General features: G+C 55.9%; 51 protein-coding genes and 1 pseudogene (1 of these 52 running past the window's edge). 20 read left to right on the top strand and 32 right to left on the bottom strand.

Annotation, left to right across the window (positions count from 1 at the left end):
- A partial coding sequence (locus tag OGX81_RS21330) for a hypothetical protein (RefSeq protein WP_286487640.1) occupies nt 1–361 on the top strand: 361 nt, incomplete at its 5' end.
- Here OGX81_RS21330 and OGX81_RS21335 read toward each other — a convergent pair.
- From OGX81_RS21335 to OGX81_RS21375, 9 genes are all read right to left on the bottom strand, one after another.
- Nucleotides 336–3,053 carry a cation-transporting P-type ATPase gene (locus OGX81_RS21335; protein WP_373561845.1) on the bottom strand — a complete coding sequence of 906 codons (2,718 nt, stop codon included), beginning with the start codon at nt 3,051–3,053 and terminating at the stop codon, nt 336–338. The two genes, OGX81_RS21330 and OGX81_RS21335, sit on opposite strands and share 26 nt — an antisense overlap.
- Nucleotides 3,054–3,508: 455 nt before the next feature.
- The gene (gene fecE / locus OGX81_RS21340; RefSeq protein ID WP_104867897.1) at nt 3,509–4,276 is read right to left on the bottom strand and encodes a Fe(3+) dicitrate ABC transporter ATP-binding protein FecE; all 768 of its coding nucleotides are present in this window, start codon (nt 4,274–4,276) and stop codon (nt 3,509–3,511) included.
- Nucleotides 4,277–5,233, bottom strand: coding sequence for a Fe(3+) dicitrate ABC transporter permease subunit FecD (fecD, locus tag OGX81_RS21345; RefSeq protein WP_104867896.1), 957 nt, complete (start codon nt 5,231–5,233; stop codon nt 4,277–4,279).
- On the bottom strand, nt 5,230–6,216 hold the full coding sequence (gene fecC, locus OGX81_RS21350) for an iron-dicitrate ABC transporter permease FecC (protein WP_104867895.1): 987 nt from the start codon (nt 6,214–6,216) through the stop codon (nt 5,230–5,232). The genes fecD and fecC overlap by 4 nt, the downstream gene beginning before the upstream one ends.
- Complete coding sequence (locus OGX81_RS21355) at nt 6,213–7,115, bottom strand: Fe(3+) dicitrate ABC transporter substrate-binding protein FecB (protein ID WP_104867894.1); 903 nt, start codon at nt 7,113–7,115, stop codon at nt 6,213–6,215. Before OGX81_RS21355 ends, fecC begins: the two co-directional genes overlap by 4 nt.
- A 100-nt stretch (nt 7,116–7,215) precedes the next feature.
- A complete protein-coding gene (gene fecA / locus OGX81_RS21360) occupies nt 7,216–9,531 on the bottom strand; it encodes a TonB-dependent Fe(3+) dicitrate receptor FecA (RefSeq protein ID WP_104867893.1) in 2,316 nt (771 codons plus the stop codon).
- A 97-nt stretch (nt 9,532–9,628) separates the two neighbouring features.
- Nucleotides 9,629–10,585, bottom strand: coding sequence for a ferric citrate uptake sigma factor regulator FecR (fecR, locus tag OGX81_RS21365; protein ID WP_104867892.1), 957 nt, complete (start codon nt 10,583–10,585; stop codon nt 9,629–9,631).
- Nucleotides 10,582–11,100: a ferric citrate uptake sigma factor FecI gene (fecI, locus tag OGX81_RS21370; protein WP_012134602.1), complete on the bottom strand. Its 519-nt coding sequence runs from the start codon at nt 11,098–11,100 to the stop codon at nt 10,582–10,584. Before fecI ends, fecR begins: the two co-directional genes overlap by 4 nt.
- A gap of 156 nt (nt 11,101–11,256) precedes the next feature.
- Nucleotides 11,257–11,538 (bottom strand): YjcB family protein, encoded by a 282-nt coding sequence (locus tag OGX81_RS21375; RefSeq protein ID WP_012134601.1) that lies wholly within the window; start codon nt 11,536–11,538, stop codon nt 11,257–11,259.
- Between the two features lie 575 nt (nt 11,539–12,113).
- Here OGX81_RS21375 and pdeC point away from each other — a divergent pair.
- Nucleotides 12,114–13,700 carry a cyclic di-3',5'-guanosine monophosphate phosphodiesterase PdeC gene (pdeC, locus tag OGX81_RS21380; protein WP_012134600.1) on the top strand — a complete coding sequence of 529 codons (1,587 nt, stop codon included), beginning with the start codon at nt 12,114–12,116 and terminating at the stop codon, nt 13,698–13,700.
- Between the two features lie 2 nt (nt 13,701–13,702).
- Here pdeC and soxS read toward each other — a convergent pair whose 3' ends face one another.
- On the bottom strand, nt 13,703–14,026 hold the full coding sequence (gene soxS, locus OGX81_RS21385) for a superoxide response transcriptional regulator SoxS (RefSeq protein WP_012134599.1): 324 nt from the start codon (nt 14,024–14,026) through the stop codon (nt 13,703–13,705).
- Nucleotides 14,027–14,112: 86 nt separating this feature from the next.
- Here soxS and soxR point away from each other — a divergent pair, with 86 nt between their 5' ends.
- The 5 genes from soxR to OGX81_RS21410 all read left to right on the top strand — a co-directional run bounded on the left by soxR (nt 14,113) and on the right by OGX81_RS21410 (nt 19,681).
- Nucleotides 14,113–14,571: a redox-sensitive transcriptional activator SoxR gene (gene soxR, locus OGX81_RS21390; RefSeq protein ID WP_049011570.1), complete on the top strand. Its 459-nt coding sequence runs from the start codon at nt 14,113–14,115 to the stop codon at nt 14,569–14,571.
- A 318-nt stretch (nt 14,572–14,889) separates the two neighbouring features.
- Complete coding sequence (locus OGX81_RS21395) at nt 14,890–15,558, top strand: glutathione S-transferase family protein (RefSeq protein WP_012134597.1); 669 nt, start codon at nt 14,890–14,892, stop codon at nt 15,556–15,558.
- 324 nt (nt 15,559–15,882) lie between these two features.
- Nucleotides 15,883–17,232, top strand: a complete 1,350-nt coding sequence (gene ghxP, locus OGX81_RS21400) for a guanine/hypoxanthine transporter GhxP (protein WP_024130830.1) — start codon at nt 15,883–15,885, stop codon at nt 17,230–17,232.
- Between the two features lie 152 nt (nt 17,233–17,384).
- Entirely contained in the window at nt 17,385–19,031 is a 1,647-nt protein-coding gene (locus tag OGX81_RS21405) for a Na+/H+ antiporter (RefSeq protein ID WP_012134595.1), read from the top strand.
- Nucleotides 19,032–19,186: 155 nt separating this feature from the next.
- Nucleotides 19,187–19,681, top strand: a complete 495-nt coding sequence (locus OGX81_RS21410; protein ID WP_049011572.1) for an REP-associated tyrosine transposase — start codon at nt 19,187–19,189, stop codon at nt 19,679–19,681.
- A 91-nt stretch (nt 19,682–19,772) separates the two neighbouring features.
- On the opposite strand, the gene OGX81_RS21415 is transcribed toward OGX81_RS21410, so the two are convergent.
- Nucleotides 19,773–20,660, bottom strand: coding sequence for a LysR family transcriptional regulator (locus tag OGX81_RS21415; protein WP_104867891.1), 888 nt, complete (start codon nt 20,658–20,660; stop codon nt 19,773–19,775).
- Nucleotides 20,661–20,763: 103 nt separating this feature from the next.
- On the opposite strand from OGX81_RS21415, the gene OGX81_RS21420 reads away from it, so the two are divergent.
- A complete protein-coding gene (locus OGX81_RS21420) occupies nt 20,764–21,174 on the top strand; it encodes a CidA/LrgA family protein (RefSeq protein ID WP_058668419.1) in 411 nt (136 codons plus the stop codon).
- The gene (locus tag OGX81_RS21425; RefSeq protein ID WP_012134590.1) at nt 21,167–21,856 is read left to right on the top strand and encodes an LrgB family protein; all 690 of its coding nucleotides are present in this window, start codon (nt 21,167–21,169) and stop codon (nt 21,854–21,856) included. The genes OGX81_RS21420 and OGX81_RS21425 overlap by 8 nt, the downstream gene beginning before the upstream one ends.
- A 39-nt stretch (nt 21,857–21,895) precedes the next feature.
- On the opposite strand, the gene actP is transcribed toward OGX81_RS21425, so the two are convergent.
- The 3 genes from actP to acs form a co-directional block, all read right to left on the bottom strand.
- Nucleotides 21,896–23,545, bottom strand: a complete 1,650-nt coding sequence (actP, locus tag OGX81_RS21430; protein ID WP_012134589.1) for a cation/acetate symporter ActP — start codon at nt 23,543–23,545, stop codon at nt 21,896–21,898.
- Entirely contained in the window at nt 23,542–23,856 is a 315-nt protein-coding gene (locus tag OGX81_RS21435; RefSeq protein ID WP_024130828.1) for a DUF485 domain-containing protein, read from the bottom strand. Before OGX81_RS21435 ends, actP begins: the two co-directional genes overlap by 4 nt.
- A gap of 136 nt (nt 23,857–23,992) precedes the next feature.
- Entirely contained in the window at nt 23,993–25,951 is a 1,959-nt protein-coding gene (gene acs / locus OGX81_RS21440; protein WP_012134587.1) for an acetate--CoA ligase, read from the bottom strand.
- Between the two features lie 435 nt (nt 25,952–26,386).
- On the opposite strand from acs, the gene nrfA reads away from it, so the two are divergent.
- From nrfA to gltP, 7 genes and pseudogenes are all read left to right on the top strand, one after another.
- On the top strand, nt 26,387–27,823 hold the full coding sequence (nrfA, locus tag OGX81_RS21445) for an ammonia-forming nitrite reductase cytochrome c552 subunit (protein ID WP_012134584.1): 1,437 nt from the start codon (nt 26,387–26,389) through the stop codon (nt 27,821–27,823).
- 46 nt (nt 27,824–27,869) lie between these two features.
- Entirely contained in the window at nt 27,870–28,436 is a 567-nt protein-coding gene (nrfB, locus tag OGX81_RS21450; RefSeq protein ID WP_024130827.1) for a cytochrome c nitrite reductase pentaheme subunit, read from the top strand.
- Nucleotides 28,433–29,104, top strand: coding sequence for a cytochrome c nitrite reductase Fe-S protein (nrfC, locus tag OGX81_RS21455; RefSeq protein WP_012134582.1), 672 nt, complete (start codon nt 28,433–28,435; stop codon nt 29,102–29,104). The genes nrfB and nrfC overlap by 4 nt, the downstream gene beginning before the upstream one ends.
- Nucleotides 29,101–30,057 carry a cytochrome c nitrite reductase subunit NrfD gene (gene nrfD, locus OGX81_RS21460; protein WP_060815986.1) on the top strand — a complete coding sequence of 319 codons (957 nt, stop codon included), beginning with the start codon at nt 29,101–29,103 and terminating at the stop codon, nt 30,055–30,057. The genes nrfC and nrfD overlap by 4 nt, the downstream gene beginning before the upstream one ends.
- Before the next feature lie 18 nt (nt 30,058–30,075).
- Nucleotides 30,076–32,287: pseudogene (gene nrfF, locus OGX81_RS21465) on the top strand (heme lyase NrfEFG subunit NrfF).
- Nucleotides 32,288–32,989, top strand: a complete 702-nt coding sequence (nrfG, locus tag OGX81_RS21470) for a heme lyase NrfEFG subunit NrfG (protein WP_373561846.1) — start codon at nt 32,288–32,290, stop codon at nt 32,987–32,989.
- Nucleotides 32,990–33,335: 346 nt separating this feature from the next.
- On the top strand, nt 33,336–34,649 hold the full coding sequence (gene gltP, locus OGX81_RS21475) for a glutamate/aspartate:proton symporter GltP (protein WP_024130825.1): 1,314 nt from the start codon (nt 33,336–33,338) through the stop codon (nt 34,647–34,649).
- Nucleotides 34,650–34,752: 103 nt separating this feature from the next.
- On the opposite strand, the gene yjcO is transcribed toward gltP, so the two are convergent.
- Together yjcO and fdhF are read right to left on the bottom strand one after the other, a co-directional pair.
- Entirely contained in the window at nt 34,753–35,442 is a 690-nt protein-coding gene (gene yjcO, locus OGX81_RS21480) for a Sel1 family TPR-like repeat protein YjcO (protein WP_012134575.1), read from the bottom strand.
- A gap of 182 nt (nt 35,443–35,624) precedes the next feature.
- The gene (gene fdhF / locus OGX81_RS21485) at nt 35,625–37,772 is read right to left on the bottom strand and encodes a formate dehydrogenase subunit alpha (protein WP_077956844.1); all 2,148 of its coding nucleotides are present in this window, start codon (nt 37,770–37,772) and stop codon (nt 35,625–35,627) included.
- Between the two features lie 289 nt (nt 37,773–38,061).
- Between fdhF and OGX81_RS21490 the strand changes: the two genes are divergently transcribed.
- Nucleotides 38,062–38,793, top strand: a complete 732-nt coding sequence (locus tag OGX81_RS21490) for a response regulator transcription factor (protein WP_012134571.1) — start codon at nt 38,062–38,064, stop codon at nt 38,791–38,793.
- Between the two features lie 68 nt (nt 38,794–38,861).
- Here the strand turns inward: OGX81_RS21490 and OGX81_RS21495 are convergent, their stop codons facing one another.
- From OGX81_RS21495 to OGX81_RS21520, 6 genes are all read right to left on the bottom strand, one after another.
- Nucleotides 38,862–39,857, bottom strand: a complete 996-nt coding sequence (locus tag OGX81_RS21495; protein ID WP_110123656.1) for a carbohydrate kinase family protein — start codon at nt 39,855–39,857, stop codon at nt 38,862–38,864.
- Nucleotides 39,854–40,714 (bottom strand): ketose 1,6-bisphosphate aldolase, encoded by an 861-nt coding sequence (locus tag OGX81_RS21500; protein WP_071257242.1) that lies wholly within the window; start codon nt 40,712–40,714, stop codon nt 39,854–39,856. Before OGX81_RS21500 ends, OGX81_RS21495 begins: the two co-directional genes overlap by 4 nt.
- Before the next feature lie 14 nt (nt 40,715–40,728).
- Nucleotides 40,729–41,409, bottom strand: coding sequence for a D-lyxose/D-mannose isomerase (locus tag OGX81_RS21505; protein ID WP_024130824.1), 681 nt, complete (start codon nt 41,407–41,409; stop codon nt 40,729–40,731).
- A gap of 125 nt (nt 41,410–41,534) precedes the next feature.
- A complete protein-coding gene (locus OGX81_RS21510) occupies nt 41,535–42,476 on the bottom strand; it encodes an ABC transporter substrate-binding protein (RefSeq protein ID WP_012134567.1) in 942 nt (313 codons plus the stop codon).
- A gap of 100 nt (nt 42,477–42,576) precedes the next feature.
- Nucleotides 42,577–43,572 carry an ABC transporter permease subunit gene (locus OGX81_RS21515; RefSeq protein WP_047459617.1) on the bottom strand — a complete coding sequence of 332 codons (996 nt, stop codon included), beginning with the start codon at nt 43,570–43,572 and terminating at the stop codon, nt 42,577–42,579.
- Nucleotides 43,569–45,089, bottom strand: coding sequence for a sugar ABC transporter ATP-binding protein (locus OGX81_RS21520; RefSeq protein ID WP_012134564.1), 1,521 nt, complete (start codon nt 45,087–45,089; stop codon nt 43,569–43,571). Before OGX81_RS21520 ends, OGX81_RS21515 begins: the two co-directional genes overlap by 4 nt.
- A gap of 114 nt (nt 45,090–45,203) precedes the next feature.
- On the opposite strand from OGX81_RS21520, the gene OGX81_RS21525 reads away from it, so the two are divergent.
- Nucleotides 45,204–47,474 (top strand): hybrid sensor histidine kinase/response regulator, encoded by a 2,271-nt coding sequence (locus tag OGX81_RS21525; RefSeq protein WP_047459614.1) that lies wholly within the window; start codon nt 45,204–45,206, stop codon nt 47,472–47,474.
- A 14-nt stretch (nt 47,475–47,488) separates the two neighbouring features.
- Here the strand turns inward: OGX81_RS21525 and alsK are convergent, their stop codons facing one another.
- The 6 genes from alsK to OGX81_RS21555 all read right to left on the bottom strand — a co-directional run bounded on the left by alsK (nt 47,489) and on the right by OGX81_RS21555 (nt 53,690).
- On the bottom strand, nt 47,489–48,403 hold the full coding sequence (gene alsK, locus OGX81_RS21530) for an allose kinase (RefSeq protein ID WP_049011255.1): 915 nt from the start codon (nt 48,401–48,403) through the stop codon (nt 47,489–47,491).
- Nucleotides 48,387–49,082, bottom strand: coding sequence for a D-allulose-6-phosphate 3-epimerase (gene alsE / locus OGX81_RS21535; protein WP_047459608.1), 696 nt, complete (start codon nt 49,080–49,082; stop codon nt 48,387–48,389). Before alsE ends, alsK begins: the two co-directional genes overlap by 17 nt.
- A 10-nt stretch (nt 49,083–49,092) precedes the next feature.
- On the bottom strand, nt 49,093–50,073 hold the full coding sequence (gene alsC / locus OGX81_RS21540; protein WP_012134559.1) for a D-allose ABC transporter permease: 981 nt from the start codon (nt 50,071–50,073) through the stop codon (nt 49,093–49,095).
- Nucleotides 50,052–51,584, bottom strand: coding sequence for a D-allose ABC transporter ATP-binding protein AlsA (alsA, locus tag OGX81_RS21545; RefSeq protein ID WP_104867889.1), 1,533 nt, complete (start codon nt 51,582–51,584; stop codon nt 50,052–50,054). Before alsA ends, alsC begins: the two co-directional genes overlap by 22 nt.
- Nucleotides 51,585–51,810: 226 nt before the next feature.
- On the bottom strand, nt 51,811–52,746 hold the full coding sequence (alsB, locus tag OGX81_RS21550) for a D-allose transporter substrate-binding protein (RefSeq protein ID WP_104867888.1): 936 nt from the start codon (nt 52,744–52,746) through the stop codon (nt 51,811–51,813).
- A 53-nt stretch (nt 52,747–52,799) separates the two neighbouring features.
- Complete coding sequence (locus OGX81_RS21555) at nt 52,800–53,690, bottom strand: MurR/RpiR family transcriptional regulator (protein ID WP_012134556.1); 891 nt, start codon at nt 53,688–53,690, stop codon at nt 52,800–52,802.
- 359 nt (nt 53,691–54,049) lie between these two features.
- On the opposite strand from OGX81_RS21555, the gene rpiB reads away from it, so the two are divergent.
- Both rpiB and yjdP read left to right on the top strand, forming a co-directional pair.
- Nucleotides 54,050–54,499, top strand: coding sequence for a bifunctional allose-6-phosphate isomerase/ribose-5-phosphate isomerase RpiB (gene rpiB / locus OGX81_RS21560; protein WP_104869091.1), 450 nt, complete (start codon nt 54,050–54,052; stop codon nt 54,497–54,499).
- A 69-nt stretch (nt 54,500–54,568) separates the two neighbouring features.
- Complete coding sequence (yjdP, locus tag OGX81_RS21565; protein WP_012134552.1) at nt 54,569–54,901, top strand: DDRRRQL repeat protein YjdP; 333 nt, start codon at nt 54,569–54,571, stop codon at nt 54,899–54,901.
- 55 nt (nt 54,902–54,956) lie between these two features.
- Here yjdP and phnP read toward each other — a convergent pair whose 3' ends face one another.
- The 4 genes in view from phnP to phnM are tightly spaced (at most 8 nt apart) and all read right to left on the bottom strand, a layout consistent with a single transcriptional unit that may run on beyond the window.
- Nucleotides 54,957–55,715, bottom strand: a complete 759-nt coding sequence (gene phnP, locus OGX81_RS21570; RefSeq protein ID WP_049011829.1) for a phosphonate metabolism protein PhnP — start codon at nt 55,713–55,715, stop codon at nt 54,957–54,959.
- 8 nt (nt 55,716–55,723) lie between these two features.
- Nucleotides 55,724–56,158, bottom strand: coding sequence for an aminoalkylphosphonate N-acetyltransferase (gene phnO, locus OGX81_RS21575; RefSeq protein WP_012134549.1), 435 nt, complete (start codon nt 56,156–56,158; stop codon nt 55,724–55,726).
- Complete coding sequence (gene phnN, locus OGX81_RS21580) at nt 56,145–56,699, bottom strand: ribose 1,5-bisphosphokinase (protein WP_012134548.1); 555 nt, start codon at nt 56,697–56,699, stop codon at nt 56,145–56,147. Before phnN ends, phnO begins: the two co-directional genes overlap by 14 nt.
- A gap of 2 nt (nt 56,700–56,701) precedes the next feature.
- On the bottom strand, nt 56,702–57,671 hold the 3' portion of the coding sequence (gene phnM / locus OGX81_RS21585) for an alpha-D-ribose 1-methylphosphonate 5-triphosphate diphosphatase (protein WP_286487641.1). 167 nt of this gene lie beyond the right edge of the window; 970 of the gene's 1,137 nt are visible here — the last part of the coding sequence; the start codon falls outside the window, past its right edge; its stop codon occupies nt 56,702–56,704.

The raw sequence follows: 57,671 nt of genomic DNA on the forward strand, positions 1-57,671 counted from the left end.
TACCGGGCCGACAAAACCTCTCTCCCGTAGGCCGGATAAGGCGCTTGCGCCGCCATCCGGCGCTATGCCCGGTGGCGCTTCACTTACCGGGCCGACAAAACCTCTCTCCCGTAGGCCGGATAAGGCGCTTGCGCCGCCATCCGGCGTTATGCCCGGTGGCGCTTCGCTTACCGGGCCGACAAAATCCCTCTCCCGTAGGCCGGATAAGGCGCTTGCGCCGCCATCCGGCGTCATGCCCGGTGGCGCTTTGCTTACCGGGCCTACAAAATGCCTCCCCCATCGGCAAAAAAAAGCCTCCGCTACGGGAGGCTTTTTGCTTCGCGGTGAACCGCTGGCTATTTCCGGCGGAATTTACGGGTGAGCGGTTTCTCTATCTCCACAATGCAGAACAGCACTGCGCCGATAGCGAAGGTTATGCCCCAGTAACGCAGCGGCAGCGCTTCTGTGCCAAACAGCATCTGCATGAAAGGCATATAGATAATCGCCAGCTGTAACAGCAACAGAATGCCGCTGACCATCCAGATGCCTTTATTCATCAGCAGCCCGCGTCCCAGCGAGAAACCATCCGAAACCCGACAGTTGAGCATATATACCCACTGTGCGGTGACCAGCGTCTGCAACAGCACGGTACGGATAAACTCCGGGCTGTGGCCGCGAGGCTGCAACCAGACTTCCAGCGCAAAGGCGCAGGCCGCAATTAACGTTCCGACAAAACCGACGCGCCAGATAGCAAAGGCATCCATGACGTTCTCATTACTCTGGCGTGGCGGGCGTCGCATGATGTTGCGCTCACCGGCTTCAAATGCCAGCCCGAACGACAGCGTGGCGGAGGTCGCCATGTTCATCCACAGAATCAGTACCGGCGTGAGCGGGATCAGGTTCCCAGCCAACAGGGCAATGATGATCAGCAGACCCTGTGCCAGGTTGGTGGGCATGATGAACAGAATCGTTTTCTTCAGGTTGTCGTAAACGCGACGCCCCTCCTGCACGGCGCTGGCGATGGTGGCGAAGTTGTCGTCCGTCAGTACCATGTCAGCGGCTTCTTTTGTCACTTCCGTGCCTTTGATGCCCATCGCGATGCCGACGTCCGCCTGCTTCAGCGCGGGGGCGTCGTTGACTCCGTCGCCGGTCATACCGACAATCTCGCCTTTGTTTTGCAGCGCCTTCACCAGACGCAGTTTATGTTCAGGGCTGGTGCGGGCAAAGATGTCGTAGGTGACAGCGGCTTCGGCTAATGCCGCATCGTCCATCTGCTCCAGTTCGTAGCCCGTTACCGCGTGGGTGCTGTTATGAATCCCCAGCATGCCGCCGATACTCATGGCCGTTTGCGGGTGATCGCCGGTGATCATCTTCACGCGAATCCCCGCCTGCTGGCAGGCCTGGATTGCGTCAATGGCCTCTGGGCGCGGCGGATCCATCATACCTGCGATGCCCAGGAAGATCAGACCGTCATTCAGGCACTCATGGGTGAGAGAGGCGGCTTCTGCACGCCCTGGCTTCCAGGCTGCCGCAACCATGCGCAGACCTTCTTTCGCATAGCGCGCGATCTCCGCTTCCCAGTGATTTTGCGTAAAAGCTTCAGTACCGGTAGCAGTCTGCTGTAGCTGGCACAGTTTAAACAACACATCTGGCGCGCCGGTCACCAGTACGCGCTCTTCATTTCCAATGCGATGGTGCGTCGCCATGTATTTGTACTGCGAATCGAACGGGATTTTGCTGCGCAGTTCAGTTTCAATGGCGGGAAGGCGCGCTTTTGCCGCCAGCACTTTTAAGGCCCCTTCCGTTGGCCCGCCGGTGATGCCCCAGTGACCGTTTTCGTCCTGAATCAATTGGCTGTCATTACACAGGTCGATAGTGCGAAGGTAGTTCTCCAGCAGGCTGCCGGGCAGGATCTCTACCGCAGCGTCGCTCTCCTCAGTATGGATCTCGCCCATTGGCTCATAGCTGTTGCCCTGAACGCGGTAATTTTTGTCCGCCGTAATAATGGCTTTTACCGTCATCTCATTCATGGTCAGGGTGCCCGTTTTATCGGAACAGATCACGGACATCGCACCCAGCGTCTCGACCGTCGGCAGCTTGCGGATAATGGCGCGTTTGCGGGCCATCGTCTGTACGCCGAGCGACAGAATAATCGAGATGATCGCGGGTAGCCCTTCCGGTACGGCCGCAACGGCAAGGCTAATCAGAGAAAGCAGCAGTTCGCCCATCGGCATATCGCGCAGCAGCAGACTGAACACAAATAGTCCTGCCATCATGGCGACGATAATGGCGAAAATGGCTTTGCCGAGTTTATCCATCTGAACCAGCAGCGGGGTACGGTGCTTCTCAATGCCCGTCATCATCTGGTTGATGTGGCCGAGTTCAGTCTCTTCACCGGTGGCGATAACCACGCCCAGCCCGGCGCCTGCGCTGATGGTGGTGCCGGAGAACAGCAGATTTTTACGATCGCCTAACGGCAGTTCGCCGGTAAGGGTGTCGGCTGTTTTATCGACAACGGTAGACTCGCCCGTCAGGATGGCCTCTTCAACCCGCAGGTTATGGGCTTCCATAACGCGAAGATCTGCCGGGATGCGATCGCCTGCGCGCAGCACGACGATATCGCCCACCACCAGTTCGGTTGTGGGGACGGTTTCATGTTGACCGTTGCGGATCGCGACCGCTGAGTTCGACAGCATATTGCGGATGCTTTTCAGCGACTTTTCCGCGTTATTTTCCTGAATGTGGCCAATCAGCGCGTTGATAACGGCAACACCCAAAATGACGGCCGTATCCACCCAATGACCCATGACCGCAGTCAGCACCGCCGCAGCGATCAGGACATAAATCAGAACATCGTGGAAATGCGCCAGGAAGCGTAACCATGCAGGTTTGCCTGCTTTTTCTGGCAGCGCGTTAGGCCCATGCTGCGCGAGGCGCGCGCTGGCTTCATTTTGCGTCAGCCCGGAAGGCTGACTCTGCTTTTTTTCAAGTACCTCGTTAACAGATTGCTGGTACGGTTTTTTTTCAACGCATGGCGCAGAATGGAGACGATTTTTATTCGGCATTCTGGTCAATTTAAAATTCCTCGAAGTATAAAATGCATAATGTTTTGAATCGCGCTTATACTATTAAAATAAAGAGTCTGAATTATTGACATTAATCAATAGCGTTTCGTTAAAGATTATTTTATCTTTATGGTTAGATAACGCTTGTAGCGTATATTTTCAGTGTTTTGATGGAAATGTAAATTTAGTAAAGGAGGTAATTATGTTAGGAATATATAGCGGTAGGCGATTGATGTTACTGGTTATTTTTGCAATCATCATCGCGGTAATTAGCGGGATTTCAACCTACGCCTTCGTTAAATATCTGGGTTGAAAAACACTAAATATAGTGTTCCTTACATAACTTTTAAATATTTAAAGTTAATGACAGAGAATAAAAATAAAGGGCATAAGAATATATTTTTGATGAGCAGTCTGACAGGATGAACAGACTGCTCTGGACAGGTAAAAATATGACTAGCAGACTAACGAATAATACACATTGGTTTTCCTGTCAGCGGTTCAGGGTGAATTTCTGCATCAACCTGAAATACCTTGCGTAATAATTCTGGTTGCATCACATCAACAGGTTGCCCTTGCGCAATCACATTCCCCTGCGCCAGCACGACAAGATGATCGCAATAGCGACTTGCCTGATTCAGGTCGTGCAGTACCGTCACGACCGTTTTTCCCGCCTGTTTTAGCATCTGCATGAGCGCCATCAACTCCACCTGATGATTAATGTCGAGCCAGGTGGTGGGTTCATCCAGTAATACAATGGGCGTATCCTGCGCTAACACCATCGCCAGAAACACGCGCTGCCGCTGACCGCCGGACAGCTCCGTCAGCCGCCTGTCTGCCAGCGCGTCAGTATGCGTCTGCGCCATTGCCCGGTTGACATGCTGATGGTCGTCGCGAGAAAGCCGCCCCCACAGCGGCAGCCACGGGCTGCGGCCATAGCTGACCAGCTCCCGCACGGTGATCCCTTCCGGCGTCATGTGCTGTTGCGGCAGTAGCGCCAGGTGACGCGAAAGCGCGCGGGGTGAGAATGCCGACAGCGGCTTACCCGCAATGTGCAAGGTGCCGGATTGCGGTATGAGCAGGCGGGCAAGGCATTTCAGCAGCGTCGATTTGCCGCAGCCATTAGGCCCCAGTAATGCGGTGATCTGCCCGGCGGGTAGCGTAACCGACAGGCCGTCAAGAATGCATTTATCACCGTATCCGGCAGTCAGGTTTTCACATCTGATATCCATTTAGCGCATCCTCACAAGCAACCAGATAAACCACGGCGCGCCGATAATGGCGGTGAGCATGCCTGCCGGAAGCTCCGTGGGAGGGTTAATGATCCTTGCCAGCAAATCGGCCAGCGTTAAGACAAACGCGCCGATTAGCGCAGCGCCGGGCAGCAGCCAGTGATGGCGCCCTCCCAGCAGGCGTCGGGTCAGGTGGGGCACGACCAGGCTGACGAAAGCTATCGGCCCGCAAACTGCCACGCTGGTGGCTGCCAGCGCGACGGCGAGGAGCAATCCCTGGCGCTGCGCCCGCCTGACCGGGACGCCGAGCGTGCTGGCGCGATCATCGCCCAGCGCCAGCAGATCCAGATCGCGGCAAAACCAGGCACTGAGTGGAATAAGCGCCAGCATTACCGGCAGCGCCACATACACAAACGACCAGCCGCGTCCCCATAAACTGCCGGTCAGCCACAGCAGCGCGTTGTTAACGTCCTGCGGGCGGGAGAGCATCAGGTAATCCGTCAGGCTGGCCCAGGTTGCCGACAACGCCACGCCGATTAACGCCAGACGCAGGGGGGAGGAGCGACCCGCAATCGCACGCAGCAAGATCAGCGCACAAAGCCCGCCCACAAATGCCAGCAGCGGCAGCCAGACGACCGACAGCGATGGCAGCAGCATGAGTGCGCTTACCGTCGCCAGACTGGCGGCATGGTTCACCCCTAAAATATCCGGCGAGGCCAGCGGATTACGCACGATGCCCTGCACCAGTACGCCGGAAATTGCCAGGGCGGCGCCGACGAATATCGCCAGCAGCAGTCGCGGCAGGCGATACTGGGTCAGAACATAGTGGTGCTCGTGACCGGTATGCCAGCCATCGATCAGCGCGGACCAGGGCAGGGGAACCACGCCCAGACGCAATGACAGCAGCGCGGTGATACTCAGCAGGAGCAGCGTGATGAGCAGAATAAAGGCTTTCATCCACGCCTCCTTGCCAGCCAGACAAAACACGGCGCGCCAATCAGCGCCAGCACTGCGCCTGCCGGAAGCTCGCCCGGCCAGGCCAGCGCTCGCGCCAGAATATCCGCCAGCAGCATAAACGTTGCGCCCATCAGCAGGCTCATCGGCAGCAACTTACGCTGGTCGTGACCCGACCACGCCCTGGCCAGATGCGGCATTAACAGGCCGATAAACGCCACCGGCCCCGCCACGCTGACGCAGGCACCGACCAGCACCAGCACGCCGATATTGACGGTAAGCCGCAGCCGAAACAGGTTTACGCCGAACGTGTGTGCGGCGACATCGCTGACGTTGAGCAGATTAAGGGCGTTCGCCAGCAGCAGCATGGCGGGAATAATCACCAGAACAAAAGGAAAGAGCTGCCAGAACTCAGCCCAGCGCACATGGGCAATACCGCCCGCCAGCCATGAAAAAATGCTGTAAGCGTGGTCTTCCGCCAATAACAGCGTGATGCGGGTCAGCGCCATACACAGCGCGGAGAGCGCGATTCCGGCGAGAATCAGTTTGTTGCGGTCGGGCTCCTGTCGCCAGCCGCCGCCAGCCAGCATCACCAGAAGCCAGGCGAGGCCTCCGCCTGCGGCGGCGATAAACGCGATGGAATACCCGCTGAGCAGCATGGGGCTGAATGCGCTGGTTAACGCTATCGCCAGTGCCGCACCGCTGTTAATGCCGGTCAGAGAAGGGGAGGCCAGCGGGTTATGGGTCAGGGTTTGCAGCAATGTTCCCGCCAGGGCAAGGCTGGCGCCAATCAGCAATGCCACCAGGCTGCGCGGCAGACGTAAATTACGCACCAACGCCTCCGAAAGCGGAGGCGTTGAAGAAGGAAACAGGGCATGCAGAGCACTGACGGGTGAAATCGGGATCGCCGAGTAGCAGAACAGGCTCAGCCAGAACGCCGCCAGGAGCGCCAGTACGGGCGCTCCCCAAATGATCAATGTCCTCATTGCGTGGTATCAGGCGTCTGGTGATGAAAGATTTTCACCGTATCGCCGGCAATGCGTTCCGCAGCGAAAATCCCGCGCATCCGCGCCCAGCTATTGCTATCGACAGCGGCAACCTGGCGGTGTTGCGACGCCTGGAGCATGGACCACAACGTATCCTGCTGCCAGCGTTTAACGATGCTCTCCTGGCGGTAGTGCGCGACAATCAGCCACTGCGGATCGAGCGCCAGTAGCCGCTCCAGATTAATCGTGGTCATTGGCGCAGAGTTGATTGCCTCCGGCACGCGCAGACCCAGCGCAGCGAGCACGCCGCCCGTATACGATTCGCGGCTGTGCAGATTAAACTGCTGTTCGCGTGAGGTGCCGAATACCACGCTGGCCCCTTTCGGCAAGTGGGCGGCAAATGCGCGCATACGTTCCCGATGCAACGTCAGTCGTTTTTGCATTTCCGCATCTTTACCTGATACTTTCCCGATGATCGCGGCGGATTGCAGATTTTCGGCGTACGTTTCATTACGGGATTTGAGCAACAACACGGGGGCGATCTCTTGCAGCGCGGCGTAAATCCCTGCGTGGCGGCTGCTGTCAGCGATAATCAGGTCAGGCTTTAGCGCGCCGACCGCCTCAAGGCTCGGCTGAGCGCGCGTGCCGACGGACTGCCATTGCCCGATAATCTGGCGCACTTCCGGCAGCAGACGCGTGGGATCGTTGTCATCGGCGATCCCCACCGGACTGACGTTCACCGCCGCCAGCGCATCGGCAAACGACAGTTCCAGTACGACAATCCGTTGCGGCGTTTTATTCAGGGTAAAGGCGCCGTGTTCATCCTGCACCGTCACGGCAAAAACCGGCGCTGCCAGGACGATCAGGCTGAAAAAATAAACGCGAATAAAAGCAAACATAGTCAACTCCGGTTACCGGATGGCGCTGCGCTTACCTGGCCCACGTCACTCTGTAGGCCAGGTAAGGCATTTACGCTGCCACCCGGCAACAAATGAACAATCAGAACTTCAGTGACCCTTGCAGATACAGCGTTCGCGGCTGTCCGGCATAGATGCCTTTGTTGTTGTCATCATACGAGCGGGTGTAATACTCATGGTCGAAGATATTCTTCACGCCAAACGCGAGGTTCAGGTTGGCCATCTCGGGGCCGAAGTCATACGCCACGCGCGCGCCCCACAGCATGTAACCCGGAATACGCCCGGTGCTGCCGTCCGCGCTCTCTTTCCTGGTATTGGCGTTGTCGGCAAACTGGCTGGACTGGAAATCGCTGTTCAGGTTGAACGTCCAGTTGCCGGGTTTGTAATCCACGCCCAGCGTCCCTTTATGCTTCGGTGAGAACGGCACCTGATTGCCGTAAGTGTCGCCTTTTTCGCGAATTTCGGCGTTAACGTACGCGTAGTTAGCGTAAACGGCGACATTTTCCAGCGTGGGCGTCATATCGCCGAGATCGTAACGTACCTGCGTTTCCAGCCCGGTATGACGGGTTTTGCCACGGGCGGTGACCGTATCGTTAGTCTGGTTGGAGTCGTACTGATTATTAAAGTTAATCAGGAACAGCCCCATTTCCGCCGTCAGCGCGCCGTTGTCGAATCGGGTTCCGACTTCCCAGGTTCGCGCTTTTTCCGGTTCCACATTGCCGCTTTGCACAGCCTTGCCAATTTGACTGTACTGTACGGTGCCGAACGAGCCTTCAGTGTTGGCATAAAGATTCCAGCTGTCAGTGAGGTGGTAGAGGACGTTAAGCGCCGGAAGCGGGGCGTTGTAGCTCACCTCTTCGTGCGTACCTTTAACGTTGTTGTCCTGGTAGGATTCAATGTGCTCAAAACGCATACCTGGCGTAACGGTCCAGTTGCCGATATCAATTTTGTCATCGAGATACCAGGCGTGAGCTTCGGTTCCTGAACGCGTATCACGGTCATAAGGGCTGGATGTTGACGGCAACTGACCGCTGGTGGTTGCGGTGTAGTAACGCATTTCATGCGTGGATTCATTGACATAGCGATAGCCTACGCCGACTTCATGCGCAGACGGGCCAATCATAAAACTCTGGCTGTAGCGCGGTTCAATGCCGCGAACCCAGTAGTAGCGCGGTGAGAGCGTAATGCGTTTTCCTTGCTCTAAATAACCGCTGCGCAGGGTGCGGGTGTAGAAACCCTGAACATTGAATTTGTGCTGGCTGTCGGGCTGGTATTGATACCCCAGACTGGCAAGCTGGCGGCGGCCCCAGAAGCTGTCATACGGGCGCGTGGACTGCCAGCGATCGGCGTCGTAGTCGGCGCGGGACAGGCCGCCGGGCATATCGGCGTGACCGTCATAGTATTGCAGCAGGCTATTGAAGGTGTGTACCTCGTCAGGCGCATATTTGCTTTTCAGCATCACGTCGTCGATACGGGTGTTGCTGTGTTCGCGCCAGTCGCTGCCGCGCGTGCCGGAGTAGAGCAGGGCCGTGCCGAAACCGTTATCCGCCGTTCCGCCTACCATCAGGTTGTGCGTCTCTTTTGGATTGTTTTGCGACGAGGTGGGGCTGAGTTGCCCTTCAACGCCGGCTTCAATACCGAAATCCTGCGGAATCGCGCGGGTCACGAAGTTCACCACGCCGCCCACGCTTTGCGGCCCATAGCGCACCGCGCCGCCGCCGCGCACCACGTCAACGGCATCCATATTGCCCAGAGAGACCGGCGCGAGCGACAGCTGCGGCTGACCGTATGGCGCAAAAGGTACGGGGATGCCGTCCATCAATACCGTCGAGCGGCTGGCCAGGCGTGGATTAAGACCGCGAATACCGAAGTTCATTGCCAGGTCATGGCTGCCGGTGCCGTTGTTTTCCGGGGCGTTGACGCCGGGGATACGGTTCAGCGCTTCGCGCATGGTCGTCGCGCCGGTTTTGGTGAAATCATCCCGACGGATAACGTCACGCGCGCCGGCATGTTCGAACACGTCGTTTTCCCGGGCTTCACCCAGCCAGTCGCCGACTACGGTCAACGAGTCCTCGCTGGCAACCGGGGCGGCTTCCAGCGTCCAGGTGTTATCGCCTAACGATTTTTCCTGTAGGCCGCTCCCCTTTAGCAGCGTGCGCAGGCCATCTTCAAGCGCGTAGTCGCCGTGCAGTCCGTCACTGTGTTTGCCCCGCGTGAGCGAAGCATCCACTGACATAATAATGCCGCTGCGGGCAGCGTATTGATTAAGTGCTTTGTCTAAGTCTCCGGCGGCAATATCGAACTGCGTGGCAAATGCAGGCAGTGAAGCCAGTCCGGCAAGCGGAAGCAGGCTTAAACGAATCGCCATCACCAGAGGTGCTGTGTTATGAAAGGCCATCACGTCTCCATCATCATTTCTTTATTTGTATTCAGTTATGAAGTCGAACGAGCGGGGCAAAAGGGACAATAAAAATGATAATTTTTTTCGTTATCGTTTAAATGGCAGGGGACAGCGTGACCCAGTAGCGCGTAACAAACTGAATTTTCACAGGAAGTGTTTTCGCGATCGCATTCAGTACGGCATCGGTGTTGCCGAGCGGGAACGTCCCTGTCAGGCGTAATCCGGCAACGGCCGGGTCACAACGCAGTATGCCGTGCCGGTAGCGCGAGAGAGTGGCGATGACGTCGCCCAGAGGTTTGTCGCTGAAACTTAACACGCCCTGCGTCCAGCTTGCAGACTCGTCATTCAATGATGCGACGTCGCCAAACTGCGAGGCGCTGAAGCGCACCGTTTCACCTTGCTGAATAACCCGTTTTTGTTGCGGATCTCCGGCGAGAATCGCTTCGACGGCATGTTGTCGGACGCTAAGGACGGTTTCATCGCCGTCCTGGCGCACGGTAAATTCCGTACCCAATGCGGTGAGCTGGCCCTGGCGCGTCTGTACACGAAACGGGCGTTGCAGCGCGTCTTTTCCGGTGGTAATGGCGATCTCGCCGTACCAGAGCTGGATCTGGCGCTGGCTACTGTCAAATCGCACGTTAACCGCGCTGTCGGTATTCAGCGAAAGCAACGTGCCATCCTCCAGCGTCTGCTGGCGAGTCTGCCCCCGGGCGGTACGATAATCAGCACGCAGGCCTTCACCCAACTCCGATCGCCAGAGCTGCCAGCTGCCGCCCGCGCAGACCAGCAACAGCAACCCTTTCAGTACGTGGCGGCGCGTCAGGCGGCTGTCTTTCAGCGTGTGGCTGGCGAGTTTGCCGGGGACGCTGCTCATCTGGCAGCGCAGGTTTTCGACCTGCTGCCAGGCCCATTGATTATCCTGATCTTGTTCATACCACTGCTGCCAGCTCGCTTCCTGCTGGGGGCTTACGCGCTCCCCGCTTAAAACGGCATACCAGTGTGAGGCTGAACGTAGCGCCTGGCGGCGGGCATCGGTGAGGGAGGTTTTCACAGGTCATGCTCCAGGCGGAACAGCAGGCAGTGTTCCGTGGCTTTCGCGACGTACTTTTTCACCGAACTGACGGAAACATTCAGACGTTGCGCGATGTCGCTGTAGGTCAGCCCGTCAAGCTGAGAAAGCAGGAAGGCTGTTCTCGCTTTGGCGCTCAACCCGTCCAGCATCCTGTCGACAAGTTGCAGCGTTTCGAGATGCGACTGCTTTTCTTCAGCGGAAGGCGCCAGCGTTTCGGGTAACTGCGCAAGCATCTCCAGATACGCTTTTTCCAGCGCATTGCGGCGGAAAAGGTCGATCATCACCCGTTTGGCGACGGTGCAGAGAAACGACTTTGGGTCGCGAATCGCCGTCAGAGATTCACCGTTAATAATACGCAGGAAGGTGTCCTGGGCTACGTCGTCGGCGTCGAACGCCGACTGTAACTTTCGCGCCAGCCAGTGCGTCAGCCAGCCGTGATGCGCACGATACAGCGATTCAAACGTTAAAGGAGCGCACTGAACTGGAGTCGGCATAGCGGAAAAGTATCAAAAGTTAATCATCACGGCGGGGATGTTAATATGAGAATAGTTCTCATTACAATAAATGATACGGCGATTTTAGCGGGAGAAAGGTTAACTGGCTGTTTTTGAGAGAATAAAAAAGCCTCCGGGCGGAGGCTTATATCAGCATCAGGTCAACACCATCGGCCACTCTGGCGGGGTATGGCTCATGGCTTCCACCATCACGGCTTCGATATTGTTCCAGATTGCGGAGACATCCATCAGAGTGATGCCGAGTAACCCGGTTGCAAACCAGCAGGCCGACACGACGCCAAGGCCGCTACTGATCACCGCGAGTCCGATATAGTCGGATTTACGAAAGCGAATATTGAGCGTGCTGGCTAAAAACATGAGCACAGCGCTCAGCAGTTGCCAGCGGAGAAGAACCACGCCAGTGGTTATGGTAGCCATGAAACATTTCCTCTGAGAATAGCAGGTGCCCTGGACAGCGCGGCGTTGCTCACGGAAGGCGTGGTACACTCTGGCTATCGACGGGCATGACATCGACACTGAATGAAACAACGTTTCTGTTTCATCATTTTTGTGAACTATATCACAATAAATTGTTTGTTAGCCAGTGCAGGGCACCCTTTTTTGTGCGTTTTATAACCATAAATTAAGTATGGGTATCTGGAGGGGCTATACCGGAAGATTATGGAGCTGGTTATTGAAGATGTATTTTTATTACCATTTTATTAGCGCCGGAAAATTAACCAGCCTGGAAATTTAACTTAATTTTTCTGCATTAATCGGAAAAAACCCTGGAAAATTCTTACTCCTTTTGGATTAGAATATTCCCTAATAAAAATAAGCATAACTTTAAGTTTGCCTTACGGGAAAATATTATCGTCATCCGTCAATATCAGACTTTTACCAGGAAAAGTCTGTTGCTAATGTCGCTTAATTCATGCAACGTAATCACCTGTTTGTTATAGCATCCGCCTTGATGATGACAGGCACAGACAATTCAGGGATACAGGGCCGAAATGAATCATAGCGCGCAACGAAAGTTGCTGAGATTCCTTGGAACAATCATGGTGGTATTACTCCCCGTGATGCTGGCGCTATGGTTTGCCCACATGCGGGCGGTGTCTGAAACCCGTAATCAACTGCACTCTTTTGCCGAGCTGGCATTAGAAAAAACGGAACTGGTTGTCCAGCAGGTGGAGCTGGCCCGCGACGCGATACAGCAGTATCAGGGAAAAGCCTGTACTCCTGCGCATCAAAAACGAATGCAGGATATTATTCGTGGTCGTCTGTATATCAGCGAGTTAATTTATGCGCAAGACGATCATTTTTTATGCTCTACGGTAATGGCGCCTGCCAGTCCTTATATTATCCCTGCCGCAGATTATAAACGAGAACCAGACGTTTCTATTTATTACTATCGTGATACGCCGTTCTTTGCTGGCTACAAAATGACGTATATGCAAAGAGGACACTATGTCGCGGTAATAAATCCGTTGTCTTACAGCGAGGTGATGTCAGACGATCCCACTCTGGCCTGGGGCGTATATGATACGGTGACGAACTCCTTTTTCTCCGTGAGCGAGCAGGCAAACGTCGAACAATTATTACCGTTGCTGCACCGTGATGAATCTACCTTTCAGCAAAATAATCGCTTCTATACTATTGCCCATTCAGAAAAACGTCCGATCGCGATAATTGTTTCCACTGATAACGCGCGTTTCTATCAGAACCTGTACCATCAGGCGACGTTAACGCTGCCGTTAGGCATTATCTGTAGCATCATTGTGTTATTGATGTGGTCGCGTACGCGCGAGGAATATCATTCACCGCGCCGTTTGTTGCAGCGAGCGATCGATAAACGTCAACTGCGTCTTTATTATCAGCCCATTATTGATATTCAAAATGAAAAATGCGTGGGGGCGGAGGCGCTATTGCGCTGGCCTGGTTTTGAAGGGCAGGTGATGAGCCCGGCAGAGTTTATCCCGCTGGCTGAAAAAGAGGGGATGATTGCGCAGATTACCGATTACGTGGTGGAAGAAGTATTCAACGATCTGGGACATTTTCTCGCCTCGCAACCTCATCTTTATATCTCTATTAATCTCTCTGCTTCTGATTTCCACTCCTCCCGGCTTATCGCGTTAATTGCGGAGAAAGCCCGCCAGCATTCCGTTCTTGCGCAACAAATTAAGGTGGAAGTGACAGAGCGCGGCTTTATTGACGTGCCGAAAACCACGCCGGTTATTCAGGCATTTCGTCAGGCGGGTTTTGAAGTGGCGATTGATGATTTTGGAACAGGGTATTCAAACCTGCACAACCTGTATTCATTGAATGTCGATATTCTGAAGATTGATAAATCCTTTATCGACACGCTGACCACCAATAGCACCAGCCATCTGATCGCGGAACACATCATCGAAATGGCGCAAAGCTTACACCTGAAGGCCATTGCCGAGGGCGTGGAAACGGCAGATCAGGTGAACTGGCTGTTCAAGCGCGGCGTTCAGTATTGTCAGGGATGGTATTTTGCGAAGGCGATGCCGCCGCAGGCGTTTATTCAGTGGCTGCAACAGTCGCCCGCACTCCTGATGCAGCGCGGGCAGTAAAGTTACAGACGATGACGGTAGTCGCTGGGCGTGCGGTCAAACTCGCGGCGGAAGACGCGCGAAAATGTCTGTTGCGACACATATCCCAGATCCATCGCGATATCAAAAATGGGGCGCTCGGTCGTTCGTAGCTCTACGGCGGCCAGCAGGAGTCGGCGCTGACGAATATAGTCGCCCAGCGTCTGATGCATCACCGTGCGGAACATCCGCTGTAAATACCACTTCGAGTAACCTGATTTTTTTGCGACCACATCAATGTTCAGCGGTTGGTCGATATGTTCATCAATCCATTCAATAAGGGTCTGAATTATCTGCTGATGGGACATATTGCTGCCTCTTTCTCAGTGTTCGATTCGTCGTTTTGTCTGCGGGCGAGTATAATTCCTCAAGTTAACTTGAGGTAAAGCGATTTATGGAAAAGAAATTACCGCGTATAAAGTCCCTGCTTACGCCGGGTGAGGTGGCGAAACGTAGCGGTGTGGCGGTATCGGCGCTGCACTTTTATGAGAGCAAAGGGCTTATCAGCAGTGTCCGTAACGGCGGCAATCAGCGGCGATATAAGCGCGATGTGCTGCGCTATGTGGCGATCATCAAGATTGCTCAACGTATTGGCATTCCGCTGGCGACCATTGGCGAAGCGTTTGGCGTATTGCCTGAGGGGCATACGCTGAGCGCAAAGGAGTGGAAGCAGCTTTCTTCGCAATGGCGTGAGGAGCTGGACAGACGTATTCATACTCTGGTGGCGTTGCGTGATGAGCTGGACGGCTGCATCGGCTGCGGCTGTTTGTCGCGTAGCGATTGCCCGCTGCGCAACCCCGGCGATCAGCTCGGTACGCAGGGAACAGGGGCGCGATTGCTGGAAGATGATTAAATGTCGTTTCGCCGGGACGCGCGTAGGCCGGATAAGCGAGCGCCATATCGCCGCGCATAAAACTAAAGCGCCGCAAGGGCGCTTTAGTTTGTTTCCGGTCTTTGTCTTTCGCTCTATCCCGTTGGTTCACGGGAGGGTTTCCCCCGACATCAACACCCCTCAGTCGAGCACGTGGTGGAGGTTCCGGTTTGTGTTGATACTGTAATTGTATGCCATGCCCGCCCGTTTGCCAGTGTATTGTCTGTTTTTTAGCCGAAATTTTTACGCCATCTCTCGCTCTTTTCTATAGTTAATTTGAATGAAAAACAGGAGACAGCCATGCTGACGGTGCATCATTTGAATCAATCTCGTTCCCAGCGCGTGCTCTGGGCGCTGGAGGAGCTGTCGCTGCCCTACCAGATTGTTCGCTACCAGCGTGAAAAAACCATGCTTGCGCCACCGGCGCTGAAAAAAATCCACCCGCTTGGAAAATCGCCCGTTATTGAAGATAACGGTGAGATCCTCGCCGAATCCGGCGCCATCCTGGAGTATTTGCAGGAAACCTATGACCACGCAGGGCAGTTTAAACCTGCCGATGCCCGGCAAAAACGGCAGTATCGGTTCTGGCTGCATTATGCGGAAGGCTCGTTAATGCCAATGCTGTTAATGAAACTGGTGTTTGTCAGCCTGGGTAAACCGCCGGTGCCATTTGGGTTACGCACGCTGGGCGGCATTCTGGGGCAGGGCGTGCAAAAAGCGTATCTCAACCCGCAACTGGAGACGCATGCGCGCTACATTGATGCGCATCTTGCCGCGCAGCCCTGGTTTGCCGGGGAACATATCAGCATGGCGGATATCCAGATGAGTTTTCCTCTGTTTGCGTTACTGAGCCGAGGCGGAATTAACGACCTGACGCACATTAGCGCCTGGAAGAAGCGCGTAGAGATGCGCCCGGCGTGGCAAAGGGCTATCCAGCAAGGCGGTCCTTTTGAGATCCCTGGCGGATAGACGGATGTGTCAGTCGTCCGCCCGAGAAAAAATGTTATCAGATTGCGCATTGACGATAACGTTTGCGCATCGACTGGCGATTTATTGAGCGTGATGAAAAGAAATAAGCAAAAAGCCGCAAAGTTTAGTTGAAAAGCCCCGTATTATCGCTGGATAATCGTTTGCTTTTTTTACTACCCGTTTTGTATGCGCGGAGTTAAACGTTTGCTTTTTTGCGACACCCCTTATTGTTGCAAACGTAGCACAAGGAGATGACGTTTCGCTGGCAGTGGATTGTCCACCACGCATACTCGACGAAAAATAAACTCTCAGGGGATGTTTTCTATGTCTACGCCTTCAGCGCGTACCGGCGGTTCACTCGACGCCTGGTTTAAAATTTCACACCGTGGAAGCACCGTCCGTCAGGAAGTGGTTGCCGGATTAACGACTTTCCTGGCGATGGTCTACTCCGTTATCGTGGTTCCGGGGATGCTGGGTAAAGCCGGATTCCCGCCTGCCGCCGTATTTGTGGCGACCTGCCTGGTGGCTGGCGTCGGTTCTATTGTTATGGGTCTGTGGGCGAACCTGCCGTTGGCTATCGGTTGCGCCATCTCGTTGACCGCCTTCACCGCGTTTAGCCTGGTGCTGGGTCAGCACATTAGCGTTCCGGTTGCGCTGGGTGCGGTATTCCTGATGGGCGTGCTGTTTACCATCATCTCGGCGACCGGTATCCGTAGCTGGATCCTGCGCAATCTGCCGCATGGCGTGGCGCACGGCACCGGCATCGGTATCGGCCTGTTCCTGTTGCTGATCGCCGCGAATGGCGTGGGTCTGGTGATTAAGAACCCGCTGGACGGTCTGCCGGTCGCGCTGGGTAACTTTGATTCTTTCCCGGTTATCATGTCGCTGATTGGTCTGGCGGTCATTATCGGCCTGGAAAAACTGAAGGTGCCGGGCGGCATTCTGCTGACCATTATTGGTATTTCGGTTGTGGGTTTGATCTTCGATCCATCCGTCCATTTCTCCGGCTTTTTTGCTATGCCGTCTTTAAGTGATGAACACGGCAACTCGCTGATTGGCAGCCTGGATATTATGGGCGCGCTGAACCCGATCGTCCTGCCGAGCGTGCTGGCGCTGGTGATGACCGCTGTTTTCGACGCCACCGGCACGATTCGCGCGGTCGCTGGCCAGGCGAACCTGCTGGATAAAGACGGGCAGATTATCGATGGCGGCAAAGCGCTGACCACCGACTCCCTGAGCAGCGTGTTCTCTGGTCTGGTTGGCGCAGCGCCTGCGGCGGTATACATTGAATCGGCGGCGGGTACGGCGGCAGGCGGTAAAACGGGTCTGACGGCGATCACCGTCGGCGTCCTGTTCCTGCTGATCCTGTTCCTCTCTCCGCTCTCTTATCTGGTTCCGGTCTACGCGACCGCGCCCGCGCTGATGTACGTCGGCCTGCTGATGCTGAGCAACGTGGCGAAAATCGACTTCGCTGACTTTGTGGATGCGATGGCGGGTCTGATCACGGCGGTGTTTATCGTCCTGACCTGCAACATCGTAACCGGCATTATGATTGGTTTTGCTACGCTGGTGATCGGCCGCATTGTGTCGGGCGAATGGCGTAAGCTGAACGTCGGCACCGTGGTGATTGCCGTAGCGCTGGTCGCCTTCTATGCGGGCGGCTGGGCTATCTGATTCCTGGCGTCCTCTAAAAACGGGTGGCTTTTGCCGCCCGTTTTTATTTTCAGGACACATCCCGTTGTCTTTTGCGTTACTCTGAGGAAGATAGAATTGAGGCACGACGCCTCACGTTTTAAAACATAAGAAATATCGCAAACAGGGAACGCATGGAAATCTTCTTCACAATACTCATCATGACCCTTGTGGTCTCGCTGTCGGGGGTATTTACTCGTGTATTGCCCTTCCAGCTTCCTTTACCCCTCATGCAAATCGCCATTGGCGCGCTGCTGGCATGGCCGACGTTTGGTTTGCATGTGGAATTTGACCCTGAACTGTTCCTGGTGCTGTTTATTCCGCCGCTGTTGTTCGCAGATGGCTGGAAAACGCCGACCCGGGAGTTTCTCGAACATGGGCGAGAGATTTTCGGCCTGGCGCTGGCGCTGGTGCTGGTCACGGTGGTCGGAATTGGCTTTATGATTTACTGGCTGGTGCCGGGCATTCCGCTGATACCGGCCTTCGCGCTGGCTGCCGTGCTGTCGCCGACCGATGCGGTTGCGCTTTCCGGCATTGTCGGCGAGGGGCGCATTCCGAAGAAAATTATGGGCATCCTGCAAGGCGAGGCGTTGATGAACGACGCGTCCGGCCTGGTGTCGTTGAAATTTGCCGTCGCTGTGGCGATGGGGACGATGGTGTTTACCGTCGGCGGGGCGACGGTGGAGTTCTTCAAAGTCGCAGTGGGCGGTATTCTGGCGGGTTTTGTCGTCAGTTGGTTATACGGTCGCTCCCTGCGTTTCCTGAGCCGTTGGGGCGGGGATGAGCCAGCGACGCAAATCGTCCTGCTGTTCCTGCTGCCGTTCGCCTCCTACCTGATTGCGGAACATATCGGTGTATCCGGCATTCTTGCCGCTGTGGCGGCCGGGATGACCATCACCCGTTCTGGTGTTATGCGTCGCGCGCCGCTGGCGATGCGTCTGCGTGCCAACAGCACCTGGGCGATGCTGGAGTTTGTCTTTAACGGCATGGTCTTTCTGCTGTTGGGTCTGCAACTGCCAGGGATTCTGGAGTCGTCGCTGGTGGCGGCGGAAGCCGATCCCAACGTTGAAACCTGGATGCTGTTCACCGATATCGTGCTGATTTATGCCGCGCTGATGCTGGTGCGCTTTGGCTGGCTGTGGACGATGAAGAACTTCAGTAATCGCTTCCTGAAGAAAAAGCCGATGGAGTTTGGCGCCTGGACGATGCGTGAAGTCCTCATCGCCTCCTTTGCGGGGGTACGCGGGGCGATTACGCTGGCCGGTGTGCTCTCTATCCCGCTATTGTTGCCGGATGGTAACGGCTTCCCGGCGCGCTATGAGCTGGTATTCCTTGCGGCGGGCGTGATTTTGTTCTCGCTGTTTGTGGGGGTCGTGATGCTGCCGATTCTGCTGCAACATCTGGAAGTGGGCGATCACTCACAGCAGCAGAAAGAGGAGCGAATCGCCCGCGCCGCCACGGCGGAAGTGGCGATTGTCGCGATTCAGAAGATGGAAGAGCGTCTGGCGGCGGATACCGAAGAGAACATCGATAACCAGTTGCTCACCGAGGTCAGCTCCCGTGTGATTGGTAACCTGCGTCGCCGCGCCGATGGGCGTAACGATGTGGAAAGCTCAATGCAGGAAGAGAACCTTGAACGGCGCTTCCGCCTGGCGGCGCTACGCTCGGAACGTGCAGAGTTGTACCACCTGCGCGCGACGCGTGAGATCAGTAACGAAACCCTGCAAAAACTGCTGCATGACCTGGATTTGCTGGAAGCATTGTTGATCGAGAATCAGTAAGCACCCGTATCGCCCGGTGGCGCTTCGCTTGCCGGGCCTACAGGGGGCGATATTGCCTGGCGGCGCAACAATTTTGCGAGCCGTTTTCCTGAATTTACCTCTGCTCATTGTTGGCTTTCTCCTTTTCCCTCTACGCTCGGAGAAAAGGAGCCAACATGTCCAACTATCGTCGTTATTACATTAATGGTGGAACGTGGTTTTTCACCGTTAATCTTCAGGATCGTAAAAGCGGTCTTCTTACGTCCCATATCCATGCGCTTCGTCATGCCATCGCCAGCGTTAAACAGCGTAAACCTTTTCATATCAACGCTTGGGTTGTATTACCCGAACATATGCATTGTGTATGGACCCTCCCTGAAAACGAGCACGATTTCTCCTCTCGCTGGCGCGAAATTAAAAAACATTTCTCTAAATCGCTGGGTTTGCGTCAGGTCTGGCAACCTCGATTCTGGGAACACACGATTCGGGATGAATACGATTATCGCCAGCATGTTGATTATAGTTATATCAATCCGGTTAAACATGCCTGGGTTAAACAGGTAAAGGATTGGCCCTTTTCAACATTTCATCGCGATGTTCGCCACGGGATATACCCTGCGGATTGGGCGGGAGAGATTACCGGGCTTAATGTTGGTGAACGCGGTGATTAAATTGCCCGGTGGCGCTTTGCTTACCGGGCCTACAAAATGCACTCCCGTAGGCCGGATAAGGCGCTTGCGCCGCCATCCGGCGAGCGAGGCGTTATTCCTGCGTTAACCAGAACCCTTCGCAACACGTCAACCACGCTCTGGCGCTGTGGGACAAATAAACGCCTTCGCGCCAGATCATGCCCAACTGCCAGCGTAAATCACTCTCCAGCGGGAGCCAACGCAGGGTTTGTTTATCCAGCCGTTGGCAAATCGGCTCCGGCAAAATCGCAATTCCGACGCCGGCCTGTACCATAGCGGCCAGGAAATCCCACTGACCGCTGCGTACCGCAATACGCGGCTTCACATCATGCTGCTTAAAAAGCCGCATCAACTGGCGATTCAACGCAAAATCTTCGTTGTAGATAAGCAGGGGATGCTCCGCCAGCTCTTCGGGGGAAATCGACTCGCACGCCATCCACTTACCGGAACGCGGCACCAGCACGCATAGCGGGTGGCTGAACAGCGGCAAGGTCGTCAGTCCGCTCTCTTCCTCCACCGGCAGCGCGGTCATCGCCACATCCAGCTCGCCGTTCATTACCGCCTGCTGTACCGTCAAACCGCCAAATTCTGCAATCTTCAGTTCCACACCCGGATAACGCTGGCGAAACAGGCTAATCGGCCCGGCCATCAGCATGCCGACCATCGGCGGGATGCCAAGCCGCAGCAGCCCTTTATTGAGATGGTTAATATCGCCCAGCTCTGCTTCCAGCTGGCGAAATTCAGCGAGGATCGCCAGGCCGCGCTCGAACACCACGCGCCCGGTATCCGTCAGCAGCAGACGTCGCCCATCGCGGATCAGCAGCGTGCAATTAAGCTCATCTTCCAGATTCTTCAGCATCTTGCTGATGGTGGGCTGAGTGACAAATAACTTCTCCGCTGCGCGGGTGAAACTCTGCTGGCGCACCACCTCGACAAAATAACGCAGCGTTCTGATATCCATGATTATTCCTTAAGACTATGCCTGCAATGAGTTTAATTCATTTCAGTAGCGGACGGGCGCTCTCTATACTGGCGTTCCGTTTTATTTTTCAGGACATTCCCTCATGGCTGTGGCGATAAGCCGCGTTACGCCTGCTGTTATGCAACGACTCCAGATACCGGTTCAGGTACTGCTGTATGCAGGTTTATTTATTTTTGCTCAATATCTTGTTTCATGGCTGCATCTGCCGCTTCCCGCCAATCTGGTTGGGATGGCGTTGATGCTGGCGCTGATTGTCTGTCGGGTGATCCCGCTTAACTGGGTTCGTGCGGGCGCACGCTGGCTGCTGGCGGAAATGCTGCTGTTCTTTGTCCCCGCCGTGGTGGCGGTCGTTAATTATGCGCAACTGCTGTTGATGGACGGCTGGCGCATCTTCGCCGTGATTGCGATCAGCACGCTGATGGTGCTTGGCGCAACCGCATGGGTGGTGGATAACGTATACCGCTATGAGATGAGCAGGGTAAACCGTGAGTAATTTTCAGCTAAGCGTACTGTGCCTGGTCATCACGCTGGGGATCTATTTCGTCAATAAGCGGCTGTATCGTCGCTTTCGTAAGCTGCCGTTGATGCCGCTGGTGCTCACGCCCGCGCTGTTGGTATTGATACTGGTGTTTGGCCATATCTCCTGGCAGAACTACATTGGCGAATCGCACTGGCTGCTGTGGTTGTTAGGCCCGGCGACCATCGCGTTTGCCGTTCCGGTTTACGATAATCTCGCCATCATTAAACGCCACTGGATGTCGCTGACGGCGGGCGTGGTAACGGCAACCGTGGTGGCGGTTACCAGTTCCGTCTGGCTGGCGCGCCTGTTTACGCTGCCGGATGAGATTCAGCGCAGCCTGGCCGTGCGTTCCGTCACCACGCCATTTGCGCTGGCGGCGGCAGAGCCGCTGGGCGGTCAGCCGGATTTAGTGGCGCTCTTTGTGGTGGTGACCGGCGTGTTCGGGATGGCGGTTGGCGATGCGCTGTTTTTGCGCCTGTCTATTCGTGAAGGAATGGCGAAAGGGGCCGGGTTTGGCGCGGCATCACATGGGGCAGGTACGGCGCGTTCGTATGAACTGGGTCAGCAGGAGGGCGTCGTCGCCAGTCTGGTGATGATGCTGTCCGGTGTGATGATGGTGCTGGCGGCGCCGCTGGTCGCAAAAGTGATGTTCTGATGTTGTCCTCCGACCCGGGGGCCGGAGGAGTGCGCTGAATTAATGCGCGCGGCCTTGCTCAACGCCGTACCCGGTCTGGGAACGGATGAACTGGGCGCGGAACTGCTCACGCTCGCGATTACCTTCCGCAGAGTTATCGGTAGCGGAGAAGAACCAGATCCCGATAAAGGCAACGCTGATGGAGAACAGCGCCGGATACTCATACGGGAAGATGGCTTTTTCGTGGCCGAGGATTTGCACCCAAATCGTTGGGCCGAGAACCATCAGCACGACAGCCGTCACCAGACCTAACCAGCCGCCCATCATCGCGCCGCGCGTGGTCAGCTTCGACCAGTACATGGAGAGCAGGATGATTGGGAAGTTGCAGCTCGCCGCGATAGCAAACGCCAGGCCGACCATGAAGGCGATATTCTGGTTTTCAAACAGCACGCCCAGAATGATGGCAATCACGCCCAGCACCAGTACGGTAATTTTCGATACCCGCAATTCTTCGCGTTCGGTCGCGCCTTTACGAAACACGTTCGCGTACAGGTCGTGAGATACCGCCGATGCGCCTGCCAGCGTCAGACCGGCCACGACCGCCAGGATCGTTGCGAAGGCCACCGCAGAGATAAAGCCGAGGAACAGGTTGCCGCCTACCGCGTTCGCCAGATGAACCGCCGCCATGTTGTTGCCGCCGATTAACGCGCCTGCGGCATCTTTATACTCCGGGTTAGCGCCGACCAGCATGATTGCGCCGAAGCCGATAATAAAGGTCAGGATGTAGAAATAGCCCATAAAGCCAGTGGCGTAGAACACGCTTTTACGCGCTTCGCGGGCATCGCTGACGGTAAAGAAACGCATCAGAATGTGCGGTAAGCCTGCCGTACCGAACATCAGCCCCAGGCCTAATGACAGCGCGGAGATCGGGTCGTTGACCAGACCGCCCGGGCTCATAATGGCTGAACCTTTCGGGTGTACCGCCATCGCTTCGGTGAACAGGTTGTTGAAGCTAAAGCCGACGTGCTTCATCACCATGAACGCCATAAAGCTGGCGCCGAACAGCAGCAGTACGGCTTTGATAATCTGTACCCATGTCGTTGCCAGCATGCCGCCGAACAGGACGTACATCATCATCAGAACGCCCACCAGCACGACCGCAATGTGGTAGTTCAGACCGAACAACAGCTCGATCAGTTTACCTGCCCCCACCATCTGGGCGATGAGGTAAAGCGCCACGACCACCAGCGAACCACAGGCAGACAGAATGCGGATCGGCCCCTGTTTCAGTCGGTAAGAGGCGACGTCGGCAAAGGTATAGCGACCCAGGTTACGCAAGCGCTCGGCGATCAGGAACAGAATGATAGGCCAGCCCACCAGGAAGCCAAGGGAGTAGATCAGCCCGTCGTAGCCGGAGGTGAACACCAGAGCGGAAATCCCGAGGAACGACGCGGCGGACATATAGTCGCCGGCGATCGCCAGCCCATTCTGGAAGCCGGTAATATTCCCGCCTGCCGTGTAATAGTCGCTGCGTGAACGAACGCGTTTAGAGGCCCAGTAGGTGATGCCGAGCGTAAACACCACGAAAATCAGGAACATGACGATTGCCTGCCAGTTGGTTGGCTGGCGTTCTACTGCACCGCTAATGGCATCCGCTGCGTTTGCAGCGAAGGGTAGTGTGGCGGCAAGCGCCGTCAGGACTCTCTTCATGATGCTTTAACCTCGTGCAGTACGGCGTTGTTAAGACGGTCGAATTCACCATTCGCCCGCCAGATGTAAATACCGGTCAGGATGAAGGAGATCAGAATGACGCCCACCCCAATTGGAATACCCCGGGTGACATTGGTGCCGGCGTGTAGCGGAGTGCCCAGCCAGCCCGGCGCGAAGGCAATCAGTAGAATAAAGCTGATATAAACCGCCAGCATGATGACCGACAGGATGGTGGCAAACCGTTGCCGTTTTTCGACTAACTCCCTGAAACGCGCACTGTCTTCTATCCGTTGATAAATATTGTCATTCATCACAGAGTCTCCAGAGATAAGGTAGGGGGATTTTTTTATTTTGCCGGATGGCGGCTGAAGCCTTATCCGGCCTACAAGCGATGTTGAACCTGTAGGCCCGATAAGCAGCGCGCCATCGGGCATTTCACGGTTAGGGTTATGAAGGCATTGCGATGGCCTGCTTCTCTTCGAGCAGTTTCTCGACCACGCCAGGATCGGCGAGGGTTGAGGTATCGCCCAGATTGCTGGTATCGCCCGCTGCGATTTTGCGCAAAATACGGCGCATGATTTTGCCGGAACGCGTTTTCGGCAGTGAGTCTGTCCAGTGCAGCACGTCCGGTGTTGCCAGCGGGCCAATTTCTTTACGTACCCAGTTGCGTACTTCGGTATACAGCTCCGGCGACGGATCTTCGCCGTGATTCAGCGTGACATAGGCGTAGATGGCCTGGCCTTTGATGTTGTGCGGAATACCGACCACCGCGGCTTCGGCAATCTTCGGATGCGACACCAGCGCGGATTCAATCTCCGCCGTGCCCAGACGATGGCCGGAAACGTTCAGTACGTCATCGACGCGCCCGGTGATCCAGTAGTAACCATCTTCGTCACGACGCGCGCCGTCGCCGCTGAAATACATGTTTTTGAAGGTAGAGAAGTAGGTCTGCTCAAAACGCTCGTGATCGCCAAACAGGGTACGCGCCTGACCCGGCCAGGAGTCGGTAATCACCAGATTGCCTTCGGTCGCCCCTTCCTGCGGGTGGCCTTCGTTATCCACCAGCGCGGGCTGCACGCCAAAGAACGGACGCGTGGCGGAACCGGCTTTCAGTTCAGTCGCGCCGGGCAGCGGCGTGATCATGAATCCGCCGGTTTCGGTCTGCCACCAGGTGTCCACTACCGGGCATTTTTCGTTACCGATCTTCTTCCAGTACCATTCCCACGCTTCCGGGTTGATTGGTTCGCCGACGGAACCGAGGATGCGCAGCGAAGAGCGATCGGTGCCTTCAATCGCCTTATCGCCTTCCGCCATCAGGGCGCGAATAGCGGTTGGGGCGGTGTAGAGAATAGTAACCTGGTGCTTATCCACCACCTGCGCCATCCGCGCAGGCGTCGGCCAGTTTGGCACGCCTTCAAACATCAGGGTGGTTGCGCCGCAGGCCAGCGGCCCATACAGCAGGTAGCTGTGCCCGGTCACCCAACCTACGTCTGCGGTGCACCAGTAGATATCGTCCGGGTGATAGTCAAAGACATACTTAAAGGTGGTGGCGGCATAGACCAGATAGCCGCCGGTGGTATGCAGCACGCCTTTTGGCTTGCCGGTTGAACCGGAGGTGTAGAGGATAAATAGCGGATCTTCCGCATTCATCTCTTCCGGCTGATGGTCAGCGCTGGATTTCTCAATCACGTCGCTCCACCACAGATCGCGGCCTTCATGCCAGTCGACTTTCCCGCCAGTACGTTTTAAAACCACCACATGTTCAACGCTGTTCACATTCGGGTTTTTCAGTGCATCATCGACGTTCTTTTTCAGCGGGATGCCGCGTCCGGCACGCACGCCTTCATCGGCGGTGATCACCAGACGTGAGCTGGAGTCGATGATTCGCCCGGCAACCGCCTCCGGCGAGAAGCCGCCGAAGATCACCGAATGCACCGCGCCAATGCGCGCGCAGGCCAGCATCGCCACCGCCGCTTCCGGCACCATCGGCATATAAATAGCCACGACGTCGCCTTTCTTAATGCCCAACTCCAGCAGCGTATTGGCGAAACGACAAACATCGCGATGCAATTCGCGATATGAAATGTGTTTGCTCTGGGTGGCGTCATCGCCTTCCCAGATGATGGCGGTACGGTCGCCGTTTTCTTGCAGATGGCGGTCAAGGCAGTTTGCCGCCAGGTTCAGCGTGCCATCTTCATACCATTTAATCGACACGTTGCCGGGCGCAAAGGAGGTGTTCTTCACTTTTTTATACGGTGTAATCCAGTCGAGAATCTTTCCCTGTTCACCCCAAAAGGTATCTGGCTCGTTAATAGATTGTTGATATTTCGCCTCATACTGCTCCGGGTTTATCAGGCAACGATCCGCAATGTTTGCGGGAATAGCGTGTTTATGTATTTGGCTCATGGCTTTTGTTCTCCTTGTAAGATGTTAATAATATGTCTCACAAAAGTTAAATGTAGGGGCTTTGGCAGTTTTGTTTAGTATTTGCGCGGCAGATCACGCAATAACGGAACTGTGCAAATAAACGGCAAAGTGATTTTTGAAGGAATCTCGCAAAAATGGATTAATACCCGCGATAACATGCAGTTACAGGCGAGTTGTTGAAAAAGTGATCCGCGTCGAATGCTAACGAAAGGAGTAGGTTTAAGGAGGGGCGTATAACTCTAAAGTGGTATTTTACATGCACTTACAATTGATTAAAGACAACATTTTTAATGGGGTTTTTTGTTACACATAGAGGGGAGCAATGTCATGACAGTATTCGTGCGGTTGCTGTTGTGGAAAAACAAAATAAAGAACCGCCATTGAAGGCAATGGCGCAATCTGGATGAGACCTCTATGGCAAGGACAATATTACGCGCACGCCGTTTCTTCAGCCTGATATTACCGTTTTTTTTCATTTCCTCTGTATACGCTGAACAAACGTCCGTTCCCGCAAAGACCGTCACCGTTGAAGCGAAGAATGAAACCTTCGCCCCTCAGCATCCCGATCAATATCTCTCATGGAAAGCGACGTCAGAACAGTCAACGCGTGAAGATGCGCTGGCAGAAGACCCGCGTCTGGTGATCCTGTGGGCGGGATACCCCTTCTCGCGTGACTACAATAAGCCGCGCGGGCACGCTTATGCGGTTACCGATGTGCGTGAAACTCTGCGTACCGGCGCACCGAAAAATGCCGAAGATGGCCCATTGCCGATGGCCTGCTGGAGCTGTAAAAGCCCGGATGTGGCGCGTCTGATCCAGAAAGATGGCGAAGATGGCTACTTCCACGGTAAATGGGCGCGCGGCGGCCCGGAAATCGTCAATGCCCTGGGCTGCGCCGACTGCCATAACACCGCCTCAGACGATTTCGCCAAAGGCAAACCGGCGTTAACGCTCTCCCGTCCTTATGCCGAGCGCGCGATGGAAACCATCGGCAAACCGTTTGATAAAGCCAGCCGTTTTGACCAGCAATCTATGGTGTGCGGGCAGTGCCATGTGGAGTACTACTTTGACGGTAAAAACAAAGCCGTCAAATTCCCGTGGGACGAGGGAACAAAAGTCGAGGATATGGAGAAATATTACGACGCCATCGCCTTCTCTGACTGGACAAACCCGCTGTCGAAAACGCCAATGCTGAAAGCACAGCACCCGGAATATGAAACCTGGAGCGTGGGCATTCACGGCAAGAACAACGTGACCTGTATTGATTGTCACATGCCGAAAGTGCAGAACGCCGAAGGCAAACTTTACACCGACCATAAGATTGGCAACCCGTTTGATAACTTCGCCCAGACCTGCGCCAACTGCCACACCCAGGATAAAGCCTCCCTGCAAAAAGTGGTTGCTGAGCGTAAACAGGCCATTCATGACCTGAAAATCAAGGTTGAAGATCAGTTAGTACACGCGCATTTCGAAGCGAAAGCGGCGTGGGATGCGGGCGCGACAGAAGCGGAAATGAAACCGATTCTGGACGATATCCGTCATGCGCAGTGGCGCTGGGATCTGGCGATTGCCTCGCACGGCATCCATATGCATGCCCCGGATGAAGGTCTGCGTATGCTGGGCGGCGCGATGGATAAAGCGGCGGATGCCCGTACCAAACTGGTGCGCCTGCTGGGCAGTAAAGGCATCACTCATGAAATCCCGCTGCCGGATATCTCCACCAAAGAGAAAGCCCAGAAAGCGATTGGTTTGAACATGCAGCAAATCAACGCCGAGAAGCAGGACTTCATCAAGACGGTGATTCCGCAATGGGAAGATCAGGCGCGTAAAAACGGTCTGTTAAGCCAATAACCCCACATTCCGCCTCGTAAGAGGCGGATAACTCAACGGAGTGAATATGAGCGTATTACGTTCGTTATTAACTGCTGGGGTGCTGGCGTCAGGTCTGTTCTGGAGCCTGTGTGGGATAACCGCTACCCCAACGCCGCAGGACTCAGAGCAACGCTGGACGGTCACCCAGCAGCGTAATCCAGATGCTGCTTGTCTGGATTGCCACAAGCCGGATACCGAGGGTATGCACGGTAAGCACGCTTCTGTCGTTAACCCGAACAACAAGCTGCCGGTTACGTGCACCAACTGTCACGGTCAGCCATCGCCTAAACACCGCGAAGGGGTGAAAGATGTGATGCGCTTTAACGACCCGATGTATACGGTAGAGCAGCAGAACAGCGTCTGTATGTCCTGCCACCTGCCTGAGCAGCTGCAAAAAGCGTTCTGGCCGCATGATGTCCATGTGACCAAAGTGGCGTGCGCCAGCTGTCACTCGCTGCATCCACAGCAAGATACGATGCAGACGCTCAATGAGAAAGGACGGATTAAGATTTGCGTCGATTGCCACAGCGATCAGCGCACCAATCCGCACTTTAACCCGGCGTCCGTTCCCTTGCTTAAGGAGCATCCATGAGTTGCTCTCGTCGCCAGTTTATCACCCGCGTCGGCGCGCTGGTGGCGGTCAGCGGAACAGCAGGACGCGTGGTGGCGAAAACGTTGAATATCAACGGCGTGCGTTACGGCATGGTGCATGATGAGTCATTATGCATCGGCTGTACCGCCTGTATGGATGCCTGTCGGGAAGTGAACCAGGTGCCGGAGGGCGTGTCGCGTCTGACGATTATCCGCAGCGAGCCGCAGGGGACGTTTCCTGACGTGAAGTATCAATTCTTCCGTCATTCGTGCCAGCACTGCGATCATGCGCCCTGCGTCGACGTTTGCCCGACCGGGGCGTCATTCCGCGATGCCGCCAGCGGTATCGTTGATGTGAACCCGGATCTGTGCGTCGGCTGCCAGTATTGCATTGCGGCGTGTCCTTATCGCGTACGCTTTATCCATCCGGTCAGCAAGACGGCGGATAAGTGCGATTTCTGCCGGAAAACCAACCTGAAAGCGGGTAAGTTGCCCGCCTGCGTCGAGTCCTGCCCGACAAAGGCGCTGACGTTTGGCAACCTGGACGATCCCAACAGCGACATCTCTCGTCTGCTGCGGCAGAAAACCACCTACCGCTACAAGCTGGCGCTGGGTACGAAACCGAAGGTCTACCGCGTTCCCTTTAAATTTGGGGAGGTGAGCCAATGACGCACGCTTCTGCTTTCCATTTTGAATCGCTGGTGTGGGACTGGCCCATCGCCATCTATCTGTTTCTGATTGGTATTTCTGCCGGGTTAGTGACGCTGGCTATTTTGCTGCGCCGCATTCACCCGGAAGCGGGCGGGGCGGACAGCACGCTGCTGCGTACGACGCTGGTGGTGGGGCCGGGGGCAATTATTCTTGGCCTGCTGATCCTGATCTTTCACCTGACGCGCCCGTGGACCTTCTGGAAACTGATGTTCCACTACAGCTTCACGTCAGTGATGTCGATGGGCGTCATGCTGTTCCAGCTCTATATGGTGGTGCTGGTTCTGTGGCTGGCGAAAATCTTTGAAAAAGAAGTGCTTGCCCTGCAACAGCGCTGGTTGCCGCGTCTGGGGATGGTGCAGAAAGCGTTGACGCTGCTGACGCCGTTCCATCGCCTGCTTGAGACGGTAATGCTGGTGCTGGCGGTACTGCTGGGGGCGTATACCGGCTTCCTGCTGTCGGCGCTGAAGTCCTATCCGTTCCTTAATAACCCGATCCTGCCGGTGCTGTTCCTGTTCTCGGGGATCTCTTCCGGGGCGGCGGTGGCGCTGATTGCGATGGCCTTGCGTCATCGCAGCAATCCGCACAGCACTGAAGCGCATTTTGTGCATCGCATGGAAACGCCGGTCGTCTGGCTGGAAATCTTCCTGCTGGCGGCGTTCTTCGTTGGGCTGGCGTTGGGCGATGACGGCAAAATGCGCTCGCTGACTGCGGCGCTGGGCGGCGGATTCTGGACATGGTGGTTCTGGCTTGGCGTCGCGGGGCTGGGGCTGATTGTGCCAATGCTGCTGAAGCCGTGGGCGAATCGCGGTTCGACGTTTCACGGCGTGCTGGCGGTATGCGGCGCCAGCCTGACCGGTGTCCTGCTGCTGCGCTTTTTCATTCTTTATGCGGGACAGCTAACGGTCGCGTGAGCTTAGGCAGGGTGATCTCTGGACGTATTCCTTCCTGAAGCCGGTTTTCTGGCATTACTGCTGAGTCTTGGGGTCAACGTGTTGACCCCACTTGCCACGCTGGTGGGGTTGCGCCAGCGCTGGCAGGGCATCAGACGTCTGGCGATAATCGGCGTCCTGGCGCAATTCGCGCTGTTATTACTGGCGTTCGCTATTCTGGTTTTCTGCTTTCTTACCAGCGATTTTTCGGTTGTCTACGTTGCACAGCATAGCTACAGCCTGCTGCCGTGGGGATTAAAACTGGCGGCGGTGTGGGGCGGTCATGAAGGATCGCTGCTGCTGTGGGTGCTGTTCCTTTCCGGCTGGAGCGCGCTGTTCGCCTGGCGTTGCAAAGGCGAGCGCGATGCGCTCTTTCCGCTAACGCTCTGTATTCTGTCGATGATGACCGCCCTGCTGCTGCTGTTTGTCGTGGTCTGGTCGGACCCGTTTGTGCGTATCTTTCCGCCCGCGATTGAGGGGCGCGATCTCAATCCGATGCTGCAACACCTGGGGCTGATTCTCCATCCACCGCTGCTTTATCTGGGCTATGGCGGCCTGATGGTCGCAGCGGGCGTTGCGCTGGCGTCATTGCTGCGCGGCGGCTTTAGCGCGGCCACCGCCTGGGTCTGCTGGCGCTGGGCGCTCCCCGGCTGGTGCGCGCTGACGCTGGGCATCATTCTCGGGTCGTGGTGGGCGTACTGCGAACTGGGCTGGGGCGGCTGGTGGTTCTGGGACCCAGTGGAAAACGCTTCTTTATTACCCTGGCTTTCCGCCAGCGCGCTACTGCACAGCCTGTTCGTTTCCCGCCAGCGCGGCATCTTCCGCCACTGGTCTTTGCTGCTGGCGATTCTGACGCTGATTTTATCCCTGCTGGGCACGCTGATTGTGCGCTCCGGCATTCTGGTTTCTGTCCATGCCTTTGCGCTGGATAACGTGCGTGCGGTGCCGCTGTTCGCGCTGTTTACCGTGTTGAGCCTGGCGTCGCTCGGGTTGTACGCGTGGCGAGGCCAGCAAGTCCGCCAGAATGCGCGTTTTGGCAGTTGGTCGCGTGAGATGATGATTCTGGCCGCGCTGCTGCTTTTTAGCGCCGTGCTGCTGATTGTGCTTATCGGGACGCTCTATCCGATGATTTACGGCCTGTTCGGCTGGGGGCGACTCTCCGTCGGCGCGCCCTATTTTAATCGCGCCACGCTGCCGTTTGGGCTGCTGATGCTGTTAGTTATCGTACTGGCGACAATCAGAAGCCGGAGAGTGTCTGTGCGCCGCCAGCTTCCGGCGCTGCTGGCGCATACTGGCGTACTGATTGTCGCCGCCGGGATTATTTTCTCCAGCGGCAGTCGGCATGAAATCAGCCTTAATCTGCGCCCCGGAGAGCAGGTGGAACTGGCAGGCTACACGTTTCGTTTTGAACGTCTCGATCTGGAGGCGAAAGGCAATTACACCACCGAGAAGGCGCAGATCGCCATTGAGCAGGATAAACGGCACATCGGGCGCGTCACGCCAGAGCGGCGTTTTTACGCGGCGCGCCGTCAGCAGATGATGGAGCCGGGGATTCGCTGGAATCTGCTGCATGACTGGTATGCGGTGATGGGCGAAAAAACCGGGCAGGATCGCTATGCCATGCGCCTGTATGTCCAGACCGGCGTGCGCTGGATCTGGGGCGGAGGGCTGTTGATGATTGCAGGCGCGGCGCTCAGCGGCTGGCGTGGGAGGAAGCGTGATGAGTAAATTAATCAACGTGTTGCCGGATGGCGGCGTACGGGGTGCGCAACACATGGTAGGCCAGATAAGCGCAGCGCCATCCGGCAGAATAGGTTTACTCTTGGCTATCATTTTGTTTTTCATCACCTTTGCGACGCATGCCCAGGTTGTGGACACCTGGCGCTTTGAAAACGCGCAACAGCAGGAAAAATCACTATTTATTGCCAGCCAGCTGCGCTGCCCGCAGTGCCAGAATCAAAACTTGCTGGAATCCAACGCGCCGGTAGCGGTCAGTATGCGCCATCAGGTCTATACCATGGTGGCGGAAGGTAAAAGCGAAGAGGAAATCACCGCCTGGATGACCGAACGCTACGGTGAGTTTGTCCTCTACAACCCGGCGCTAACCGGGCAAACGTTGCTGCTGTGGGCGCTGCCTTTCCTGCTGTTGCTGCTGGTGGGCGTGGCGCTGTGGCGAGTGATAGCGCGTCAGCGTAAAGAGGAGGGGGAGTGAATGAGTCTGCATCAGGTGAGCGTACTGCTGCTGCGTCACAGCCAGCGCCAGGCGCAGCTACAACAGGAATTGCATCATGATTTGGCGGAGCCTGTGGCTTCGGACGCGCCGTCGCGCCCGCTGCCGGTGAAAGCGCTGCTGGCCGTTGCGATCGTCATGGTGATGGCTTGCGTCGGCGGCTATCTGGTGTCGTCAAAATGGCAGGCCGTTCGCCAGGAACAGCAGCGTCTGGCCGATCCGCTGCGGGCGTTTACCGATGAACCGACGGCGGAAAAGCAGTTGCTGACGTTGCAGGCGGCGATTCGCGCAAACCCGCAGGACAGCGCGCAGTGGGCGACGCTGGGCGAGTACTACCTCTGGCGTAATGCCTATGACAATGCTCTGCTGGCGTATCAGCAGGCGCTGCGCCTGCGGGGAGAGAACGCGGAGATCTATTCGGCGCTGGCGACGGTGCGCTATTACCAGTCCGGGCAGCATATGACGCCGGAAACGCGTGAAATGATCGATAAAGCGCTGGCGCTTGATGCTTCGGAAGTCACCGCGTTAATGCTGCTGGCCGCTGATGCGTTTATGCAGGCTGATTATGTGCAGGCCATCGCATTCTGGCAAAAATTACTGGATTTGAACTCGCCAAGGGTTAATCGCGTGCAACTCATTGACGCTATTAATATGGCGAAGTTGTTGCAGAATCGTCAGAAATAATTTTGTTTTTTTGTGATTTGTGTCGTTTTTGCTGTTTAAAAAGTAAGCGAATGAACGGTGGCGTTAAAATAATTCCAGAAAGGTATTATTCGTTTTTGAGGAAATAAAAATCTTTCCATAACAAATAGTTATTCATGATGATCGCGATAAACTCGCGTTATTATGCATAAAATCAGTTAGATGCCCTGTTCTGAAAGGGTTGCGCAGTATGCCATGCAAATGGTACTGATTATGCGCGTTAAAAAACTCCACAAACGAACGCAACACAATTCATACCCTTTCAGTATGTACTGTTCTCATCCTTTTTTGAATGCAGAACGGCGCTTCATTGAGGAAGTCTGTTGTTATGAAAAACTTGAAAATCAGCCTGGCCTGGCAGATTTTGCTGGCCATGGTGCTGGGTATTCTTCTGGGCAGTTATCTGCATTATCACAGCGACAGCCGCGAATGGCTGGTTGCCAACCTGCTGTCACCGGCGGGTGATATCTTTATCCATCTGATCAAAATGATCGTCGTTCCGATTGTTATTTCCACTCTGATTGTCGGTATTGCCGGTGTCGGCGATGCGAAACAGTTAGGACGTATCGGTGCCAAAACCATTATCTATTTCGAAGTGATCACGACCGTCGCCATTATCCTCGGTATTACACTGGCGAACGTGTTTCAACCCGGTTCCGGGATTGATATGTCGCAACTGGCGACCGTGGATATTTCGAAATACCAAAGCACGACGGCAGAAGTACAAAGCCATGCGCACGGTTTGATGGGCACGATTTTGTCACTGGTTCCGACCAATATTGTCGCGTCGATGGCGAAGGGCGACATGCTGCCGATTATCTTCTTCTCGGTGCTGTTTGGCCTGGGTCTGTCTTCCCTGCCTGCGACTCACCGTGAACCGCTGGTCACCGTGTTCCGCTCCATCTCAGAAACCATGTTTAAAGTGACCCACATGGTGATGCGTTACGCGCCGGTTGGGGTGTTTGCGCTGATCGCCGTGACCGTGGCGAACTTTGGTTTTGCGTCGCTGTGGCCGCTGGCGAAACTGGTGCTGCTGGTACACTTCGCGATTCTGTTCTTCGCGCTGGTGGTGTTGGGCATCGTGGCGCGTCTGTGCGGTCTGAGCGTCTGGATTCTGATTCGTATCCTGAAAGATGAACTGATTCTGGCTTACTCCACGGCCAGTTCAGAGAGCGTGCTACCGCGCATTATCGAGAAGATGGAGGCCTATGGCGCTCCGGCGTCGATCACCAGCTTTGTGGTGCCGACCGGGTACTCCTTCAACCTTGATGGCTCAACGCTGTACCAGAGTATTGCGGCGATCTTTATCGCGCAGCTGTACGGTATCGACCTGTCGCTGTGGCAGGAAATCATACTGGTGCTGACGCTGATGGTCACCTCGAAAGGGATTGCGGGCGTGCCGGGCGTTTCCTTCGTGGTGCTGCTGGCGACGCTGGGTAGCGTGGGCATTCCGCTGGAAGGGCTGGCGTTTATCGCCGGTGTTGACCGTATCCTCGATATGGCGCGTACCGCGCTGAACGTGGTGGGTAATGCGCTGGCGGTGCTGGTTATCGCCAAGTGGGAACACAAGTTTGACCGTAAGAAAGCGCTGGCGTATGAGCGCGAGGTATTGGGCAAATTTGATAAGACCGCGAATCAGTAATTCATGACAGATTGCCGGATGGCGCTACGCTTATCCGGCCTACGGGAAGCTGTGGTCTGTAGGCCGGATAAGGCGCTTGCGCCGCCATCCGGCAATATTACATTCACCCGTTGGTTAACTTATCAAACTCTTCGCAGCCGGTATCAAACCCTTCCGTACAGCTCAGATTCAACCAGTGCAGCGCCTTCTGTTTATTCTTCTCAATAAAGCCCTGTTCGCCGTTTAAGAACAACATTCCGGCCCAGTATTCGGAGTAGCCGGTACGGGAAATGGCGGAACTGCGTTTGAAATACCAGGTCGCCTTATCGTCATCGGCAGGAATGCCCACGCCGTTGGCATAAATCAGCCCGAGCAGCATCTGCGCATCGGCGGCAGAATCGCTCTCCAGGTTTTCTGAGGCGTTTTGCAACAGTGAAATAGCTTTTGGATAGTCAGGCGTCCCCGCCTGGGTGTTGACCAGAATGCGCGCCAGAGTGATTTCTCCGGCTTTGCTGCCCGCTTGTGCCGCTTTTTCGGCCAGCGTTTTAGCCTGCGGATAATCCAGACTGACGGGGTTGGTGATTTTGATTTGCGCCAGCAATGCGCAGGCATCCGCATCACCGTTGTCTGCGGCTTTTTGCGCCCAGTATTCGGCCTTGCTGAGATCGCCGGAACTGAACCAGGTATCGGCAAGGAAATACTGTGCGCGTCGGTCTCCGCCCTCCGCCGCCTTCAGATACTGGCTGCCAGGCTCAGTATCGGTGGCATGGGCAAAGAATGTCATTAAGAACATCAATGCAAGAAGTGGTTTCATTTTGAGTTTTATTTAGGGTACGGAGTAGACAGTATAAAGAGATCGTATGGATAAAAAAACAGCCTCCGGCGGAGGCTGTTGCAAGGAAAATGTCTGATGGCGATGCTCACGCATCTTATCAGGCCGACAGTGGAAACAGGTCGTAGGCCGGATAAGGCATTCTCATGCCGCCATTCGGCAGATTACCCCATTGCGCTTTCGCGCAGACGGGTTTTCAACTTGCTGTATTCATCAATCACATACTGCTCGGCGGCGCGCTGATCGGCGATCGGCTCGACGCGCACGGCGCAGTACTTGTACTCCGGCGTTTTGGTAATCGGGCTTAAGTTCTCCGTCACCAGCTCGTTACAGGCGCCAATCCACCACTGGTAGGTCATGTAAATCGCCCCTTTGTTCGGACGATCGCTGACCTGCGCACGGGTGATAATTTTGCCTTTACGTGAATGAACCCAGACCAGCGCTTCATCTTCAATGCCCAGACGCGCGGCGTCGGCCGTGTTGATTTGCGCATAGCCAGGCTCATCCGCCAGCGCCGCCAGCGCGGCACAGTTCCCGGTCATCGAGCGACACGAGTAGTGGCCGACTTCACGCACCGTAGACAGCACCATCGGGTACTCTTCGGTGAGTTTGTCGATCGGTGCGACCCAGTCGCAGGTGAAGAACTGCGCCAGACCGTTCGGGGTGTCGAACTTCTCTTTGAAGAGATAAGACGTCCCCTGATCGGCATCCGACGTGTCGCGGCAAGGCCACTGAATGAAGCCCAGCTCGCCCATCTTCTCGTAAGTCGCCCCGTAAAAATCCGGGCACAGATGACGCAACTCATCCCAGATCTCCTGGGTGTTGTTGTAGTGCATCGGGTAGCCCATACGGGTGGCGATTTCACTGATGATTTGCCAGTCCGTTTTCAGATCCCACTTCGGTTCAACGGCTTTAAAGAAGCGCTGGAAACCACGGTCAGCAGCGGTAAACACCCCTTCATGCTCGCCCCACGACGTAGACGGTAAGATAACATCCGCCGCCGACGCGGTTTTGGTCATAAAGATGTCCTGCACGATGACCAGTTCCAGGTCTTCAAACCCTTTGCGCACCGCAGAGAGTTCCGCATCGGTTTGCAGCGGATCTTCACCCATAATGTACGCCGCGCGAACTTCGCCATGCGCAGCACGGTGTGGCAGTTCGCTGATGCGATAGCCGGTATGCGCTGGCAGGCTTTCCACGCCCCAGGCTTTGGCGAATTTTTCGCGGTTAGCCGGGTCTTTCACGTACTGATAGCCCGGATAGGTATCCGGCAGCGCGCCCATGTCACATGCGCCCTGAACGTTGTTCTGGCCGCGAACCGGGTTTACGCCCACGCTTGGCTTACCGAGGTTGCCGGTCAGCATGGCGAGACTGGTCAGCGAACGCACGGTTTCCACGCCCTGATAGAACTGGGTCACGCCCATGCCCCACAGGATTGCGGCGCTTTTCGCTTCGGCGTACATACGCGCCGCCTTGCGAATATCGTGCGCGCTCACGCCGGTGATATCCTCAACGGATTCCGGCGTGTAGCCTTCGACAATCTTACGGTACTCTTCAAAGCCTTCAGTACGGGAGGCGACGAACGCCTGGTCGTACAGATTTTCTTCAATAATGACATGACCCATAGCGTTGAGCAGCGCGATATTCGAGCCGTTTCTCAACGCGATGTGGATGTCGGCAATGCGCGCGGTTTCAATTTTGCGCGGATCGCAGACGATAATTTTCGCGCCGTTGCGTTTAGCGTTAATCACATGATTCGCCACGATAGGGTGGGAATCCGCCGGGTTGTAGCCGAAGATAAACACTAAATCGGTGTTATCAATTTCGTTAATCGCATTACTCATTGCGCCGTTACCGACCGACTGGTGCAGACCTGCAACCGATGGGCCGTGTCAGACGCGAGCGCAGCAGTCAACGTTATTGGTACCAATAACGGCGCGCGCGAATTTTTGCATTACATAGTTGGTTTCGTTACCTGTGCCGCGAGACGAACCGGTCGTCTGGATGGCGTCCGGGCCATACTTCGCTTTGATGGCGCTCAGGCGATCGGCGACGTAGTTCAGCGCTTCATCCCAGGAAACGGATTCCAGTTTGCCGCCACGCTGGCGACGAATCATAGGGGTTTTCAGGCGCGGGGTCAGGATCTGGGTATCGTTAATAAAATCCCAGCCATAGTAGCCCTTCAGACACAGAGTACCCTGATTGGTTTTCCCCTGCGCCGCCTCTGCCCGGACGATTTTGCCGTTATCGACCACCAGGTTGATTTTGCAACCTGATGCGCAATACGGGCAAACCGTGACGACTTTTTTCATCGGTCTCGCTCCAGTTAATCAAATCGCGCATACGCGCTGTCGGCCTCATTATGCATCTTTTATGCCATGTTTTTATTGGGGTCTTTCCCTGATATTACGGGTAAAATTTGGTCAAAACCCTGACGAAAAACAGGCTGTCGTCAGTTTTGACGTGACGAACAGGAAAAGCAGTGACGGCCCGGCAGTGTGACCAGGGTTATGTTTCCTGCATCTCCTGCTGCGCAATATCTGTCACTCCGGGCAGAATCAATCACACTCATCTGTAGGGGATGTGAAATGGGGAAGGGTGATGAAACCAGCCATACTGGTCGTGGATGATGACGCGGCGGTCTGCGCATTGTTGCAGGATGTCCTGAACGAGCACGTTTTTGCGGTGACGGTCTGCCATACCGGGCAGGCTGCGCTGGCGTGCGTCGAAACCCAGCCGGAGATTGCGCTGGTGTTGCTGGATATGATGCTGCCCGACACGAACGGTTTGATGGTGTTGCAGCAGGTACAGAAGATCAGGCCTACGCTGCCGGTGGTGATGCTCACGGGGCTGGGGAGCGAGTCGGATGTGGTGGTCGGGCTGGAGATGGGCGCTGATGACTACATCAGCAAACCGTTTAACCCGCGCGTGGTGGTGGCGCGAATGAAAGCCGTACTCCGTCGGGTTGGCGTGCTGATCGCCGAAGGCGGAAGCGTGCAGACGTCTGGCCTCTCTTTCAATGGCTGGCATCTGGATACCGCGCGCTGTCAGTTGCACAATCCGCAGCAGCAGGCGGTGGATCTCACCCAGGGGGAATACAGTTTGCTGCTGGCGCTGGCGCAAAACGCCCGTCGGGTGCTCAGCCGTGAGCAGTTGCTGGAATTAACGCACAGCGACAGCGTTGAGGTGTTTGATCGCACCATTGACGTGTTGATTATGCGTCTGCGCCGCAAAATTGAAATCAATCCGCATCAGCCGACGTTGATCAAAACCCTGCGCGGCCTCGGGTATGTTTTTGCCGCCGATGTGCAGCACCACGATAAAGCCGCGTAATCAGGCGCAGTTGCCGGATGGCGGCGTATTTGTAGGCCTGATAAGCGCAGCGCCATCAGGCGAACTGGCTACAAAAGCGTTCGTAACTCCTCAAGCGTTTTCGCGCCATCAATCGCATTGGCGCACAGCAGGCTGACCCGCGCGCAGGTGTGCGCCAGCTTAATGCTCTCGGCCAGCGGCCATGCTTCGTGGCAGCCATACAAAAAACCGGCGCAGAACGCATCTCCCGCGCCAACGCTACCGACTATCTCCCTCTGCTCCAGCTTTTGCGATGGTATCCAGACGCCAGGCTGATCCGGCGTTTCGCCCCAGGCGCCTTCCGGGCAATGAATCACCACCCGCTGGCGGACGCCTGCATCCAGCAATTCGCGGGCGGCTGCGGCGATGTGCGGAATATGCGGTTCGCCGTTGGGCTGGCGGATCTCCAGACCGCTGAACTCCCCGGCCTCCAGCTCGTTGATCACCAGATAATCCAGATGGCGTAGCGCGGGCAAAACCAGCGGCTGATAGCGCGGATCGCCTTTGCGGGACACCAGATCCAGCGAAGTCTCAAAGCCCTCCTCATGCATCTGCGCCATCAGCCGTGCGCTGCGGGTGCCGTAGTCATCATCCGGCATATCCAGACTGTCGAGCAGCAGCAGATAGCCCAGGTGGAAAATCTTCATCGAGGCATCAAGCTCATCGAACGCGGGCAGATCCAACAGACGGTTAGCGCCGGGGGAGTGGAAAAAGGTGCGCTGCCCGCTGGGATCGGTCATCACCTGCGACATCGACGTGGGGGCAAACGTGGTGCGCTGGACATGCTGGCGATTGACGTGATACTGCTCCAGCATCGCCATAATGTAGTCTCCGTCGGCGTCCTGGCCGATTAATCCCACAGCCTGTAACGGCAGCCCGGTGTGCATCTTTGCCAGCGTCAGCAGGACATTAAGCGGCGCGCCGCCCGTCGAACGTTCGCTATGGGTGATTTCCGCCAGCCAGCCGCGCTCCGGCCACTGTACGATTTGGTGCACATGGTCGACCAGCATATTGCCCGCCGCGATAATGCCTTTACGTTCCATCAGATCTGCCCCGCGCTGCCAAAAATGCGCATCTGTTCCGATACCGTATCGGTAATCGCTTCTTCAATGCCCAGCAGCAGTTCGGCGAACTCATCATACAGCGGCTGGCGGTTAGTCATCCGTGATTCCACCGCCGCCAGCGCAGCCTGCGACATACCGGTGTAGAAATTGATTTTGTGAATGCCCAGCGTAATGGCGCGACGAAAATCCTCATTGCTGATGCCGGAACCGCCGTGCAGCACCAGCGGTAGCGCCGTTTGCTGGCGAATGGCGTCCAGACGTGGGAAATCGAGTTTGGGCTCGCCTTTATATTTGCCGTGAGCGTTGCCGATGGCGACGGCCAGGGCATCAATACCGGTGCGGTCAACAAAATCGCGCGCCAGCTGCGGATCGGTAAACAGCGATTCGTCGGCATGACCATACAGCGCGCCGCCCTCATCGCCGCCAACCGCGCCAAGTTCCGCCTCTACCGACACGCCAACGGCGTGGCACATCTTCACCACTTCCCGGGTCTGGCGGATGTTTTCCTCATACTCCAGCGTGGAACCATCAAACATTACCGAGCTGAAGCCCAGACGTAACGCCCGCACCACGGATTCAAAATGCAGCCCGTGGTCGAGGTTAAGCACCACCGGAATATCGTGTCGGGCGGCTTCGAATTTTACCGCTTCGACCAGCGAGTCCAGCGAAACATACTTAAAATGGACTTCGGCAATGTTAATGATAAACGGCGAGCGTTCCTGCCTGGCGGCGGCGAACAGCGCGCGTAAAAAGTGGGAATCCAGAACGTTAAACGCCCCCAGCGCATAGCGATGCTTGCGGGCATGGTCGAGTCCATCGGCAAGAGAAATCAACGGCATAATGTGCTCCTTGTTCAGCAGAACAGGCGGTACTCGTTACACAACACCAGTTGCGCCGGTTCATCTTCTTCAATGTCGTTATAGCGGGCGATCGGCTGGAGAAAATGGTTGTCATGGTCATCGTCATTGACGGAAGAAACTTCGCCGACCAGCACGTCGCCAAACCCTTTTTCCGCCCAGAAGCTGTGATACAGGCCCGGCGTCAGGCAAATGCTTTCTCCTGGCGAAAGGCGCAGCTGGCTGCCTGCCGCATGGGTCTGTCGACAGCCGTCTATCACAATGGTGACGTCGGTATTGTCGGTCTGGTCCCGGGAGTCGGCGTTCCACAGCTCAACGATTAAATTACCGCCGCCGCGATTGATAATGTCTTCACGTTTGCGCCAGTGGAAATGCATCGGCGTAACCTGCGCGTCGCGCACATGCATGATTTTTTCCGCGTAGCATTTCTCATAAGGCATACCTTTGGGCGAGCCGTTGCGCAGGGTAAACAGCGTCAGTCCCTGAGCGGCAAAATCTGTCCCGCCGAACGCGGTAACATCCCAGCCGAGCCTGAGATCGAATACTTCGCTCCAGGCGGCATCAAGCTGACGCCATTGCGATGGGGCAAAGCTGGCGAAAGGCGGCAGGTGGACGTCATGCATGGAAAAGAATTGCCGCGTGTGGCCGAGAATTTCGTTTATTTCGGAGCGTTTCATTGAAAGAATTCTCCTTATTGTGATGTAGCCTTGTAGGCCGGATAAGGCATTTTTGCCGCCATCCGGCATGGGTTTACTGCCTGATGGCGCTGCGCTTATCGGGCCTACGCAGAGGCCGCTTTCCGTTATTTCACCGTCCAGCCCTTGTAGCTGCCGATGTTGTTTTTATCGATCATCGTCACCGGAATCAGCACAGGTTCACCAGGCGCCGGTTTGCCCTGTAGAATGTCATAGCCGATCTCCACCGCTTTTGCCGCCATCACCTGCGGATCTTGTGCGGGGGTCGCCACAAACAGGGAATTTTCACGCTTCAGCGCCTCTTCGCCATCGGGCGAACCATCCACACCGACGATAAAGAACTCATTGCGCTGTGCCTGTTTCGCCGCCAGATCGGCGCCGATCGCCGTCGGATCGTTGATCGCAAATACGCCGTCGATCTTCGGATTCGCAGCCAGCAGGGCGGTCATCACTTCCAGCCCGCCTTCGCGACTGCCTTTGGCGTTCTGGTTCCAGGAGAGCACCTTGATATCCGGGTGGCGTTTGAACTCGGTCTGACAGCCCTCGACACGGTTCTGCACGGCGGAAACCGGCGGCCCGTTGATGATCACCACATTGCCTTTGCCTTTCAGACGATCGGTAATGTATTTACAGGCCATTTCGCCCGCCTGGGTGTTATCAGAGGTGATGGTGGCGTCTGCGCCTTCGGCAGCCACGTCAACTGCGACCACCACGATCCCGGCGTCTTTCGCCCGTTTCACCGCCGGGCCGATCCCTTTTGAATCTGCGGCGTTAAGGATGATCATATCCACCTTCGCGGCAATAAAGTTGTCGATCTGCGAAACCTGCTGACCCAGATCGTAGCCGCTGGAGACCAGCGTCACTTTTACGCCATCACCGGCCAGTTTGCGTGCTTCCAGCTCCGCCCCTTTTGTTATCTGCACGAAGAACGGGTTGGCAAGATCGCCCACCGTCACGCCGATGGATTTCAGTTCTTTGGCCTGTACAAACGGCGATGCGGCCAGTAACGCGCCAGCACAGAGCGCGGTCACTAATGGTTTCAAACGCATACTCTTTTCCTCACGTAGGGTATTGTTGTTATAAGCCTGATGGCGCTGCGCTTATCCGGCCTGCGAACGGGTAGGCCTGCGCCGCCATCCGGCAAGTTGTCTATGCACTTTGATGGTGTCGGGTACGGTATTTGTCGATCAGCACCGCTATGATGATCACCGCCCCTTTGATCACCAGTTGCCAGAAGTAAGAGACGCCCATCAGCGTCATGCCGTTATTCAGGGTGGCGATGATCAGCGCGCCCACCAGCGTGCCGGTGATCGTGCCGATCCCACCGACAAAACTGGTGCCGCCGAGGATCACCGCCGCGATGGCGTCCAGCTCATACCCCATGCCTAAGTTGCCGTTGGCGCTGTAGAGACGCGAGGCGCTCATTACTCCGCCCAGCCCGGAGAGCAGGCCGCTCATGCCGTACACAAACAGCAGCACCAGCCACACTTTGATGCCGGTTAAACGCGCCGCCTGCATGTTGCCGCCCACGGCATAAATATGTACGCCCAGCGTGGTGCGGCGCAGAATGAACCAACACAGCACGATCACCGCGAGGGCGATAACCACCAGCCACGGAATCGGGCCAAGATAGTTATTGCCGATCCACTCGAAGCTGATGTTGGAGTTGATCACCGTGGTGCCGTCCGCCAGCAGGTAGGCAGCGCCGCGCAGCGCCGTATAGGTGCCGAGCGTGACAATAAAGGGCGGCAGCCCGGCGAAGGCCACCAGCGCGCCGTTAATCAGCCCCAGCCCCAGGCCGAGCATCAGCGCCGCCGGAATCGACAGCATGGCGAACTCCGGTATCAGAGAGACCACCATCGCCGCCACGGCGGTGGTGCCGAGAATCGACCCCACGGAGAGGTCGATGCCGCCGGTCAGAATGATGAACGTCATCCCCGCCGCCAGCACGATGTTGATCGACGCCTGGCGGGTGATGTTCAGCAGGTTGCTTTCAGTGAAAAAGTTAGGTGCGATAAAGCCAAATACCGCCACGATCAGCACTAAAATCGGTAAAATACCGACCGTTTGCATCAGATCGCTCATCAACATCTTTTTTGCGGAGGCGGACTTCGCCACCTGCTGGGGAGTGGTTGGGTTATTCATGATTTCACCGCCTCAAGGTGGGAGTCGTTTACGCCGGTCGCCAGCCGCATGATGTTTTCCTGTGTGATGTCCTGGCTGTGCAATTCCCCGGCAATGCTGCCTTCATGCATGACGTAGACGCGATCGCTCATGCCGACGATTTCCGGCAATTCACTGGAGATCATCAGGATCGCCACGCCCTTACGCGCCATTTCGTTCATGATGCGATAGATCTCGCTTTTCGCGCCGACATCCACGCCGCGCGTCGGTTCGTCCAGAATCAGAATGCGCGGGCCGATGGCGACCCAGCGTGAGATCAGGAGCTTTTGCTGATTGCCGCCGGACAAACCTCCGGCGCGAACCTGAGCATGCGGCACGCGAATGTTGAGTAACTGAATGGCGTCATCGGAGATGCTTTGGGCTTTTTTACGGTTCAGCATCCCCCAGTTGGCGTCGCGCTCCAGCGTCGCCATCGTAATGTTCTCTGCCGCCGCCAGTTCTAAAAACAACCCTTGTTCTTTGCGGTTTTCGGTGAGGTAGCCAATACCGTGCTCAATGGCTTCACGTGGGGAGTGGATCACCACCGGCTCGCCATCCACCTCGATCATCCCGCCGGTGGCTTTACGCACGCCGAAAATCAGGTGCGCCAGTTCGGAACGCCCGGCGCCGACCAGCCCGGCCAGGCCGACGATTTCGCCGGAACGTACCAGCAGGCTGCACGGCTGCACTTTACCGCCGTCGGTAAGGTGATGAACGTTCAGGCGCGGTTTACCGAGCGGGATGTCGCGTTCTTTGTTGAACAGGTCGCTTAACGGACGCCCGACCATCATGCGCACCAGTTCGGACGCGTTGAGTTTGTCGCGGGTGAGGCTGCCGACGTACTGTCCGTCGCGCAGGACGCTGACGCGATCGGACAGCTCATACACCTCCGCCATGCGGTGGCTGATATAGATAACCGCCATCCCTTCATCGCGAAGGCGCATGATCAGCTCAAACAGACGGTGGGTTTCACGAGATGAGAGGGCGGCGGTAGGTTCATCCATCACCAGGATACGGCTGTTGCGATGCAGGGCGCGGGCGATCTCCACCTGCTGCTGTTCGGCGATGGTCAGCCGCATTACCCGATCGCTGGCTTTAAACTGCGCGCCGAGTCGGTCGATGACCTTTTGCGCCTGCAACACCATCTCTTTACGCTGCACGATGCCGCCGCGCGACAGCTCGCTGCCGAGGAAAATATTTTCGGCGACGGTAAGGTTAGGCGCAAGCTGCATCTCCTGATAAATCAGAGTGATGCCTGCGCTCAGGGCATCTTTCGGCCCACGAATATGAAAGGGCTGACCGTCGATCAGAATCTCGCCGCTGGTGGCGGTATATGCACCGGCGAGAATCTTCATCAGGGTGCTTTTACCGGCGCCGTTTTCGCCCATCAGCGCGTGGATTTCACCGGGATATACCGTCAGATCGACCCCTTTCAGCGCGTAAAATTTGCCAAACGCTTTGGCAATATTGCGCATCTCCAGAACCGGTGTCCTGCTCATGGCGGATCTCCTGCGGGGTTAGCGATATCAGCACTCCATCACAGGAAAGTAAATGCAAAATGTCAGAAGCCGTTCATATTTGTCATATTGCGATTTTTCTTCATGGAGCGTGATATGCCGCAGCACAGACGTCACTTTTTCGCCAGTGCGCGCGGGCGACTGCTGTTTTTTAATCTGCTGGTAGTGGCGGTGACGCTGATGGTGAGCGGCGTGGCGGTGCTGGGTTTTCAGCATGCGAGTCAAATACAGGAGCAGGTGCAGCAGCAAACCGTCGATGACATGACCGGCAGTATGAACCTGGCGCGCGATACGGCGAACGTGGCGACGGCGGCGGTGCGGCTGTCGCAGGTGGTCGGCGCGCTGGAGTACAAGGGCGAAGCGGAGCGGTTGCAGGAGACTCAGCGGGCGCTCAGGCATTCACTCGAACAGCTGGCGACCGCCCCGCTGGCACAGCAGGAACCGGGGCTGGTGGCCCGCATTATTCAACGCAGCAACGAGTTGCAGACCAGCGTGGCGGGCATGTTGCAGCGCGGGCAGCGGCGGCATCTGGAACGTAATACGCTGCTGAGTTCGCTGTATCAGAATCAGAGTTACCTGCGGCATCTGCAACAGCTTGATGCGGCGCAGGATGCGGCGTTGTTCAGTCAAATGGATCGCCTGATTCGCGCCGCCATCGAAACGCCGACGCCGCGCGCCGTCATTAAACAGCTGGATGGCGTGATGCGCGCCCTGCCTGAGCAACATGCCGATCCGCTGGTGAACGTGATTCTGTCTGACTTTAACCAGGAGTTACGCAAACTTGAACCGCTCTCGGCGGCGCTGGAGCAAAGCGACCTGGCCATCAGCTGGTACATGTTCCACATCAAAGCGCTGGTGGCGATTTTAAACAGCGACATCAATCAGTATGCGGCGCAGGTGGCGATCATATCAGAACAGCGGGTGGCGCAAAGCCATCAGGAATTGCGCTCCGGCGCGTTGTTTATCATGACCTTCGCCCTGCTGGCGGTGGTGATTACCGGCTTTGCCGGGTGGTATATCTACCGCAACCTCGGTTCTAACCTGACGGCGATTTCGCGCGCCATGACCCGGCTGGCGCACGGCGAATCGGATGTCAGCGTCCCTGCCTTGCAGCGGCGGGACGAGCTGGGGGAACTGGCGCGCGCGTTTAACGTTTTTGCCCGCAATACGGCGTCGCTGGAGCGCACCTCCCGCCTGCTGAAAGAAAAGACCTCCCAGATGGAGATCGACCGAACGGAGCGTCAGGGGCTGGAAGAGGCGCTGCTGCACAGCCAGAAACTGAAAGCGGTAGGGCAACTGACGGGCGGGCTGGCACATGATTTTAACAACCTGCTGGCGGTGATTATCGGCAGTCTGGAGCTGGTCAGCCCCGACTCGCCGGATGCGCCACGCATTACCCGCGCGCTGAAGGCCGCCGAGCGCGGGGCGCTGCTGACGCAACGCCTGCTGGCGTTCTCCCGTAAACAGTCGCTGCACCCGCACTCGGTGGAACTGAAAACGCTGCTGGAAAACCTGAGCGAACTGATGCGTCACTCGCTACCGGCCACGCTGACGCTGGAGATAGAAGCCCAGTCGCCCGCCTGGGCCGCGTGGATAGACGTCAGTCAACTGGAGAACGCGATCATCAACCTGGTGATGAACGCCCGCGATGCGATGGAAGGACAAACAGGGACGATCAAAATCCGCACCTGGAATCAGCGGGTTACGCGCAGTGACGGACGTCGTCAGGATATGGTGGCGCTGGAGGTGATCGATCACGGTTGCGGTATGTCGCAGGAGGTGAAGGCGCAGGTGTTCGAACCGTTCTTCACCACCAAACAGACCGGCAGCGGCAGCGGACTTGGGTTATCGATGGTTTACGGCTTTGTGCGCCAGTCGGGCGGTCGTGTCGAAATTGAGAGCGCGCCGGGGCAGGGGACGACGGTCAGATTGCAGCTTCCCCGCGCCATCGCGCCTGCGGTGGCAAACCTGGAGCCAGTCGCGGTGCAAAGTACCGCCAGCGACGAGAAACTGGTGCTGGTACTGGAAGATGAGGCGGATGTTCGTCAGACGTTGTGCGAGCAACTGCATCTGCTGGGGTATCTGACGCTGGAGGCCGCCAACGGCGAGCAGGCGATGCAGATGCTGGCGTCATCCGGCGAGATTGATGTTCTTATCAGCGACTTAATGCTGCCAGGCAGTCTGAGCGGCGTGGAGGTGATCAACCATGCCCGCAAGCATTATCCCCGCCTGACGCTGCTGCTTATCAGCGGGCAGGATTTACGCCCGGCGCATAACCCCGCGCTGCCGGATGTGGCGCTGCTGCGTAAACCATTTACCCGGGCGCAGCTCGCGCAGGCGCTGCGGGCGGCGCATGTGCAGGCCTGATAAGCGTCGCGATATCACCGCGATGACAGAAAACGGCAGCGCGCCAGCGTTGCCGCGCCCTGCGCGCCGTTAAACGCGGAAGACGAGGCGGCAATAAAACGTACGGCCTGATACGGCAACGGTCGGCGCAGGTATTTTTGGATCAGGGTAATTAATTGTTCGCGCGGGAAAGCCTGCATATCCATCACGCCGCCGCCCAAAATCACCGCATCGGGATCGAACAGATTTATGCTGGTGGCAATCGCGCGGGCGGCGCTTTCCAGCAGCGCCTGGACGAATGGCGCTTCTCCGGCGTGGACAAACAGTGCGTCCAGCGCGAAATCCCGTGGCTGTTGTTCGTACCAGCGTTTCAGCGCCAGCCCGGAACAGACCGTTTCGAGGCAACCTGGATTGCCGCAGGCACAGGTCTGCGTCATGTCGCCCTGGGGAATGTGCCCCAGTTCGCCCGCCACGCCATGCGCTCCGGTCCAGGGCGCGCCGTTCATCCACACCGCGAAGCCCATTCCCGTGCCGAGGTAGGCGGCCAGCACCTGCTGCTGTGTGAGATGATTTTCCACGACGTCATACGACAGCTGTAAGTTAACGTCGCGGGAAAACGCGACCGGGCAGCCCAGCGCATCCTCCAGTTTTCCCGCGAGGTCATGCACTTCTTCAGGTTGCAGCGGCAAATTGGGTGTCGAAATGATGGTGCGGTTGTCTTTGCCGACCAGCGCCGGAAATCCCATCACCAGACCACGGCAGCGCGCCTCGTAGCGTGCGATCTGTTCGCTAATCATCTGTGCAATACCGGCCACCACGCCGGGCGCGATCACCTCCGCCGTACGCTGTTTCTCACAGTGCAGAGTCTCACCGCTTGCCGTTTGCAGGCAAAAACGAATATGGGTTGCCCCCATATCCACACCCGCCACAACGCTATGCTGTTTTTGCATGAGGCAGTACCTCGTTTTTCGCCGTCAGGATCTGCGCCGTCATCACTTGCCATGCGTCGTCGATATTCTCCGCGTGGTTAAACAGCCCGGAGGTGCCGACGATAAAGACATCCGCGCCTGCCGCCATCAATTTTTCGTAGGTGGCCTGATTGCAGGAACCATCCACTTCAATTTCGTAATGCAGCCCTTCACGCTCGCGCCAGGCTTTCAGCTCGGCGATTTTATCCAGCATTTCCGGGATGAACGGCTGCCCGGCAAAGCCGGGATCGACGGTCATCACCGTCACTTTATCAGCCTTATGGATATAGTATTTCATCGCCTCAACCGGTGTTTCCGGGTTGAGAATCAGGCCCACTTTCATACCGTGGCGGCGGATTTCGTCAATCAGACGGAATGCCTGACCGTTGATGGTTTCCGGGTGCAGCGTGATGAAATCCGCACCGGCGCGCGCCAGTTGGCCAATATAATCCTGCGGACGCGTCACCATCAGATGACAATCAAGAGGCTTGCTCGCCAGTTTCTTGACCTGGCTGACGAAGAAGGGGGACAGCGTCAGATTCGGCACAAAGTGGCCATCCATAATATCAATATGAAAATAGTCTGCATGGCTGTCGATAAATTCGATCTGTTCTTTAAACTTCAGCAGATCCATACACATTAAAGAGGGAGAGATTTTCATGATCCATTCCTTACTTACTGATAAGACGGTCAAGGGCGACAGCCGCGATAATTAATCCGCCCATCACCACCAGTTGGTAATAGGTTTGTACCTGCAAAATATTCAGGCCGTTGTTGATGGTGCCGATGATTAAGCCGCCAATCACCACCGAGAAGATGCGCCCCTTACCGCCGAAGAAGCTGGTGCCGCCAATGATGGCGCTGGCGATGGCGTAGGTTTCAAAACCCATTCCGGCTAAGGGTTCTGCGGCGCCGAGTCGCGCAGTAGAAACCACGCCCGCCAGTCCCGCGCAAATGCCGGAGATGATAAACACCACCAGGATGTGAAACTTCACGTCAATCCCGGAATAGAACGCCGAGTTTTTGTTGCCGCCGAGCGCGTAGATGTTGCGCCCAAGCCGCATGCGGGTGGTGAGGAACCAGAGGATCACCGCGACAATCAGCGAGAAGATGACCGGCACGGGGACACCTAACACGCTGGCGGCGAAGAAGTTCACGAAGTCGAATGAGAAGCCGTATACCGAGTTGGCGTCAGAAATCACCAGCGTGATACCACGGAAAATCGCGTTAGTGCCAAGGGTGATAATGAACGGATGCAGGCCAGTCCAGTTCACCAGGCAGCCGTTAATCGCCCCCAGCGCACCGCCGACCAGCACGCCGCCAATCAGCGCCGCAAAGAACGGATCGACGCCTGCCAGCATCAGTTTGGCCGTCACCATCCCGGACAACGCCAGAATCGCCCCGACGGACAGGTCGATACCGGCGACCAGGATGGCAAAAAATTCACCCATGCCGATCAGCACCGTTACCGAACTCTGGACAAAAATCTGGGTGATGTTGTTGGTGGTCAGAAAATATTCTGACGACAGCGAACCGAAGATGGCGACGATAATCGCCAGGATGAAGAAGGTGCCGTATTTATCCCAGAACAGCGCAAAGTTGAACGGTTTCTTCCCGTTCACGTCACCTTTTACTCTTGTGGTAATGCCCATGCCATAATCTCCTCTTCGCTCATGTCATCGCGATTGGTCAGGATTTGCGTCAGTCGTCCTTCGCAGAACACGGCGATGCGGTCGCAGACGGCGATAATTTCAGGAAGTTCCGATGACACCATCAGGATGACTTTTCCGTCGTCCGCCAACTGGCGCATCACTTTATAAATTTCGGCTTTCGCACCGACGTCGATACCACGGGTCGGCTCGTCGAAAATGATCACCTCCGGGTTACAGCACAACCATTTGGAAATCAGCACTTTCTGCTGGTTTCCGCCGGAGAGTTCGGTGATGTTCTGGTTAACGGAATGACACTTCAGCGCCAGCAGTTCGCGCTGCGCTTCGGCGGTACGCTGCTCGTCGCCTTCGTGGAACAGGCCCATCGCCCCCTTAAAGCCGCCGCTTTTCAGGCTGCGGCCGATCGCCATGTTCTGGGCGATAGAGAAATTGGGGAAGAAGCCGTTATCCCGGCGGCTTTCGGTGATGTAAGCCATCCCTTTTTTCACCGCATCCAGGGGTGAGCGCGGGGAGATGGTTTTCCCGTTCAGACGGATCTCGCCGCTTGCGCGTTTATCGACGCCGAACAGGCAATCCATCAGCTCGGTGCGCCCGGAGCCGACCAGTCCGGCGAAGCCTAAAATTTCGCCCCGGCTGACGCTAAAGGAGATATCGCGAACCTTTTTCTTGTCGCGGCTGGTGACGTTTTTCACCTCGAATACCGTATCGCGCTCGATGTTGCCGGTGCTCTCTTTCATGGCGTTAAAGCGGTTTTGCAGTTCGCGGCCAACCATCAGGCGGACGATATCGTCGTTGCTGACGTCGCTCACCATCCCGCTGCAAACGCTGCTGCCGTCTTTCATCACCGTATAGCGGTCGCAGATGCGGCGAATTTCCGCCAGCTTATGCGAGATGTAGACGATGGCGGTGCCCTCTTTGCGTAGCTGGTTCATGATCAGAAACAGGTAGTCCACCTCTTTATTGGTGAGCGAGGAGGTGGGTTCGTCCATGATGATCACTTTGGCGTTGAGCATCAGCGTTTTGGCGATTTCCAGCATTTGCTTATGGCTGATGGATAAGTTCGCCACCTTTTCGTCTAAATCGACTTTTAAACCGACGCGCAGCAACATCATGGCGGCCCGTACGCGCATCTCTTTCCAGTCAATCATATTGACGCCACAGACTTTTTTCGTCAGATGACGACCAATATATAAATTCTCCAGCACGGTTAATTCATCAATCACGCTGAGTTCCTGATAAATAATGCCGATGCCGAGTTGTGCCGCTAATTTATGATCCAGCTTGTCGTAATTAACGTTATTAATCGTAATGGTGCCTTTGGTCGGTTCATGTATTCCCGACAGAACCTTCATCAACGTTGATTTACCGGCGCCATTTTCTCCTAATAATGCGTGTATTTCATAAGGATAAACCGTTAAATCAACCGATTTTAATGCGTGAACCGGACCAAAGGATTTGCCGATCCCCGCCATCGAGATATATGGCGTGACCATAATTAACCTCTTTTACACTTCATCCTTCAAGCTGCCTCTTTGTTGGCTGCCTTCGCTCACCCCAGTCACTTACTTATGTAAGCTCCTGGGGATTTACTCAGTTGCCGCCTCGATGCATCTCGAATGATTTTGTGTAAGAAAAATATTGACTAAATCAGTGCCATTGCCTGATGGCGCTACGCTTATCAGGCCTACGTTCGCGTCGCCATCCGGCCTATTTACGGACTTACTTTGCGACCAGGATGGAATCGACCAGCTTAAATTCCGGCGCTTTATCCAGCGGGATCACGTTGCCTGATTTCGCGGCATCCACCATCAGCCTGAGCCCTGTCGCGCCGATATCCGAAGGGTTCTGAGCGATGGTCGCCGTCATCTGTCCGGCCTCCACCATTTTGCGGGCTTCCGGGATACCGTCTGTACCCACTACCAGCACTTTTCCGCTTTTCCCGGCGTTAGCCACGGCCTGGGCGACGCCCATCGCCATGGTGTCGTTAGCGCAATAAATCGCTTTGATATTCGGGTTGCGTTGCAGCACGTTGGTGGCAACGTCTAACGCTTTGATTCGGTCCCAGTCTGCGGGTTGGCTGGCGACCAACTTGATTTGGCTTGCCTTTTTGAAAGCCTCGGTTGCGCCATTGCGGCGCGCCTCGCCGGAGGCGTTACCGGCTTTACCTTCAATAATGGCGACTTCACCGCCCTCGGCGCCCAGTTTCTCAATAATGAACTCCGCGCCTTTGGCGCCCACGGCGACGTTATCGGTGGTGACAAACCCTTCGACGTTACCGCCCGCTTTTTTCAGGTTATCCATATCGATTTTTTCATCGAGATTGACCAGATAAATCCCTTTCTTCCACGCGCGGGCGACGGGCATCACCAGGTTTACTGAGGATAATGGCGCAAAGGCGATACCTTTGTAATTTTTATTGCTGAGATCTTCGAATAGCTGCAACTGAGACTGAAAGTCGCCTTCCGAAGGTGAGGCAAAAATATCGACGCTGACACCCAGCGTTTTTGCTTCATCTTCAATACCTTTTTTCATATCCACCCAGAATGGATTGGATAATGTTTTTAATACTACGGCATATTCGGCGGCGGCAAATGCGCTGGTGGACAACATTAAGCCCATAGCCGCACCGCTGAAATATTTCAGATATTTATTCATAGCAGTATTCTCAGTGTAGGGTGTTGCTCCCGAAAATGAGAGCAACGAGCATTTTATTTCAGCGCGCCTGGTGAAAAGAAATCAACAATTGCGCCAGTTTTTTGCATATTAATGGTTGCCTGTTCGATATTCAGTTGGGCGACGGAAACAAAAAATGCATCCAGTAGAGTGAGTTGTAATATGCGTGCGGAAGCATTACGCCCTAATAACGGTGTTTCTGGTGCTGGCGAACAAATAATATAGTCAGCCAATTTGGCGATAGGTGAATGGTAGCTGTGGGTGATACAGATAATTTTGGCACCATTCTTTTTCGCCAGTTCAACCGCGGCTTTTACATCACTGGTGCGCCCGGAATGGGTCACTACCAACACGACATCGCCTTCTTTTAATAGCGATGCGGACATCATCATGATGTGCGCGTCCGGGTAAGTCTGGCAGCGCACGCCGATGCGTAAGAACTTATGCTGTACGTCCGCGCAGATGGCATTCGACCCGCCAGCGCCATACAAATCACGCTGCTTCGCCTGATAAAAGAAGCGTGCGGCGCGATGAATCTCATCCACGTTGACGATTGACTGACCTTCCATAATGGTGCGTAAGGTAATGTTGAATACCTTATTCACCACATCCTGCGGCGCTTCATCAAAGGCCAGTTCGGCAGGCAATACCTGCTCAGACTGAGAAAAATAGTCTTCCAGCGCGCTGCGTAAGTTGCGAAACCCGCTGAATCCCAGCAGTTTCGATACCTTAACAATCATGGCTTCAGATACCGCCAGCGCCTCTGCGACATCTTTAATGGCTGGCGCGCTACTGAGATTACCCGGCTTGAGTAACCACTCGACGATACGGCTCTCGTTCTCCGTCATGCCTTCCTGCTTCATGCGCAGGTAAGGCGCAAGCCCGATGCCGTTTGGAAGCCCTGAATCAAATTCTGACTGACTCATTACGTTCTCTTGTCCTTGAAATGAAGACGCCACTATATCACCACAGCAGGAACAGAAAAGATGCTGACTACTTCACAAAATAGTTAAATTTATAAAGTTTGTCATTTTGTGAATTTAATAACGTTGATAAAAATACGGAATGAAAATAAGTCAATATAAAACAATGAATTATAGTTTTGACTTGTTCAGGCGCAGCCTGTGTAAGCATCAAGGTCGGGTATTTGTCGCTCTTGCTTTGCCGAACGGAGGTGTGTAGAACAGGCCCATACAGCGTCTTTCTGTCGATTTATTGTTCTTTTAAATTCATTTAAATCACAAATATTTTTTATTCGTAAAGTTTGACCGGGGCGAGAATGAGTATGAAAAAGATAGCATTTGGCTGTGATCACGTTGGTTTTATCCTGAAACAGGATATTTTGACGCACTTAACCCAGCGCGGTATTACGGTGATTGATAAGGGAACCTGGTCGCCGGAGCGCACGGATTACCCGCATTATGCCAGCGAGGTGGCACAAGCCGTTGTCTCTGGCGAGGTTGATGGCGGTATTCTGGTGTGTGGCACCGGTGTGGGGATTTCGATAACGGCAAACAAGTTTGCCGGAGTCCGCGCCGTCGTTTGCAGCGAACCCTATTCGGCACAGCTTTCGCGCCGGCATAATGATACCAACGTGCTGGCTTTTGGCTCGCGGGTTATTGGGCTGGAGCTGGCAAAAATGATCGTGGATGCCTGGCTGGATGCGGGGTTTGAAGGGGGGCGCCATCAAAAGCGCGTGGAGGCGATTATGGCGATAGAACAGCAGGGCAAATGAGATTCCTCCGCTACACGTCGAACAGGCCATTCGCTACCGTGAGGGGAAGATCTCTGCGAGGCTGGTTTTATGAAACGCTATTCTACGCTCATTGCTCTGGGCCTGTTGTCGCTGACGACGCTTCCTGCGCATGCCGATATTGTTGATGACACCATCGGTAATATTCAGCAGGCGATCAATGACGCGTATAAATCTGACAACGGGCGGGATTATGAGGATGACCGCCGTGATGAAGAGTGGCAGCGCCAGATGAGCGACGATCGCCGCAGACAATATGACGACAGACGCCGTCAGTTTGAAGATCGGCGTCGCCAGTTGGACGATCGCCAACGCCAGCTCGATCAGGAACGTCGTCAGCTGGAAGATGAAGAGCGCAGAATGGAAGACGAGTACGATCGTTAACCGCGCGACAATCGTAGGCCGGATAAGGCGCAATGCGCCGCCATCCGGCGTAAGGCTACTCCAGCACAATCTCCATCCCGTCATATCCGGCTTCAATACCGCCCGGCAGGGGGTTATCCATCAGCCATACGTCGAACGAGTGGCTGATGTGGGTGAGAATGACCCGTGGGCAGTGAATCACCTCATTGAGCGCGATAACCGTGTTTACATCGCAGTGATTACGCGGTGCTTCCGCGCGTGGCGCGTGACTACAGTCGATGACGATCGTTTGCGGCTGGTTATTCAGCAGAAATTTTACTGTCTTATCCGGCAGCGCTGCGGTGTCCGACAGCCACGCGACGCGGCTGTGCGCAGATTCCAGCAGATAGCCAAACGTTAGTTTTGAATGGTTAAGCGGCAGCGGCGTTACCTGTAATCCCTGGAGATCGAAGACCACAAACGGTTCGACGGTGTGGCTGAAATCAAGGATGCCGGGATGTTTAAACAGATCGTCGCAGCCCTGTTCATCCGGCGGACCATAAACCGGAATTGCGGCGCCCACGCCCCAGCGCAGGGGGAACAGCCCCTGAACATGATCCATATGATAATGCGTGAGCAGAAACTGCTGAAAAGATCCGGCGGGCCAGCGATCGGTAAGATCGTGCAGGCCCGCATCAAGCAGCGTTACCGCATCATTGAATTTGACGACGCCGCTACAGGGGCGGCGGCGATACTGCTCCTGTAAGCGTGCCCGACGGCAGGCGAGACAATCGCAGCCGTATGCTGGCACGCCCTGTGCGCCGCCGGTTCCTGTTAGCGTAATCGTCAGGCTCATTAGTCACCTCAAAGCGCTTTGGTAAAACGAAAATGGCTTTGCGCATACCCTTCACGCAGATAAAACCGGTGCGCATCATGGCGTTTCACGCTGGTGGACAGCTCCGTCATCTCCGCGCCGGCCTGGCGGGCTTCTTCTTCCGCCCATGCCAGCAACCGGCTGCCGACTTTCAGACCTCGCGCCTGCGGCATCACCACCAGTTCCTGGATCTCCCCGATCCAGTTAGCGTGATGCAGGTGGTACTGCATATGCAGGCCGATCATCCCGACAACCTGCCCGTCGCGCAGCGCCAGCTGGTAGCGTATCGTGCGATCCTGCAAATTTGAGGCAAACCCGGCGCGAAAGGCCTGGCGATCGAACTCCGCTTGTTTCAGTTCGCAGATCAGTTGATACACCGCGTCGGTATCGTCCGGCGTGGCCCGGCGTAGTTCACAGACAGGCATGGCTTTTCTCCTGGCGGCCCATTAACGTTAATAAGGTATCGACTGACTGTAGCAAACTTCCGTCATTATTGAGGATATGACAGTTAAAAGGGGCGTAACGGGCCGCGCGCGCCAGGCGAGCGGCAATCTCGGTTTCGCTTTCACGCCCGCGCGCCTGTAGACGCTGGCGCAAAATATCGGGAGAGACCTGCAAACAGATAGGCAGCAGCGCTTTGCCGTAGCGGGCCTGCGCCTGCGGCAGATGGGCGCGTGAGCCGTTAACCACCACGTCAAAACCGGCGTGCAGCCACAGATCGATCTCCACGCCAACGCCATAGTACAGGCCATTAGCGTGCCAGCTCAGCGCCAGTAAATTTTGCCCTGCCCGAGTGAAAAACTCCTGCTCGCTCAGCGCAATATGGTTCTCGTTGCCCGCGTTAGCCGCACGCGTGATATAGCGGTGCGCAACCAGCAACTGCGTATGTTCCCGCTGGCGGAGCGCCGCCAGCAAACTGTCCTTACCGGAGCCGGACGGCCCCATCAGCCAGATCAGTTTTCCCATAGTCAGAACACCCTTTTACCCTGACGCCAGACGTGGTCGATATGAATGTGATCGCCTTTACGGTGCGCCAGCACCAGGTCGGCGCGCCTGCCTTCGGCGATGATGCCGCGATCGTCGAGATTCAGCGCGCGCGCCGGGTTGCGGGTCACCAGGTGTATTGCCTGCGGCAGCGTAAATGTGTTGGCCTCGTCGTCCGCCACGCGGAATGCCGCGTCGAGCAGGCTGGCGGGGTAATAGTCGGAGGAGAGGATATCCAGCAACCCCAGTTCTGCCAGCTTATGCGCCGCCACGTTGCCGGAGTGCGAACCACCGCGCACGATGTTGGGCGCGCCCATCAGTACGTTCATCCCATGCTTGCGTGATGCCTCTGCCGCCTCGAACGTGGTGGGAAATTCGGCGATCACGCTGCCAAGCTGATGTGATTCCAGTACATGAGCGTGCGTTGCGTCATCGTGGATCGCCAGCGCGAGATGACGTTCGCGGCACATCTGCGCGATGGCGGCGCGGTTCGGCTGCGACCAGCGCGCCGCAAGCTGAAGCTGTTCCTCTTCGTAGTGGGCCATCTGCTCATCATTGAGTGAATATTTGCCCTGATAGTATTCACGGTACTTCTCGCGGTTAGCGAACTGGCGCTGACCCGGCGAGTGATCCATCAGCGAGACCAGCGTTACCGGCTCACGATCCACCAGCTTTTCGAACAGCGGCAGGGTGGTGTGATGGGGCAATTCACAGCGCAGATGCAGACGGTGTTCGGCGCGGTTAACGCCGCGTTTCTGCGTCTCTTCGACGGCATTGATCATCTTTTCCAGATTTTCCAGGCGATCGCCGCCGTCGCGGACATCGCCAATCGCAACGGCATCCAGCACGGTGGTGATACCGCTGGCGACCATCAGCGCGTCGTGGCTGCTCATGGCGGAATGAGCGGGCCAGTCCACCTTCGGGCGCGGGGTGAAGAATTTGTCGAGATTATCG

Source organism: Citrobacter sp. CK206 (assembly GCF_030333125.1).
Classification (GTDB): domain Bacteria; phylum Pseudomonadota; class Gammaproteobacteria; order Enterobacterales; family Enterobacteriaceae; genus Citrobacter_B; species Citrobacter_B koseri.

Excerpts from the sequence above, each read along its gene's own strand:
- yjcO (WP_012134575.1), bottom strand. The coding sequence starts at position 35,442 with ATGAAACCACTTCTTGCATTGATGTTCTTAATGACATTCTTTGCCCAT.
- OGX81_RS21500 (WP_071257242.1), bottom strand. The coding sequence starts at position 40,714 with ATGCCGTTGATTTCTCTTGCCGATGGACTCGACCATGCCCGCAAGCAT.
- phnP (WP_049011829.1), bottom strand. The coding sequence starts at position 55,715 with ATGAGCCTGACGATTACGCTAACAGGAACCGGCGGCGCACAGGGCGTG.
- alsB (WP_104867888.1), bottom strand. The coding sequence starts at position 52,746 with ATGAATAAATATCTGAAATATTTCAGCGGTGCGGCTATGGGCTTAATG.
- alsC (WP_012134559.1), bottom strand. The coding sequence starts at position 50,073 with ATGGGCATTACCACAAGAGTAAAAGGTGACGTGAACGGGAAGAAACCG.
- nrfC (WP_012134582.1), top strand. The coding sequence starts at position 28,433 with ATGAGTTGCTCTCGTCGCCAGTTTATCACCCGCGTCGGCGCGCTGGTG.
- phnN (WP_012134548.1), bottom strand. The coding sequence starts at position 56,699 with ATGGGAAAACTGATCTGGCTGATGGGGCCGTCCGGCTCCGGTAAGGAC.
- fecC (WP_104867895.1), bottom strand. The coding sequence starts at position 6,216 with ATGAGGACATTGATCATTTGGGGAGCGCCCGTACTGGCGCTCCTGGCG.
- nrfB (WP_024130827.1), top strand. The coding sequence starts at position 27,870 with ATGAGCGTATTACGTTCGTTATTAACTGCTGGGGTGCTGGCGTCAGGT.
- OGX81_RS21520 (WP_012134564.1), bottom strand. The coding sequence starts at position 45,089 with ATGAGCAGGACACCGGTTCTGGAGATGCGCAATATTGCCAAAGCGTTT.
- OGX81_RS21510 (WP_012134567.1), bottom strand. The coding sequence starts at position 42,476 with ATGCGTTTGAAACCATTAGTGACCGCGCTCTGTGCTGGCGCGTTACTG.
- OGX81_RS21395 (WP_012134597.1), top strand. The coding sequence starts at position 14,890 with ATGCTGACGGTGCATCATTTGAATCAATCTCGTTCCCAGCGCGTGCTC.
- ghxP (WP_024130830.1), top strand. The coding sequence starts at position 15,883 with ATGTCTACGCCTTCAGCGCGTACCGGCGGTTCACTCGACGCCTGGTTT.
- OGX81_RS21410 (WP_049011572.1), top strand. The coding sequence starts at position 19,187 with ATGTCCAACTATCGTCGTTATTACATTAATGGTGGAACGTGGTTTTTC.
- OGX81_RS21405 (WP_012134595.1), top strand. The coding sequence starts at position 17,385 with ATGGAAATCTTCTTCACAATACTCATCATGACCCTTGTGGTCTCGCTG.
- fecA (WP_104867893.1), bottom strand. The coding sequence starts at position 9,531 with ATGGCCTTTCATAACACAGCACCTCTGGTGATGGCGATTCGTTTAAGC.
- pdeC (WP_012134600.1), top strand. The coding sequence starts at position 12,114 with ATGAATCATAGCGCGCAACGAAAGTTGCTGAGATTCCTTGGAACAATC.
- soxR (WP_049011570.1), top strand. The coding sequence starts at position 14,113 with ATGGAAAAGAAATTACCGCGTATAAAGTCCCTGCTTACGCCGGGTGAG.
- OGX81_RS21420 (WP_058668419.1), top strand. The coding sequence starts at position 20,764 with ATGGCTGTGGCGATAAGCCGCGTTACGCCTGCTGTTATGCAACGACTC.
- OGX81_RS21505 (WP_024130824.1), bottom strand. The coding sequence starts at position 41,409 with ATGAAACGCTCCGAAATAAACGAAATTCTCGGCCACACGCGGCAATTC.
- phnO (WP_012134549.1), bottom strand. The coding sequence starts at position 56,158 with ATGCCTGTCTGTGAACTACGCCGGGCCACGCCGGACGATACCGACGCG.
- OGX81_RS21355 (WP_104867894.1), bottom strand. The coding sequence starts at position 7,115 with ATGTTTGCTTTTATTCGCGTTTATTTTTTCAGCCTGATCGTCCTGGCA.
- fecD (WP_104867896.1), bottom strand. The coding sequence starts at position 5,233 with ATGAAAGCCTTTATTCTGCTCATCACGCTGCTCCTGCTGAGTATCACC.
- fecI (WP_012134602.1), bottom strand. The coding sequence starts at position 11,100 with ATGCCGACTCCAGTTCAGTGCGCTCCTTTAACGTTTGAATCGCTGTAT.
- fecE (WP_104867897.1), bottom strand. The coding sequence starts at position 4,276 with ATGGATATCAGATGTGAAAACCTGACTGCCGGATACGGTGATAAATGC.
- alsK (WP_049011255.1), bottom strand. The coding sequence starts at position 48,403 with ATGCAAAAACAGCATAGCGTTGTGGCGGGTGTGGATATGGGGGCAACC.
- rpiB (WP_104869091.1), top strand. The coding sequence starts at position 54,050 with ATGAAAAAGATAGCATTTGGCTGTGATCACGTTGGTTTTATCCTGAAA.
- actP (WP_012134589.1), bottom strand. The coding sequence starts at position 23,545 with ATGAAGAGAGTCCTGACGGCGCTTGCCGCCACACTACCCTTCGCTGCA.
- OGX81_RS21435 (WP_024130828.1), bottom strand. The coding sequence starts at position 23,856 with ATGAATGACAATATTTATCAACGGATAGAAGACAGTGCGCGTTTCAGG.
- OGX81_RS21515 (WP_047459617.1), bottom strand. The coding sequence starts at position 43,572 with ATGAATAACCCAACCACTCCCCAGCAGGTGGCGAAGTCCGCCTCCGCA.
- OGX81_RS21525 (WP_047459614.1), top strand. The coding sequence starts at position 45,204 with ATGCCGCAGCACAGACGTCACTTTTTCGCCAGTGCGCGCGGGCGACTG.
- yjdP (WP_012134552.1), top strand. The coding sequence starts at position 54,569 with ATGAAACGCTATTCTACGCTCATTGCTCTGGGCCTGTTGTCGCTGACG.
- acs (WP_012134587.1), bottom strand. The coding sequence starts at position 25,951 with ATGAGCCAAATACATAAACACGCTATTCCCGCAAACATTGCGGATCGT.
- alsE (WP_047459608.1), bottom strand. The coding sequence starts at position 49,082 with ATGAAAATCTCTCCCTCTTTAATGTGTATGGATCTGCTGAAGTTTAAA.
- gltP (WP_024130825.1), top strand. The coding sequence starts at position 33,336 with ATGAAAAACTTGAAAATCAGCCTGGCCTGGCAGATTTTGCTGGCCATG.
- soxS (WP_012134599.1), bottom strand. The coding sequence starts at position 14,026 with ATGTCCCATCAGCAGATAATTCAGACCCTTATTGAATGGATTGATGAA.
- OGX81_RS21375 (WP_012134601.1), bottom strand. The coding sequence starts at position 11,538 with ATGGCTACCATAACCACTGGCGTGGTTCTTCTCCGCTGGCAACTGCTG.
- nrfD (WP_060815986.1), top strand. The coding sequence starts at position 29,101 with ATGACGCACGCTTCTGCTTTCCATTTTGAATCGCTGGTGTGGGACTGG.
- OGX81_RS21555 (WP_012134556.1), bottom strand. The coding sequence starts at position 53,690 with ATGAGTCAGTCAGAATTTGATTCAGGGCTTCCAAACGGCATCGGGCTT.
- nrfG (WP_373561846.1), top strand. The coding sequence starts at position 32,288 with ATGAGTCTGCATCAGGTGAGCGTACTGCTGCTGCGTCACAGCCAGCGC.
- alsA (WP_104867889.1), bottom strand. The coding sequence starts at position 51,584 with ATGGTCACGCCATATATCTCGATGGCGGGGATCGGCAAATCCTTTGGT.
- OGX81_RS21490 (WP_012134571.1), top strand. The coding sequence starts at position 38,062 with ATGAAACCAGCCATACTGGTCGTGGATGATGACGCGGCGGTCTGCGCA.
- nrfA (WP_012134584.1), top strand. The coding sequence starts at position 26,387 with ATGGCAAGGACAATATTACGCGCACGCCGTTTCTTCAGCCTGATATTA.
- OGX81_RS21415 (WP_104867891.1), bottom strand. The coding sequence starts at position 20,660 with ATGGATATCAGAACGCTGCGTTATTTTGTCGAGGTGGTGCGCCAGCAG.